The sequence below is a fragment of the Acidithrix sp. C25 genome (assembly GCF_904848545.2).
Map to the genome: position 1 here is coordinate 1 of NZ_CAJHCI020000008.1, position 57,671 is coordinate 57,671.

General features: G+C 47.3%; 54 protein-coding genes, 2 tRNA genes and 1 pseudogene (1 of these 57 running past the window's edge). 32 read left to right on the plus strand and 25 right to left on the minus strand.

Going from position 1 to position 57,671, the window contains the following annotated elements; genetic code table 11:
* The 7 genes and pseudogenes from ACIDITHRIX25_RS85320 to ACIDITHRIX25_RS85345 form a co-directional block, all read left to right on the plus strand.
* Positions 1-264 (plus strand): hypothetical protein (locus ACIDITHRIX25_RS85320; protein ID WP_213333497.1); only part of this gene is annotated, 264 nt, incomplete at its 5' end.
* 26 nt (positions 265-290) lie between these two features.
* Positions 291-467: pseudogene (locus ACIDITHRIX25_RS000000104350) on the plus strand (acyl-CoA reductase C-terminal domain-containing protein); the annotation flags it as partial.
* Between the two features lie 63 nt (positions 468-530).
* Entirely contained in the window at positions 531-1,157 is a 627-nt protein-coding gene (locus tag ACIDITHRIX25_RS85325) for an HAD family hydrolase (RefSeq protein WP_201733604.1), read from the plus strand.
* Positions 1,158-1,266: 109 nt separating this feature from the next.
* Positions 1,267-1,575 (plus strand): alcohol dehydrogenase catalytic domain-containing protein, encoded by a 309-nt coding sequence (locus ACIDITHRIX25_RS85330; RefSeq protein WP_201733605.1) that lies wholly within the window; start codon positions 1,267-1,269, stop codon positions 1,573-1,575.
* The gene (locus tag ACIDITHRIX25_RS85335) at positions 1,569-2,471 is read left to right on the plus strand and encodes a zinc-dependent alcohol dehydrogenase (protein WP_201733606.1); all 903 of its coding nucleotides are present in this window, start codon (positions 1,569-1,571) and stop codon (positions 2,469-2,471) included. Before ACIDITHRIX25_RS85330 ends, ACIDITHRIX25_RS85335 begins: the two co-directional genes overlap by 7 nt.
* Positions 2,472-4,061 carry an NPN-dependent hydroxyacid isomerase, LarAH14/15/16 family gene (gene larAH / locus ACIDITHRIX25_RS85340; protein ID WP_052605657.1) on the plus strand — a complete coding sequence of 530 codons (1,590 nt, stop codon included), beginning with the start codon at positions 2,472-2,474 and terminating at the stop codon, positions 4,059-4,061.
* 37 nt (positions 4,062-4,098) lie between these two features.
* A complete protein-coding gene (locus ACIDITHRIX25_RS85345) occupies positions 4,099-5,034 on the plus strand; it encodes a lysophospholipid acyltransferase family protein (protein WP_052605656.1) in 936 nt (311 codons plus the stop codon).
* A 374-nt stretch (positions 5,035-5,408) separates the two neighbouring features.
* Here the strand turns inward: ACIDITHRIX25_RS85345 and ACIDITHRIX25_RS85350 are convergent, their stop codons facing one another.
* Positions 5,409-6,200: a GntR family transcriptional regulator gene (locus ACIDITHRIX25_RS85350; RefSeq protein ID WP_349632153.1), complete on the minus strand. Its 792-nt coding sequence runs from the start codon at positions 6,198-6,200 to the stop codon at positions 5,409-5,411.
* A 486-nt stretch (positions 6,201-6,686) separates the two neighbouring features.
* On the minus strand, positions 6,687-6,965 hold the full coding sequence (locus ACIDITHRIX25_RS85355; protein WP_213333421.1) for a hypothetical protein: 279 nt from the start codon (positions 6,963-6,965) through the stop codon (positions 6,687-6,689).
* 6 nt (positions 6,966-6,971) lie between these two features.
* On the opposite strand from ACIDITHRIX25_RS85355, the gene ACIDITHRIX25_RS85360 reads away from it, so the two are divergent.
* Both ACIDITHRIX25_RS85360 and ACIDITHRIX25_RS85365 read left to right on the plus strand, forming a co-directional pair.
* The gene (locus ACIDITHRIX25_RS85360; RefSeq protein WP_201732923.1) at positions 6,972-7,352 is read left to right on the plus strand and encodes a hypothetical protein; all 381 of its coding nucleotides are present in this window, start codon (positions 6,972-6,974) and stop codon (positions 7,350-7,352) included.
* A 36-nt stretch (positions 7,353-7,388) separates the two neighbouring features.
* Positions 7,389-8,129, plus strand: coding sequence for a hypothetical protein (locus ACIDITHRIX25_RS85365; protein WP_201732924.1), 741 nt, complete (start codon positions 7,389-7,391; stop codon positions 8,127-8,129).
* A gap of 297 nt (positions 8,130-8,426) precedes the next feature.
* Here ACIDITHRIX25_RS85365 and ACIDITHRIX25_RS85370 read toward each other — a convergent pair whose 3' ends face one another.
* The 7 genes from ACIDITHRIX25_RS85370 to ACIDITHRIX25_RS85400 all read right to left on the minus strand — a co-directional run bounded on the left by ACIDITHRIX25_RS85370 (position 8,427) and on the right by ACIDITHRIX25_RS85400 (position 14,891).
* Complete coding sequence (locus ACIDITHRIX25_RS85370; RefSeq protein ID WP_052607221.1) at positions 8,427-8,612, minus strand: hypothetical protein; 186 nt, start codon at positions 8,610-8,612, stop codon at positions 8,427-8,429.
* Between the two features lie 94 nt (positions 8,613-8,706).
* Positions 8,707-8,832: a hypothetical protein gene (locus ACIDITHRIX25_RS85375; RefSeq protein ID WP_268749173.1), complete on the minus strand. Its 126-nt coding sequence runs from the start codon at positions 8,830-8,832 to the stop codon at positions 8,707-8,709.
* 44 nt (positions 8,833-8,876) lie between these two features.
* A complete protein-coding gene (locus ACIDITHRIX25_RS85380) occupies positions 8,877-9,086 on the minus strand; it encodes a hypothetical protein (RefSeq protein ID WP_201733607.1) in 210 nt (69 codons plus the stop codon).
* 134 nt (positions 9,087-9,220) lie between these two features.
* A complete protein-coding gene (locus ACIDITHRIX25_RS85385; protein WP_052603992.1) occupies positions 9,221-10,009 on the minus strand; it encodes a type 1 glutamine amidotransferase in 789 nt (262 codons plus the stop codon).
* A gap of 2 nt (positions 10,010-10,011) precedes the next feature.
* Positions 10,012-11,283, minus strand: a complete 1,272-nt coding sequence (locus ACIDITHRIX25_RS85390; protein WP_201733608.1) for a MurT ligase domain-containing protein — start codon at positions 11,281-11,283, stop codon at positions 10,012-10,014.
* Between the two features lie 447 nt (positions 11,284-11,730).
* A complete protein-coding gene (locus ACIDITHRIX25_RS85395) occupies positions 11,731-12,024 on the minus strand; it encodes a hypothetical protein (RefSeq protein WP_201733609.1) in 294 nt (97 codons plus the stop codon).
* Between the two features lie 536 nt (positions 12,025-12,560).
* The gene (locus ACIDITHRIX25_RS85400) at positions 12,561-14,891 is read right to left on the minus strand and encodes a hypothetical protein (protein WP_201733610.1); all 2,331 of its coding nucleotides are present in this window, start codon (positions 14,889-14,891) and stop codon (positions 12,561-12,563) included.
* A gap of 1,238 nt (positions 14,892-16,129) precedes the next feature.
* On the opposite strand from ACIDITHRIX25_RS85400, the gene ACIDITHRIX25_RS85405 reads away from it, so the two are divergent.
* From ACIDITHRIX25_RS85405 to ACIDITHRIX25_RS85425, 5 genes are all read left to right on the plus strand, one after another.
* Positions 16,130-17,059: a LysR family transcriptional regulator gene (locus ACIDITHRIX25_RS85405; RefSeq protein ID WP_201733611.1), complete on the plus strand. Its 930-nt coding sequence runs from the start codon at positions 16,130-16,132 to the stop codon at positions 17,057-17,059.
* 206 nt (positions 17,060-17,265) lie between these two features.
* The gene (locus ACIDITHRIX25_RS85410) at positions 17,266-18,180 is read left to right on the plus strand and encodes an SDR family oxidoreductase (RefSeq protein WP_052604000.1); all 915 of its coding nucleotides are present in this window, start codon (positions 17,266-17,268) and stop codon (positions 18,178-18,180) included.
* Positions 18,181-19,180: 1,000 nt separating this feature from the next.
* Positions 19,181-20,269 carry a glycosyltransferase family 4 protein gene (locus ACIDITHRIX25_RS85415; RefSeq protein WP_213333498.1) on the plus strand — a complete coding sequence of 363 codons (1,089 nt, stop codon included), beginning with the start codon at positions 19,181-19,183 and terminating at the stop codon, positions 20,267-20,269.
* A 110-nt stretch (positions 20,270-20,379) separates the two neighbouring features.
* The gene (locus ACIDITHRIX25_RS85420) at positions 20,380-21,006 is read left to right on the plus strand and encodes a DsbA family protein (RefSeq protein ID WP_201733613.1); all 627 of its coding nucleotides are present in this window, start codon (positions 20,380-20,382) and stop codon (positions 21,004-21,006) included.
* 148 nt (positions 21,007-21,154) lie between these two features.
* Complete coding sequence (locus tag ACIDITHRIX25_RS85425) at positions 21,155-21,808, plus strand: phosphate signaling complex PhoU family protein (protein WP_052604004.1); 654 nt, start codon at positions 21,155-21,157, stop codon at positions 21,806-21,808.
* An 85-nt stretch (positions 21,809-21,893) separates the two neighbouring features.
* On the opposite strand, the gene ACIDITHRIX25_RS85430 is transcribed toward ACIDITHRIX25_RS85425, so the two are convergent.
* From ACIDITHRIX25_RS85430 to ACIDITHRIX25_RS85440, 3 genes are all read right to left on the minus strand, one after another.
* Positions 21,894-22,331: a pyridoxamine 5'-phosphate oxidase family protein gene (locus ACIDITHRIX25_RS85430; RefSeq protein ID WP_052604005.1), complete on the minus strand. Its 438-nt coding sequence runs from the start codon at positions 22,329-22,331 to the stop codon at positions 21,894-21,896.
* Positions 22,332-22,897: 566 nt separating this feature from the next.
* On the minus strand, positions 22,898-24,505 hold the full coding sequence (locus ACIDITHRIX25_RS85435) for a cytochrome b N-terminal domain-containing protein (protein ID WP_201733614.1): 1,608 nt from the start codon (positions 24,503-24,505) through the stop codon (positions 22,898-22,900).
* Between the two features lie 808 nt (positions 24,506-25,313).
* The gene (locus ACIDITHRIX25_RS85440) at positions 25,314-25,736 is read right to left on the minus strand and encodes a universal stress protein (RefSeq protein ID WP_201733615.1); all 423 of its coding nucleotides are present in this window, start codon (positions 25,734-25,736) and stop codon (positions 25,314-25,316) included.
* A gap of 369 nt (positions 25,737-26,105) precedes the next feature.
* On the opposite strand from ACIDITHRIX25_RS85440, the gene ACIDITHRIX25_RS85445 reads away from it, so the two are divergent.
* The 4 genes from ACIDITHRIX25_RS85445 (at position 26,106) to ACIDITHRIX25_RS85460 (ending at position 31,108) form a co-directional block, all read left to right on the plus strand.
* Positions 26,106-26,762 (plus strand): response regulator, encoded by a 657-nt coding sequence (locus ACIDITHRIX25_RS85445; protein ID WP_052604009.1) that lies wholly within the window; start codon positions 26,106-26,108, stop codon positions 26,760-26,762.
* 383 nt (positions 26,763-27,145) lie between these two features.
* Positions 27,146-27,586: a universal stress protein gene (locus tag ACIDITHRIX25_RS85450; RefSeq protein ID WP_201733616.1), complete on the plus strand. Its 441-nt coding sequence runs from the start codon at positions 27,146-27,148 to the stop codon at positions 27,584-27,586.
* A 745-nt stretch (positions 27,587-28,331) separates the two neighbouring features.
* Positions 28,332-30,050 (plus strand): matrixin family metalloprotease, encoded by a 1,719-nt coding sequence (locus ACIDITHRIX25_RS85455; protein ID WP_201733617.1) that lies wholly within the window; start codon positions 28,332-28,334, stop codon positions 30,048-30,050.
* A 311-nt stretch (positions 30,051-30,361) separates the two neighbouring features.
* Complete coding sequence (locus ACIDITHRIX25_RS85460; protein ID WP_201733618.1) at positions 30,362-31,108, plus strand: SDR family oxidoreductase; 747 nt, start codon at positions 30,362-30,364, stop codon at positions 31,106-31,108.
* Between the two features lie 124 nt (positions 31,109-31,232).
* Here ACIDITHRIX25_RS85460 and msrA read toward each other — a convergent pair whose 3' ends face one another.
* On the minus strand, positions 31,233-31,871 hold the full coding sequence (gene msrA / locus ACIDITHRIX25_RS85465) for a peptide-methionine (S)-S-oxide reductase MsrA (protein ID WP_052604603.1): 639 nt from the start codon (positions 31,869-31,871) through the stop codon (positions 31,233-31,235).
* 325 nt (positions 31,872-32,196) lie between these two features.
* On the opposite strand from msrA, the gene ACIDITHRIX25_RS85470 reads away from it, so the two are divergent.
* Complete coding sequence (locus ACIDITHRIX25_RS85470; RefSeq protein WP_201733619.1) at positions 32,197-32,490, plus strand: Dabb family protein; 294 nt, start codon at positions 32,197-32,199, stop codon at positions 32,488-32,490.
* A 26-nt stretch (positions 32,491-32,516) separates the two neighbouring features.
* Here ACIDITHRIX25_RS85470 and ACIDITHRIX25_RS85475 read toward each other — a convergent pair whose 3' ends face one another.
* Both ACIDITHRIX25_RS85475 and ACIDITHRIX25_RS85480 read right to left on the minus strand, forming a co-directional pair.
* Entirely contained in the window at positions 32,517-33,518 is a 1,002-nt protein-coding gene (locus tag ACIDITHRIX25_RS85475; RefSeq protein ID WP_052604605.1) for a prephenate dehydrogenase, read from the minus strand.
* Between the two features lie 91 nt (positions 33,519-33,609).
* Positions 33,610-34,521: a prephenate dehydratase gene (locus ACIDITHRIX25_RS85480; protein WP_052604606.1), complete on the minus strand. Its 912-nt coding sequence runs from the start codon at positions 34,519-34,521 to the stop codon at positions 33,610-33,612.
* Between the two features lie 320 nt (positions 34,522-34,841).
* Between ACIDITHRIX25_RS85480 and ACIDITHRIX25_RS85485 the strand changes: the two genes are divergently transcribed.
* The 5 genes from ACIDITHRIX25_RS85485 to ACIDITHRIX25_RS85505 all read left to right on the plus strand — a co-directional run bounded on the left by ACIDITHRIX25_RS85485 (position 34,842) and on the right by ACIDITHRIX25_RS85505 (position 39,715).
* Positions 34,842-35,381 carry an RsmD family RNA methyltransferase gene (locus ACIDITHRIX25_RS85485; protein ID WP_052604607.1) on the plus strand — a complete coding sequence of 180 codons (540 nt, stop codon included), beginning with the start codon at positions 34,842-34,844 and terminating at the stop codon, positions 35,379-35,381.
* 82 nt (positions 35,382-35,463) lie between these two features.
* The gene (gene coaD, locus ACIDITHRIX25_RS85490; protein WP_082058826.1) at positions 35,464-35,943 is read left to right on the plus strand and encodes a pantetheine-phosphate adenylyltransferase; all 480 of its coding nucleotides are present in this window, start codon (positions 35,464-35,466) and stop codon (positions 35,941-35,943) included.
* Positions 35,944-36,401: 458 nt separating this feature from the next.
* Positions 36,402-37,328, plus strand: a complete 927-nt coding sequence (locus ACIDITHRIX25_RS85495) for an NADP-dependent oxidoreductase (RefSeq protein ID WP_201733620.1) — start codon at positions 36,402-36,404, stop codon at positions 37,326-37,328.
* Between the two features lie 1,347 nt (positions 37,329-38,675).
* Positions 38,676-39,029, plus strand: a complete 354-nt coding sequence (locus ACIDITHRIX25_RS85500; RefSeq protein WP_052607213.1) for a GntR family transcriptional regulator — start codon at positions 38,676-38,678, stop codon at positions 39,027-39,029.
* Positions 39,026-39,715 (plus strand): hypothetical protein, encoded by a 690-nt coding sequence (locus ACIDITHRIX25_RS85505; RefSeq protein WP_052607212.1) that lies wholly within the window; start codon positions 39,026-39,028, stop codon positions 39,713-39,715. Before ACIDITHRIX25_RS85500 ends, ACIDITHRIX25_RS85505 begins: the two co-directional genes overlap by 4 nt.
* Positions 39,716-39,910: 195 nt before the next feature.
* Here the strand turns inward: ACIDITHRIX25_RS85505 and ACIDITHRIX25_RS85510 are convergent.
* The 4 genes from ACIDITHRIX25_RS85510 to ACIDITHRIX25_RS85525 all read right to left on the minus strand — a co-directional run bounded on the left by ACIDITHRIX25_RS85510 (position 39,911) and on the right by ACIDITHRIX25_RS85525 (position 42,590).
* A tRNA-Val gene (locus tag ACIDITHRIX25_RS85510) sits at positions 39,911-39,983 on the minus strand.
* A gap of 27 nt (positions 39,984-40,010) precedes the next feature.
* Positions 40,011-42,107 carry a glycogen debranching protein gene (locus tag ACIDITHRIX25_RS85515; RefSeq protein ID WP_201733621.1) on the minus strand — a complete coding sequence of 699 codons (2,097 nt, stop codon included), beginning with the start codon at positions 42,105-42,107 and terminating at the stop codon, positions 40,011-40,013.
* 161 nt (positions 42,108-42,268) lie between these two features.
* A tRNA-Cys gene (locus ACIDITHRIX25_RS85520) sits at positions 42,269-42,340 on the minus strand.
* A 109-nt stretch (positions 42,341-42,449) separates the two neighbouring features.
* Positions 42,450-42,590, minus strand: coding sequence for a hypothetical protein (locus tag ACIDITHRIX25_RS85525; RefSeq protein WP_201733622.1), 141 nt, complete (start codon positions 42,588-42,590; stop codon positions 42,450-42,452).
* A 691-nt stretch (positions 42,591-43,281) separates the two neighbouring features.
* Here ACIDITHRIX25_RS85525 and ACIDITHRIX25_RS85530 point away from each other — a divergent pair.
* Positions 43,282-43,947 carry a hypothetical protein gene (locus ACIDITHRIX25_RS85530; RefSeq protein WP_201733623.1) on the plus strand — a complete coding sequence of 222 codons (666 nt, stop codon included), beginning with the start codon at positions 43,282-43,284 and terminating at the stop codon, positions 43,945-43,947.
* A 136-nt stretch (positions 43,948-44,083) separates the two neighbouring features.
* A complete protein-coding gene (locus ACIDITHRIX25_RS85535) occupies positions 44,084-45,319 on the plus strand; it encodes a geranylgeranyl reductase family protein (protein ID WP_201733624.1) in 1,236 nt (411 codons plus the stop codon).
* Between the two features lie 151 nt (positions 45,320-45,470).
* On the opposite strand, the gene ACIDITHRIX25_RS85540 is transcribed toward ACIDITHRIX25_RS85535, so the two are convergent.
* On the minus strand, positions 45,471-46,019 hold the full coding sequence (locus tag ACIDITHRIX25_RS85540; RefSeq protein WP_201733625.1) for a pyridoxamine 5'-phosphate oxidase family protein: 549 nt from the start codon (positions 46,017-46,019) through the stop codon (positions 45,471-45,473).
* A 162-nt stretch (positions 46,020-46,181) separates the two neighbouring features.
* Here ACIDITHRIX25_RS85540 and ACIDITHRIX25_RS85545 point away from each other — a divergent pair, with 162 nt between their 5' ends.
* On the plus strand, positions 46,182-46,754 hold the full coding sequence (locus ACIDITHRIX25_RS85545; RefSeq protein WP_201733626.1) for an NADPH-dependent FMN reductase: 573 nt from the start codon (positions 46,182-46,184) through the stop codon (positions 46,752-46,754).
* Between the two features lie 225 nt (positions 46,755-46,979).
* On the opposite strand, the gene def is transcribed toward ACIDITHRIX25_RS85545, so the two are convergent.
* Together def and ACIDITHRIX25_RS85555 are read right to left on the minus strand one after the other, a co-directional pair.
* Positions 46,980-47,480, minus strand: a complete 501-nt coding sequence (gene def / locus ACIDITHRIX25_RS85550) for a peptide deformylase (protein ID WP_201733627.1) — start codon at positions 47,478-47,480, stop codon at positions 46,980-46,982.
* Between the two features lie 40 nt (positions 47,481-47,520).
* Positions 47,521-48,096, minus strand: a complete 576-nt coding sequence (locus ACIDITHRIX25_RS85555; protein WP_052607206.1) for a glycine cleavage system transcriptional repressor — start codon at positions 48,094-48,096, stop codon at positions 47,521-47,523.
* Positions 48,097-48,134: 38 nt separating this feature from the next.
* Here ACIDITHRIX25_RS85555 and ACIDITHRIX25_RS85560 point away from each other — a divergent pair, with 38 nt between their 5' ends.
* Positions 48,135-49,046, plus strand: coding sequence for a sulfurtransferase (locus ACIDITHRIX25_RS85560; protein WP_201733628.1), 912 nt, complete (start codon positions 48,135-48,137; stop codon positions 49,044-49,046).
* Positions 49,047-49,270: 224 nt separating this feature from the next.
* Here the strand turns inward: ACIDITHRIX25_RS85560 and ACIDITHRIX25_RS85565 are convergent, their stop codons facing one another.
* Together ACIDITHRIX25_RS85565 and ACIDITHRIX25_RS85570 are read right to left on the minus strand one after the other, a co-directional pair.
* Positions 49,271-51,292 carry an acetoacetate--CoA ligase gene (locus tag ACIDITHRIX25_RS85565; RefSeq protein ID WP_201733629.1) on the minus strand — a complete coding sequence of 674 codons (2,022 nt, stop codon included), beginning with the start codon at positions 51,290-51,292 and terminating at the stop codon, positions 49,271-49,273.
* A gap of 161 nt (positions 51,293-51,453) precedes the next feature.
* Positions 51,454-51,705, minus strand: a complete 252-nt coding sequence (locus ACIDITHRIX25_RS85570; protein WP_052606552.1) for a hypothetical protein — start codon at positions 51,703-51,705, stop codon at positions 51,454-51,456.
* A 371-nt stretch (positions 51,706-52,076) separates the two neighbouring features.
* On the opposite strand from ACIDITHRIX25_RS85570, the gene ACIDITHRIX25_RS85575 reads away from it, so the two are divergent.
* The 3 genes from ACIDITHRIX25_RS85575 to ACIDITHRIX25_RS85585 all read left to right on the plus strand — a co-directional run bounded on the left by ACIDITHRIX25_RS85575 (position 52,077) and on the right by ACIDITHRIX25_RS85585 (position 55,495).
* Positions 52,077-52,796, plus strand: coding sequence for an SDR family NAD(P)-dependent oxidoreductase (locus ACIDITHRIX25_RS85575; protein ID WP_201733630.1), 720 nt, complete (start codon positions 52,077-52,079; stop codon positions 52,794-52,796).
* A 361-nt stretch (positions 52,797-53,157) separates the two neighbouring features.
* Positions 53,158-54,705, plus strand: coding sequence for a sulfatase-like hydrolase/transferase (locus ACIDITHRIX25_RS85580; RefSeq protein WP_201733631.1), 1,548 nt, complete (start codon positions 53,158-53,160; stop codon positions 54,703-54,705).
* 277 nt (positions 54,706-54,982) lie between these two features.
* Positions 54,983-55,495 carry a beta-class carbonic anhydrase gene (locus ACIDITHRIX25_RS85585; protein WP_249685838.1) on the plus strand — a complete coding sequence of 171 codons (513 nt, stop codon included), beginning with the start codon at positions 54,983-54,985 and terminating at the stop codon, positions 55,493-55,495.
* Between the two features lie 128 nt (positions 55,496-55,623).
* Here the strand turns inward: ACIDITHRIX25_RS85585 and ACIDITHRIX25_RS85590 are convergent, their stop codons facing one another.
* Positions 55,624-56,703, minus strand: a complete 1,080-nt coding sequence (locus tag ACIDITHRIX25_RS85590) for a YeiH family protein (protein WP_201733632.1) — start codon at positions 56,701-56,703, stop codon at positions 55,624-55,626.
* Positions 56,704-56,773: 70 nt separating this feature from the next.
* Here ACIDITHRIX25_RS85590 and ACIDITHRIX25_RS85595 point away from each other — a divergent pair, with 70 nt between their 5' ends.
* A protein-coding gene (locus tag ACIDITHRIX25_RS85595) for a LysR family transcriptional regulator (protein WP_201733633.1) crosses the window boundary here: on the plus strand, positions 56,774-57,671 show its 5' portion. The gene runs 17 nt beyond the window's last position; only the first 898 of its 915 coding nucleotides appear in the window; its start codon is at positions 56,774-56,776; the stop codon falls past the right edge of the window.

Genomic DNA, 57,671 nt, shown 5'->3' on the forward strand with positions numbered 1-57,671 from the left:
CCTTCGACAAATATTCCTGTCTATCAGGTTGCCTCGGGCTCTGCTAATCCTCTACGCTATAAGGTCCTTGTCGACCTAGTGCGAGAGTGGTTCCTAGAACACCCACTTTATGATTCACAGGGACAACCTATCCTGGTACCAGAGTGGAACTTCCCCGGCCGAGGTCGGGTCCAAAAACAACTCGCAAGGTTAGCTACCAATTTAGAATTCGCTGATTCGATAATTTCACATCTCCCCTCAGAGGGGAACGAGCCGAACTCGTAACAGACTTAGAGGAGAAGAAGGAGGCTATAAATAGAGCCCTTTCATACGTCAAGCTCTATGGCTCCTACGCGGAGACCGAAGCTATCTTTGACGTAAAGAACCTCCTTGCGCTTTGGAATAAGCAAAGCGCCTCAGATCAATTAGATTTTGCATTCGATCCGCGACTGATCAATTGGGACTCTTTTGTAACAGAGATTCATCTACCTTCAGTAGTCAAACACGCAAGAGTAAAGACGACCCCAGATCGCAAGTCCACTAGCGCTCGAGTGGATCGTACCACCTCATCCATATTGAACGATGAATTCAAAGTGGCAGCTTTTGACCTAGAGAACACAGTTATAGCATCCAATGTCGTCGATGCATATGCCTGGTTTGCAACAAAAGATCTCCCTCTTGGTAAGAAAGCACTTTTTTCGCTCGCGCTAATGGCTGAAGGACCGTCGCTGATAGCCTCTGATCGAAGTGATAGAGGTGACTTTCTGCGCAACTTCTATCGACGCTATTCAAAGGCAGAAGCGGCTCATCTCAGTGAAGACGCCAACGAACTCTTCAACTCCTACCTCCTAAAGAAAGCATTTCCTCGGGCTATCGAACGGATTCGCCATCACCGCAGATTGGGTCACAAGACGATACTGATAACTGGAGCACTCGACTTTGTCATAGCACCATTAGCGCCACTCTTTGACGACATCGTCGCATGTACCATGACGACCGATAGCCGTGGACGCCTTACCGGAAACTTAGATCAAACCCACCTACCGGGGAAGCGCGAGCCATTCTGCTCGGAGACTTTGCCGATAAATACGAGGTATCCCTCTCCAAATGCGTTGCATATGCGGACTCGTCATCCGATCTTCCAATGCTGGAGGCTGTTGGCTTCCCGGTGGCTGTAAATCCAGAACCGCGCCTACTAGCGATGGCAAAAAGACGGGGTTGGACGATAGAAAATTGGGAACGGCAACCAGGACATTCAAAACTACTCCTCCCGATTGGTAAAGCACGATGAAAGCTTTAGTATTCTCAAGATCTCCAACGAGGTACGCGGCGACGCGGACTCTTAGCGTGGTTAGTTCGCGTTTCAATGCGTCGGTCTCTCCCTTAGACTTCACAACTAACTTCGAACTACCAAATAGAAACCTTCCTTATCAACAATGCAAGGTACTTTTGAGCGGAATCTGTGGCTCTGACATATCCATGCTGGACTCATCTTCTTCTCGATACTTCGAAGATTTCACCAGCTTTCCTTTTGTCCCCGGCCATGAAATTGTTGCGCTTGCCCCAATGACGATGGGACTAAAAGGCGAGTGGTAATTGAACCGGGATTAAGTTGCATCGTACGAGAAATCTCGCCCCTCTGTGACTACTGCAGCGTTGGCGCTACCGACAAATGCATAAACACCATCTCCGGATCACTAAATAGTGGAATTCAAACTGGCTACTGCCATTCAACTGGCGGAGGATGGTCTGAGAACTTTATCGCCCACCCGAGCCAAATCCATGACTTGCCAGAGTCGATCTCAAATGAAGCAGCCCTCATGATCGAACCACTTGCATGTGCCATGCATGGAGTTCTGCGAGCTAAGCCCAAGGCCGATTCTGAGGTAGCAGTTATTGGCGCTGGAACCGTCGGTCAGATGACGCTCGCAGCCCTCTTCACCTTGGCGCCTGAGGCCAAGGTAAGTGCCTTAGCCCGCTACTCAAACCAAGCCGAACTAGCTAGTTCGTTCGGTGCCTCGATTTTACGTTCCAACGACGAACTACGTCGAACTGCAAGGCGAAAGTCAAAGGGTATCATGGTTGCCAATAGGGTAATGGGCGGCTTCGATACCACATTTGATTGTGTTGGCACAAATGAAACCTTAAGCCATGCACTCGAAATAACTAGACCTGGTGGCACTGTAATTCTCTCCGGTCTTCCTTCTCCGATGCGAATAGATTTAACTCCGCTTTGGCACAAACAAATCTCTATCGTGGGCACCTACGCATATGGTAGCGAAATCTACGAAGATAAGACGATACGAACATTTGAACTCGCTATTCAAAGAGCCAACTCGCTTGGCTTGGAGCGATTTGTATCGACAATTTATCCCCTCGAAGATTTCGAAGAAGCAATTAATCACGCTAGAAATTCAGGGCGCAGAGGAGCGACCAAGATCGCATTTGACCCTGCATCCAAAGTTTCACACACACCTCGAAAGGCATCCTAATTGAGTCCTAGACCTGGATTTATCCTAAATGTAGACAAGTCGTATCCGGGAACTCTCTTTTGGCACGGCGAAGGCTATCGAATTGAAAAACTTCCCGAAGGTTCATCTGTCATCTATGCACCTGAATCGCTACCATCTTTATCTGACCCTCTCGGGGCCATCGAAGATGCTCTGGACAACCCAGTTGGCGATAGCGATCCGTTGGATACCCTTCTGACCTCAGGGATGCGCTTGACAATCGCCTTTGACGACGTGTCGCTTCCTCTTCCTCAAATGGTCTCACCCGACATTCGCTCCCTAATAATTGAAGCAGTATTAGAGCGTGCGGCTAGAGCAGGCGTCGAGGACGTGGTGCTGATAGCTGCTTTAGCTCTCCATCGCCGAATGACCGAATCCGAACTTCGCCATGCGGTCGGAGATCGAGTTTATGACTCGTTTTACCCACGCGGTCTCCTTTTGCAGCACGACGCCGAAGATCCCAAGGGGCTTAGCTTTATAGGCCTCACGCCACAGGGCGAAGAGGTCGAAATCTCCAAGCGCGCCGCTGAAAGCGACCTGATAGTCTATGTAAATGTCAATTTAGTCTCCATGGATGGCGGCCACAAGAGCGTAGCTACTGGTCTATCTAGCTATCGGAGCCTAAGACATCACCATAACGTAAAGACAATGGTCCACTCTAAGTCATTTATGGATCGTCACAATTCGCAGTTGCACTCGTCCAACTGGAGGATGGGAGCAGTCATAAAAGAGGCAGGCATCAAGATCTTCCAGATCGAAACCACTCTAAATAACGACACCTTTCCAAAGCAATTCGAATTCCTCCAAAAGCGCGAATGGGAGTGGAACCTAAAAGACCGCGCGAAATTCATCACCACATCTAAAGCTCTAGAGGCCACTCCCCCATGGATGGCTCGTAATATCTTTCACTCCATAAGATCTCCCTATGGCCTTACTGGCGTGAACGCAGGTGAGGTAGACGCCGTCCATGAAAAGACGCTTGAGCGGGTCTACAAGCAACAACTGGTTCATGTCTCTGGACAATCCGACATATTGACTATGGGTTTGCCATTCATTGGTCCATACAATGTCAATTCGATCATGAACCCAATTCTGGTCTATTGTTTGGGACTTGGGTATTTCTTTAATATGTACAAAAACAAGCCTCTCGTGCGAAAGGGAGGTGTGTTGATAATGAGCCACCCCACGCGCAACGAATTTGACCCGGTCTTTCACCCTTCCTACATTGACTTTTACGAAAACGTCCTAAGTGAAACCACAGATCCAATTGAGATCGAGGCAAAGTACGAAAAGAGTTACGCTGAGGACCCCTGGTATATCCATCTCTATAGAACAGGTAACGCATACCATGGAGTTCATCCGTTCTATATGTGGTACTGGGGAGCCCACGCACTTGACCACCTCGGAGCAGTGATTATTCTTGGTGGCGACCCTAAGGTTGCAAAGCGACTGGGTTTCATGGCAGCAAGTACCCTTAATGACGCATTAGCAATGGCCTCGGCTTATGTTGGTACTTCTCCGTCGATTACACACTTGCACTCACCTCCTCTGTTGATGGCTCAAGTTGAATAATCTAGAATTCGAAAAGATCTAATACCAAGGACGAGCAATGGCAAAAATGCGTGGACTACTGGGCAAGATAACTATGCCCTTCCCACTTGGTCGGCCCACTTGGCCAGCCAATGTAGAAAGAACAATTCCCAAGTCAAAACTCGGTGCAAACTACGATACAGAATGGGCTAGAAGGTACTCAGTACGTCTTGTACGATCACTGATAACTGACTATGTCACTAAACCCGCGATAAATATAGTTGCTTCCCCAAAAGTGCTCGGTACCGATCGCCTAAAGGGTATCGACGTACCTGTTATCTTTGCCGCTAACCATGCCTCTCACTTAGATACTCCGCTTCTACTCTCGGTGCTTCCAGATGACTTTCGCCACAAGACGGCTGTTGGAGCCGGAGCAGACTACTTCTTTGACCGCAAATACAAGGCAGTCATCTGGTCATTCCTCTTAGGAGCAATTCCTATCGAGAGAACAAGGGTATCGAGAAGATCAACCGATTTAGCCTTAGAGATCCTGCGCGATGACTGGAACCTAATTCTCTTTCCTGAAGGCGGCAGAACCCCTGACGGTTTCGCAAGGGAGTTCAAAGGGGGCGTCGCGCAGCTAGCCCTAAAGACAGGCTCGACCATCGTACCCGTCTTCATAGGTGGCACCTATGAGGTCCTAGGTAAAAATAAAAAAGGCTTTAGCCCCGGTTCTACAGTTGTAAACTTTGGCAGGCCAATAAGTCCTAGCGGTTCAAATCCCCGTGATTTAACCAAAGAGTTACAAAGTGCGGTCAACCGTCTTGGAGATGAAGTCTACAGCGACTACTGGGACGCTGCGCTAAGAAGCGGAGCAAGTTCCACGCCGGACTTGGCCGACAATGGCGATAATTCCTGGATAGCAGAGTGGAATCGTCCCAGGTTTAGCGACACCTTTGAAGATTCAAAGAAAAGTCGTTGGCCAAGATTACCATTTATCGACAAGCCACTCTGATTTAAAAGCCTGCTAGAGAAAGACGAGCCGAGCCTTAAGGTCGACGTCGACATATTTATTATCCAATGTACTCCCAGGGAACGGCTTTCTCTCGGTTTAGGTAAGGCCAAATTACACGATGCCAGCTCGTTATTTATAAGGTCAGTTTTAAGGATAAAATCATCTACCCGTCGCTCTTTGGCTGTCTAGCGGTGGTTATCCCATCCACTTATAACCTAACTACCAATCGCTCCAAGGACTAACCCCTGGTTGATCCAAACTCTAGATACGAGGAGACTTATACTTGGACCTAACGCCTAATAAAACGAGGGACTGAGATAGCCTAAGGCAGTACTAATTGGTTAAAAATTGAAAAATCGGCGCCGAAAGAGCGGCTATGATTGCACTAGACGCAGACCCGAAGGAGCTATAGAATCTGGCTCACTAACCAACTCGGTAACAAATTCCGTTTTATGACCAGGAAAGACGGAGACTGAATAAAGTTTGGCCCCACCGTCTTCATCATAGGTAATCCTCTCACACCAAAGCGCCGGCGAGTCACGCGGTACTCCAAGCAACTTGGCATCGTCATGGTCGATTGCAATGGCCACAATTGTCTGCACCGCCCGACTCAGACGCTTAGCTAGATTACCCCGCTCCCCCAAAAGATCATACAAACTCGCCTCCTCCAGTTCAGGTATCGAAAACTGAGCACCAATTTGCGCCGGAACCCAAACTGTAACCCTAGCAAACGGATTACCATCGGCGAGGTTGATTCTCGTTATGACAAGCAACTCGCCCTCGCCGAGAATCTCCTTCAGCCGGCCCTCGGCGATCTCAACCCGTGCGGAGATAATCTTCCTGCCCGGTTTAACACCTCGTTCAGACATCTGGGCTTCAATGGTAGTGAAGCGCCCTAAGCTCTGACGTACCGGGTCTGAATTCGCGATCCAACCAAAACCCTGTCTTGAGTCAACAAGGCCCTCGCTTCTCAAGACATCGAGAGCTTTTCTTACAGTAATCCGACTAGCCCTATGAGTTCGTGAAAGGGCCGCCTCGCTCGGTAAGACCGAGCCACGACTCACCTGTCCGGACACAATTTGCGTACGGAGGCTGGATGCAATCTCTATATATCTGGGTGTTTTTTTGCTTTCTATATTCCCAAGATACCCAAAGTTGGATACAATTCCAAAACCGAGCCCTCAACAATCATTAAAAGCAAAAAAGTAAAAGCTAGGTTCTAATTTTAGCGTTACAACTTAGGCTAGGTACAAAAAGCGCCTAGGCGAGAGATTCTCTGGTTGGGTAGATTCTCTGGTTGGTATATATTCGCTCACCGACCTATAAGCAGCCAATCTCCTCTGTAGACATTAGTTAGCTGTTCAACTTCGAGATGCGCCAAAATCGTTTGGCTAATTTCCGAGAGCGCGATCAACTGTTGGCCACTCAACACATTCGCAAAGCAATGACAGACTGCTACGGCGTGGATAGGCTCCGCCATAGTGATTCGCTTCAGACCCTCTTCAGTGAGCACCTTAATCGATCCACGCCGATCGGTGCTACATATCCTTGCGAACAACGACGCCACGCACGCCATCCGGCTAAGCTGCTGAGAGGTACGACTGCGCTACCAGCCAAGACCGCTGGCGAGATCCATCGAACGCATCTGGTGGTCAGAAGACTTCGAGAACACAGCACTGGTCCTCATCGACCACCACGTCGGCACGATCAGCTGGGCGGGCGAACTCGTGGTCGAAGAGAAGGAGCAGTTTGTTGCTGGCAGCACAGCTCAAGATGTGAGTTACGGTCATCGCGCGCTTCGCTGAGGCGGCTGGTATACCTCTTGTCCTCACGAGCAGCCTCGAAACCGAAGCACAAGGACCGCTATTGCCCGAGTTCGAAAAGTTCCTTCCCGAAGAGTTCGTCGCGCGCATCAAGCGAGAGGGAGTCATCAATGCTTGGGAGGACCCGGCTTTCGCCGAGGCAGTGAGAGCCACTGGCAAGACGAACTTGCTGATAGGTGGTTTGACGACCGATGTCTGCTTGGTCCCCCAGCCCTATCGGCGAAAGAAGAGGGCTTCAACGTCGTAGCACTGATGGACACCTCGGCTGCTTGCACCAAAATCGGTGCCCAGAACAGCCGTGACCTCTTACTAGCCACGGAAATCGAGTTGATGACGGTGATACCCATGATCACCTCCATAATCTCAGGAACTACTAGAACCCTGCCTCTGGGGAGCTTTACGCCGCGTCCGGTGAAGAGGGTGTCTATCACGCCTTCGCCCAGGGCGACCTCCGCTAACATCGCCACCGGAACCCTCGTCGTATCTGCGGTGTGAGGGTTCCGGTGGCCCGAGATTCAAGAGGGTACAACTTTGCGTGATTGGCCCAGCGCATCACAAGAGCGAGGCTTCTTCTTGCCTGTAGCTGAAGCCCTGACAGTCGGCGTCGTGTTCGTCGCGGTATTGCTGATTGGTTATCACTCACCACGCCCGCGCGATGGCCGCGTCGACGTGGTTGGCAGTCCGGCATCCGTTCCGGCGCTAGTTCATCAATGTCAATCAAAGCAAACCGGGGGCTCTCGACCTTGTCCGGGCTCGCTCGAGCGAAATAGGCCTCGAGTCGCTACGCGAGGGACGGATATTCGGCGTCCTCACTCTAAGCAGCAATCCAACTCTCTACGTTGCCGGCGCCAACGGGCTGTCAGTGACATCTGGCCTCGAAACGAACTCTTACACTCGATGATCTCGCAGAGCGCTCCATTGCACACCGTCGACAAGTTGCCCCTACTGCCCAATGACACGTCGGGGCTACCCCTCTTCTATCCAGTCTTTGGCGTTGTAATTGCCAGCTACCTGTTCGGGATCGCGTCGGTGACTACGGGTCGGAGCCTCTCACCGACTGGTCGCTGGGCCCCGGCGTCCCTGCTTGCATCGCTACTCGCCGCATTATCAACGTTGATTGCTCGCTTCAGTACTCAAACCATCAACGGCCACGCCACTATCGTCTTCCTCTTTCTCCTGTCGCTTGTTGTAGGTGCGGAACAGCGATGTTCCTCGGTATCTTCAACACCTTTCGCGCAACCATGGCCACTGTGGTCCTGGTGCACTCGCTAGCGCGAGCGGGGGTCTGCTCCCGGCTCCGTGGCATCCTCGTTGGCTCGGAGCGTTGCGCGGCCTCTTGCTTATGAGTGTGGCACTTACTGGTATTCGCGACGCCGCCTACTTCAGTGGTGTTGGAGTGATCCACGCTCAATCTGTTCTGTCTGCGTGGTCAGTCGTACCGGTTGTATTCATTGCCATCACCCAAAGATTGATGGGATGGATATTCCAGTAATTCATTTCCACCTATTCTAGTAATACGTTTCCATCCATTCCGGAAACTCTTTACCAGTCTTTTGGAGTAGGTGAATATCAAACCTTTCGACCAGCTGACTTTCTTAGATAAGTCTCGGTTTCCGAACCATCAATCACGAATGCTCGCGAGATTCCGGATTTAGTGATCGCAAGTTGTGGAATAGTCAAAAGAGAGGCTAACGCCAGCGCTATTAGCATCGCGATGAGGATTAGGGCTTGTTGGCTCCCTGAAAGAGGGATCAATCTTCCCTATCCCCCCTAACGCCTAGGTTCTTCCTTAGCGACTCCAACAATTACTTAGCGACTCCAACAATGTATAGGTTTGAGCTTGCGCCTGCTACTTACGAGCAAGCTCGCGTTCTAAGAGGGTCACCTTTGCCCGTTCAATCGCTAAGTTCGCACGGTACTCCTTGGCGGCGATGCTAAAGCGGTCATTGGCATTGCGACAGGCCGCCCTTTCCAACCATCGCGATCCTACGCCAGAATCCCAAGTGCCCGAGGTAGGTGTCAAGTTCGAGTTTGGTCAGGGATTGGACTCTCACAACATCTCTCGTACTTTGCCTTGAACGAGAGCGTAATCGACGGGTTCGCACATGCGGAGAACTTGCCAATGGCACCGGTTCGCTTCAGTGACGTGTTCTGGGTGTAGCGCGCATTGAGTGGAATTCCTTCAACATTAGAAAGCTCGATAACTGCACCTTTGTCTATCCCCGTCATCAGCTAAACATAAGAACTTCCTCAGCACTCGTTCCTTTTATTTTCCTGGGTATACCGTTTCCATGACTCCTCTATCTTTGCCCTATCTTTGACTGAATTAGATTTTCCGACAAGGACTCTGAAGGCTAGAGTTATCAAACAGTCCTAGAGTTAGGTTGCGTTAACCGTCTCATAAGGGTGCGAACGGACCCCTTATTGCCTTGAACCTCTTTGATTCGCTCACGCCTCAAATTCTCAGCTTCGATACCTATATCGCGCCTTCGAAGCGACTCTAGTTCGAGTCCGTGAACCCTCTCCAAAAGTCGATCGGCTAGCGCAGGATTCCTAGCAAGAAGGGGCCCATGGGCATAACTTGCTATAACGTTATCCGACAAATAACCGTCCTGGGTGTCTTCGTATCTATTTCCAACCCCGCGGATCACACGCCCTAACGGATTACCATCCAATATCTCCGTCTGACCCCCATGGTTTTCATATCCACTTAACAACGCAATTCCAAGCTCCGACGACGCCTCACAGAGGAGCTCGCCGACACAACGCCGTTGGCGACCGCGCCGCGTAACGACCGGTATCAGGCCCAACCCTGGGACGTTATCCACGTCCGAGGTTGCAAAGGACTCCCCAATTATCTGAAATCCGGCACAAATGGCTAATATTTGACGACCCTGCTGATGAACCTCTTTCAAGACTCCATCTCTCCGCAGAGCATCGACTGCCGCCTGTTGGGGTCCATCCTCCCCTCCGCCTAGAACATAAACATCACCTGAATCATCTAAGCGTTCCTGAGAGTGGACCACCCTCAGCTCAGCATCAACTCCTCGAAGAGTTGCCCGCCTCACTAATATCTCAGCATTGCCCGAATCGCCATATGTGCCCAAAAGATCTGGATAGACCAACACCACTTTAAACTTGGACGTAGCCATCCTTAGACACCTCCGTTGATATTTGGGCGACTCGATACCCTAAGGGTCGATCTCGCATCCTGGAACGCGGTGTAGTTTCCAACGACGACAGCCTCAGAGCCAACGACGTGGCTCAGAGCCCGTTCGAAAGATTCAACAACCTCATGATCTACATTGGCATAGCTAAGACGAAGGCCAATATCCCATCGTCGATCGCCAAAACATATAACCCGACGGTTTGAAAAACGCCCGAAGTCTACATCGTAAAGCCATGAAGTATCTCTACCGTCTGCCACTCTGGCGTTGATACCAATTACGATGTCTCGCTCATCACTAGCTAACATATCTATCAACGCTTGCCAACCGGCTGGATTTTTAGCCATCAAAGTTGTCAGCGAAAGACCCTTATGTTCGATCGTGTCATAGCGTCCCGCTACGGTTCGAACCTTGGAAACGCTCAGGAGTGCATCCTCTGGGGATAGGCCCCACTCAATTCCCAAGATAGCTGCCAATGCCCCATTGCACGCATTGAAATGACCAGGAAGTCCGACATGGACTGTTCCGATCGCCGACTTATCCCTATAGAGCACCTCGCTTTCGAAGCTATATTTGGCAGTAGGCATTCGAAAGTCACAATCAATACAACGATAAAACTCATTTTTGCCAAACTCAAGCGCCGAATCACAGACAGGGCATACTGTCGAATCCAGTTTCCACTGATTACCAAGCGCAACACGAACTACTTTGTTGCAATTCATTGTCGCAAAATGTATGTGGGGATCACTTACATTAGCAATCACGGAAATTTCGGGATTTTGGTCGATCAATTTCTTCCAACGAAGCGCCAAGGATTTGACTTCACTAATGCGGTCCAACTGATCCCGTGAGAGATTCATGAGTACTAGCCACTGCGCGCCAGTACGTCGTGCGACTTCACCTAAATGCGCTTCGTCAACTTCAAGAACTCCGATCTTCGATTTATTCGAATTCTCCAAAGCCAAGGCTACGCCAGGAGTCATGTTATTTCCAGACGCATTAGTGAAGACCGGCGCAACTTTCGATAACACCGAAACACACATGGCTGTAGTAGTCGTTTTGCCGTTAGTTGCACTCACCAAAACAATCGACTTGTCCCTCGAGATGCGTTCGATACCACCTGGATCAAGCCGATTTAATATCAAACCAGCTACTGCTTCCCCTGAGCCCCGACCACTAGCCCTCGAAGCTCTACCAACAATTGTCGCTAACGGTCCGGCTAGGAATCGAGTAAAACCAGAAACTTTTCTCGAAATCAATTTTTAGGCAACCTTAATATCATCGAACATATGCCAACCCAACGCCTTAACGGTGCCTCATACGACTAGAGCATATTTACAAAATCACAACTTAACCTCAACAGAAGTAGTTAAACAGTCAGGTTGCACAATCGAAAACATCCGATCCACTCGATACTTGGCGGCGCAAAAGTTATACAGATCAATCTAATCTCGAGAAGTCATTGCCTCAAATATAATCACATAATTTACAAAAATATAAATGACTCCATCGTTAGAGATGCAGGCCTACCAACCCTCTAATAGGGCGTTCTGTCTCATTCGGCTCAGGAAGAGTGCGCCACCATCTTGAGCTTTGGCTCTGGCCAATAGCGGTCAACGTCTCTATGTGCCAATCAGTCGAATCTTATCTATTTAAAGACTCAACCTGATGGTTAAATGAGAGCATTTTTGATCAAGGCGCTAGGTTCAACACCAGTCATATCTTCCTTCATGCGGGTTCAAATTGCCATTTACAATGAAAAGAAGCTGACTATTTGCTATCGCAAAGACATAAAGACTCCATCGATCCAAAAAGATAACGACCTCAAAGTTAGATAGCTCGCCTTTAGATTTCACCCCTAAGCTCTCATCTACCTCCTTTACCGCTGGAATATTAGGGCGGTTGTCCCACAAGAGAAAGAACTTATACAAATACCGAACTGTCGAGGAGCGATCTTGTTCTTGTCTTTTGTCAATTCCCCGAAAATTCTCAAGATCCAAGGACCATTGTCCAGCTAAAATCCTAGGGGCTGTTAGCAGCGAACTTCCCAAGCCCTATCAACGTCTGTCAACGGCCATGAGAAACAAGATAGATGCGGTCCACAAAATAGACCTTTTATGGCAAATTGCTTATAATTTTAAAGGGCTACAAACACTCCAGGCGCTTGCTCGTTGCCCTTTGGAGAATTTTGTTACTTTTATAAAGCGTCACAAGCACAATGGCCAAATTGCTTAAGAGCTTTGGATTAACGATCCCATGCACTCCTTGAAAAAAGAGCTTGCTCAGTTCCGCTAATCGCGATTTCCTAGGGATTTATTCAATTGGTCGTCCCGCCCTAGATGCATCGCGATAGTGAGTGTCATTTTAGTTGAAGATGAAGAGATAAATTTGGTGGTGAACGATTAATCGTTCACCACCTTCGACCCACGGGCCATATTTCCCCTGTAACATGGGGCAGCTAATCCATTGAGCACCCCTGTGTGAAGGATAAAATCCTATCTAAAGATGGATCCTCAAATATAGGCTTTTGTCATTACTATGCAATTGCCGCAATTGGCGCATTTAAGTGAATTGAGGCAACTCCACCGTCATAGCTTGAGTTGAAGTTGAAGACTCCACCATCAGCCCCGACAAGGCTGTAGCCGTTCAACGGGGCGTAATACTTGATTCCCACTATTGGTGCATTCAGGTGAGTTCCACCAAGAGATCCTTGGAACTTAGCATCTCCAAAGCTAAAGACTCCACCATCGCTTGCGACTAACCAATAGCCTTGACCGGATCCACTGGATGCAATTCCAACAATAGGTGCATTCAGGTGAGTTCCACCAAGAGATCCTTGGAACTTAGCATCTCCAAAGCTAAAGACTCCACCATCGCTTGCGACTAACCAATAGCCTTTCCCATCGGGAGTCGATGCTATTCCAACAATAGGTGCATTCAGGTGAGTTCCACCAAGAGATCCTTGGAACTTAGCATCTCCAAAGCTAAAGACTCCACCATCGCTTGCGACTAACCAATAGCCTTTCCCATCGGGAGTCGATGCTATTCCAACAATAGGTGCATTCAGGTGAGTTCCACCAAGAGATCCTTGGAACTTAGCATCTCCAAAGCTAAAGACTCCACCATCGCTTGCGACTAACCAATAGCCTTGACCATCGGGTGTACGAGCTATTCCCACTACTGGCGCATTGAGTTTAACGCTAGCCATCGATCCTCTGAATGATCCATTGAAGGCAAAGACCCCTCCGTCCTTTGCCGCAAGAAGATATCCCGATTGGCTTTGCCCAAGTGGAACACCTGGGGTAAATCCAGAAGTATCAAAAGCTGGGGGTGCCGGATAAACGTTGCTTGGGAAAGTCCGCGGACTAGAGTCAGCAGTTGCATTGTAACTAGGGTCGCTATAGCACTTGGCGGCATATGCATTAAGTGCCGCCGGTGTTGCGCCGCTCCAAGAACCAGTGGCTACTCGCGACATTAGGCCATGAAGTCCACTGGCATATTCGGCGGCGCTAAAGGCACAGTGGCCCGGATCATTTACGTAAACTTGATTCAATAAGTTTGAATTACCGCTCGCCGCCACTGCATTAGCATAGGAAGTCTCATTCTCAGGTGGCACCAATCCATCATTGGTTGTATGCATCGTAAGTACCGGGATTTGTATATTCCCATTGAATGAGAAATAACTTTGCAGATAGTGCAACGATGATGGGTTTGCCGAAATCGGAGTTGTACCTTGAATTGAAGCCAAATCAGAGCTCAATGAAATTCCAGCAGCCGCATAAAGTGCCTGGACTTCAGCATAGTCTGGCGAATTAGCGAGCACTTGAGCGTAATTGACGCCGTTAGTCCAAGATGGATTACCGCCAGCTACAGACTCAAGGTCAGATCTCCCCGGACCAAAAGCAAAAGGAAAATCTACATAAAACATCCAGTCAGCTTGGCCTAAAAGAGCAGACTGTAGTCCCGATGGGGTGGATAAGTTAGGTGCAGTGGCACTCGATTGAAATGGAATTTCAGTAGAAGTAGGCGTGCCAGAAGGAGCTTGGGAAAACCAAGTCGGCACGCTACCAAGGGCAGCTACCAATGCTAAGCGCGCCGCGGTAGCTGCCGAGGAACTCGCCTTTGAAAGGGCTCCAGCCAAGATAGCATCGGCGCTTGCATAGTTGCTCGTTGCTGCTCCTGGTGAGATACCAGTCGTCAATAGAGACCCTGTTGGATCAAATAGCGTCTTAAAGGCAACCTCGGAATAGAGGGCTCGATTCCAAGCGGTCACGCCACCACCAACGACTCCACAAGCCGGCATAGCCCCAGTAAAGGTGGTCGGGTTTTGCTGCACTAGCGCAGCTGTAATCATTCCACCCAAGGAAACGCCAGTCGCATATGTAGCGCTAACCGCATTGGACGACAAAGTCTGGCCCAAAACCGCAGGGTCATTAGTAGCAATCAAGCTCTTAGCGTCATTGAGAGTCGTAATTTGATCCACAAGTGCAGCTTGAACTGCTCCCCATCCATTCTTCGCATAGCTCGAACCCGCCAGGGCATCTCCCTCTGCTAATAAAATTGAAGCAGTTCCCGCCGAGAAAGCGTCGACAGCGGTGAGCGGATTTCCAGAAAAGACATAACCATGACTATACAAAATCAAATTGCCATTGAAGTTAGAAGGTATCTGGATCAGCTCCTTTGACCCATCGGGGGCCACCGTGGTACAGGTACTAACCGTGGGCTTCGCTGAAATATTTGGAGTTGCCAAAGACGAAGTAGCGCAGGAAAAACTATTCGACGCTCCAACTGGAGTCGAATTTACCAGCGGAATAGATGCGCCAGCCAATAGCGCCAGGGCTGATAAAGACCCCTTCAAATGCTTCATATATTCTCTCTCATCTCTCTTATCAATAGTTTTCGAGATCACAGTTCTAGCACACAAAAAACCTCCAAATGAGGAAAATATCATAAAGATAAAGGCATCCACCACTGTTTACAAAATTACGTAACTTAGGATGTAATTGCTATTCGGGAATGATCTCACGGTAAAAATACGTATAGGCCGGTGATTACCCGCCATCTCAACAAGCCACATCGACACACCTATGCAACAACAAAGACGAAATACCTAGGTGACTCATCTAAATATCAATTAGCAACTTGGGCGAACCCACCAGGGAAACTACTGCATTTTAAGCACATAATAAACTCCTATTAGAGCACACAAGATTGCCTGGCCACGCCGGAGGTTTGCAAGCCTAAATCAGCATAACATCGCTCGATATCCAGGCAACATAGCGAATAAATGTCACAACAACTAAATCACCCAAATCACGGTTTTAAAGCTAGTTTGCGAAGATATTCCCTAGTAGTCACGACAGCGAGCACATAGGGGCTAGAAATCCACAGAGAAGGAAATCTCATCTTGGGATAGTAAAGATGTGGCTCTGGTCCTAACTTTGGCGGAAAATTTTCCCTCAATCGCGGATTCCAACTAGTTTTTAAATAATCTGAATCTACGAACACATCAACACTTTTCAACTGAAGAACCTTCAATTCCTATCTAAAGGTAATATTCATCTGACGAATAAGAGCCCGACCTATATTCCTCACTGAAATTCGCCACCGTCAAATCTCCCGTCAAAGCACAACTTCTTAAAAGTCCAAATTGAAAATTTCATATGATGACAGCTATATCAGAACAATACGTCCCAGCTAAAAAGAGTCCATGCTCAAGAAAGATCTCAAGAAAGATGCAGTATTCAAAGTCGATTCAATCAAGGAGGTCAACATAGGACTTTGGCAGTGATGTAAACTTATGAAACTAAAACACCGTTCGAAATGCCAGAACATCTCAAGCCCACCAAAGAACATCCGAGCAGCACAAAGAGGATAATCTTCCAGATCATCGAGAACTGTAATCTCACGATCCGCCAGATCAAAAAGAGGGCGACCACAGATAGACGTCCAGGCTGGCAGAGTAAAAAAGAAGGCCAGCGGGGGGAGCTGGCCTTCTTCTAATTTGCAAGCTGGAGGGGGGATCCGTTATCTTGCTAATAAACATAATAGTCAATGTGCAATTATCTCTCTATCAGTAATGTACGATAGCTAGAATCATATTTTATGATCGAATTACGGCAACTTCGCGCCCTCCTAGCAATAGAAGACTTCAAGTCCTTCTCACAAGCCGCCCATGCACTAGGAACAGTTCAATCTAATATCTCAGCCCACCTCTCGCGGCTAGAAGATTCTGTCGGTGCAATCTTAATCGACAGGAAGAGCGGGTCGTTGACGCAAGAAGGTCGTGCGGTAGCTTTACGTGCAAGGCGCCTCTTGACGGAGTTGGACGCCATCGATTCCGACATCTCCGGACTAAAAAATGACGTCAGGGGTCGGGTTAGGATAGGGATGGTAGGAACGGTTGCTCGATGGTTCGTACCTCCGCTGATCAACGAATTATCCCTTCGCCATCCCAACCTCAAAATAGAAGTTGCAGAAGGAACAACCTCTGCACTGGAAGCAAGAGTCTATTCAAATGCATTTGAGTTTGCAATCATGACTCGACCCACCAACACCGATGAACTGGCCTTCAGGGCCGCCTTTGAAGAACCTCTGGTGCTGATTACGACCAAAGAACATCGACTAGCAAATAGAGAGGCAATCACCTTGGCTGACCTTGATAACGAGCCACTTCTGCTGCCTCCCCGAGGCACCCAATTTCGTGACCAAATCGAATTGATCGCAACGCAAGTAGGTATCACGCTCCAACCTAAAGCAGAAATTGATGGGATACGGCTCTTAGCCTCCATGGCATTCGATGGGTTCGCACCAACCATTGCACCAACGTCTGCAATTCCAGACTTCATGGTCGAACGGTTAGGAATTGTCGAGATTACCGGACTGCCTCCCCGCAGAGTAGGGATAGCACGGCGAAAAAGGGTCGCGCATTCTGCGGCCGTCAAGACCGTTCTTGATATCGTAGATGAGTTCTTCAGTTCGTCCAAATTGGCCCATAGGTACAAATTTCCAAGAGGCATACGCCAGATACCTTGAAGATCCCTAAGCCAATCAGGCCTGAAAATCTCACCAGCACCTTCCGGTCGGACTTAGAAATGAGACGGGAAAAGCTGTTTGAGCGACATTTTCACTTGACCCTGATGTATTGTTTTGTGGCAAACTATATTGGATATTACCATCTAGTAACATAACGACCTCCAAAGCGGCTTTTGCCGCCTGGAATATCCCCAAGGAGTTAAAAAGTGGCAGGTATCTGCGAAGATCGAGTTGTAATAGTAACTGGAGCTGGCCGAGGCATCGGAAAAGCACACGCTCTGGAATTTGCCCGTCAAGGTGCGAAAGTTGTAGTCAACGATATTGGAGCCGAGGTCGACGGCAGTGGCTCGTCAATTGGACCAGCTGGCGAAGTGGTCGATGAAATCCGTGCTATGGGCGGAGAAGCGGTCGCAAACGGCGATGACGTCTCAGATTGGGAAGGCGCCCAACGCTTAATCAATAGCGCAGTCGAAGCCTTTGGCACCTTAGACGTTCTGGTAAACAATGCTGGAATTCTCAGGGACCGAATGCTCATCAATATGACAGATGCGGAATGGGACGCGGTCATCCGCGTACACCTTCGAGGAACCTTTGCACCAAGCCGATGGGCCGCGACCTATTGGCGAGAGCGCGCAAAGGAGGGCCACACCAATGATGCTCGTATAATCAACACCTCTTCTTCGAGCGGCATATATGGCAACGTCGGCCAATCTAACTACGGTGCCGCGAAAGCTGGGATAGCATCCTTTACGGTCATAACCTCCCAAGAGCTAGCCCGTTACGGAATCACTGTCAATGCCGTGGCTCCCGCGGCACTAACACGAATGACCGCCAACCTTGGCTTTGCGTCCAACGATGAGAAGCCAGAAGCCTTTGACATCTTTGCACCTGAGAACATATCACCACTGGTTGTTTATTTGGGCTCCTCCGCCTCCAAGGCGATCACAGGAAGAGTCTTCGATGTAGTGGGCGGCCATATAGACGTTGCTGAAGGATGGCATGGCGGACCTGCGATCGACAAGAACGATCGTTGGAGCGTCGAAGAACTCGCCGACCTTATACCGGACCTTGTCAACAAAGCGGCACGAAATGCTGACATGTCGGGCAGAATTCCTTCGTAACAGCGTCCAACTTTGCGCACTAGAAAACAATACAAGTCATAGCATAGATCTCGCCAACGACCAGCACCGGTCAACTCCAAAGCTGGTTGTTGGCGAGATCATCGCCTCATTACTAGCCATTACCCACTAATCATGCGCATTAACCCAGAGAAGCCTTAGATCGAAATCTAGCACCATGAGGATCACGGATTTAGGGTAATAACACCAAAGCTCATCCAAAAATAACTCAATACAATCAAGACGTGGCCTATTTAAAATATCCGCCTACTTGAAATATCTAAGGCTTCAATAGCCGCGACCTATCAATTGGTTCATTTCACTTCTAATTACCTTTATAAAGCCATCTGAAGACTTTTCGCAATAGATAGAGCACTTCTTCAAACAAAAACCATATTACCTAATTTACCATTATTACAATGTCATTGGTCTGGAATATATTGGTTCATTCCTCCCAATCTCCGAAGGATTCAACGCTGGAAAGTGACAATTTATCTGGCAATTCACTCAAGATAAATATGTGAAATAGCAAAATATAAAATTACTATAAATACGCAGACCTCTCTGAATTCGAAATGCTCAATTGCTCTGCTATGGTTACTATTGAAAAATAAGATAGAACTCAAGCATGAAAACAGGAGATTCTATAATCAAAATATTGACGATTAACAACCACAGCATAGCTCATACATTAACTCAAATTATAAAGCTGTGTCTAAAAATTAAACAACTTATAGCGGTCCCAGTGATATATGTGCGAAGCACACGATGCGCTCTGTTGCTTGGGCAAATAATGATTGTTGATCACTACTGCAAATAATCATAACAATTTATTGGATCGCCTTTTGCTATCAATATGCTCGTTAGTTGAGAATATATCCAAATCAATCATGCCCAGGCAACCTATATGTCTTCCCGCAGATCACTAGGCGAGAAGTTCATAAATTTATAAATACGAAGTAATATTATCCAAAAGATCATCCATTGTAATATGTAAAACAAGTTGAAATCAGAGAAGCAATTGACATTAAGGATCCTCATAAACTCAACACCCTGGTACGAAGTTGCACCCCGCACCTACGGTGGAATTGAGTCCTTTTGCGCAAATTTAGCAAAGGGCCTTGACGCTTTGGGGGCTGAAGTTGGAATCGTCTCGCCTGGAAATCTCAACATCGACGGCGATCACAATATCATCCATTTTCAGAGCCTTAGACAAAGTGCAAATCAAAACTACTCACAACCCGAACCACTCATAGCGCACCACAACGCATTTCTAGACGCGCTCAGATCGACCAAATGGGACTGCGTCAGCGACCACACGCTTATCGGCTCCCAAATGGCGTCACTTACCTCCACGCCTGCGGTTTTGACAGCACATCGAATCATGGATGAGCAATACCGGGCACTTTATGGTGCGATCTCTAGGCATACACCGATCGTTGCGATCTCCAACCGACAGGCCGAGCTGGCGGTAGACGTCAATATCACAACAGTAATTCACCATGGAATAGACACCGATGTCTATCGTCCAACGTCGCATCCCAGTGACGACTACTTGGTATTCTTGGGATCAATGACACAATTCAAAGGTGCTCATATCGCCATAGAAGCCTCTCGTCAATCCGGATATCCTCTTATAATTGCAGCAAAATGTCAGGAACCAGTTGAACTCAACTACTTCGAGGAGTTCATCTCTCCCAAGTTGGGAAACGACGTTACGTGGATTGGCGAGGTGGGCGGCCCAGACAAGATAAACCTCTTGGCAAACGCTAGCGGTCTAATATTCCCCGTAGGTTGGGAAGAATCATTTGGCCTTGTGATCATTGAGGCTCTCAGCTGTGGAACGCCTGTCATAGCGTTCAATCGAGGCGCTGTTCCCGAAATCATCACCAACGAAAGAACCGGATATGTGACCCAAGATCTCAAGTCAATGGTGAAGGCCATAGAACACATCGATCAAATCTCTCGTTCCACATGTCGAAAGGAGGCTCTAGAACGATTTGACTATAGAGCCATGGCATCTAGCTATTTAGCCACCTTCACCAAATCCATCGCGCGTTACCATTCTACCAATATGCTCCAAAACTTATAGTTGGAAGGTAAAATCCCCTTTACCGTCCTCCCAAAGCTGGGAACAAAACAAAAGCCAATTTGTTGATCAACCAAGTCAACAATAGAGTCACAAAAAGGAAACGAGTTATCTTGGACAAAATAGAGTTCTTCTTCGACCCGATCTGCCCTTGGGCGTGGGTAACTTCCAGATGGATTGATGATCTAGCCAACCAACAAGTCGTCGAACCTACCTGGAGGTTTATCTCACTTGCGGTTGTCAACTCATCAAGAGATTACGAAGCGGAATTTCCACAAGGATACACAAATATCCACGGCTTGGGCCACAATCTGCTTCGTGTAGCAGCCGCAGTTAGACAAGACTCCGGAAACGACGGAGTTGCCCGTTGGTACCGAGAAATTGGAACCGAACTCCACACAAATAAGAACCGTGAACGCTACATAGCCGGCGAGTCCATAGCGCCGATCCTAAAGCGAGCAGGCATCGATCAGGAACTCGAGGGCGCCTTTAGTGATTCAACTTACGATGCACTAATCACCGCAGAGACCAACACAGCGCTAGAGCGCACAGGACGAGATGTTGGCACCCCGATCATCACCTTCGGAGAAAATGGACCCTCACTCTTTGGCCCTGTCATGAGCACGATCCCAAAGGGACAAGATGCCATTGAAGTCTATGGCGCTTACAAGGTTTTAGCCAGTCGGGAAGACTTCTACGAGATGAAAAGAGCCGTTCGAAAAGCACCGGTCTTCGAGTAATTGAGCAAAGCAGTTTATCTATAGGCGTTAGCCGTAGTCACAAATACAATTCAAAGAAGTGCCTACGGCTCGCACTCTTTCGTCCTAAGATATAAGGGCACAAGGAGTCGCACCTAATGCAAAAGTTAAGGATCCGGGGGAGTCACTTTTGAATAATTCTGATCGGGGTCCCTATCTGAACAAATTATTGGAGACAAATGAGTTTCAATCGATCGAGACACTCGTAATCCAACTCTTTGGCTTAGTGGGTGGCCACCTATCCGGCGCCACCGAAGCACTCCTTTCAGGCGATCACCATATTGCTCGAGACTTAATACGCCGCGACTCCATGGTGGATGAACTCTACAAGAACATTCAGAGATTCTCCTACGAAGTTCTCCTTACCACGGTTCCTGAGGAAAGCGCTATGCGCTATCTCATCTCAATTTTGAGAATAATCCCCGAACTAGAACGTTCTGGAGATCTAGCAGAGCATATCGCCAGACGCGCCCTCCAAAATGTAACAGCCGAACTGACTCCACGAATGAGAGGGATAATCGCCCAAATGGGAGAGATAGGTCTCAAAATGTGGATGCTAACAGCCGATGATTTTGCTGATCACGAATGCACCCACCAGTCTACCGTCGAATCCTTAGACGATGAACTCGACGACCTTCAAGTCGCATTGGTAGCAGAGTTAGCCTCGGGTGGGCTTCCTATTCCAGTGACAATCGAACTCGCATTGATTGCCAGGTTTTACGAAAGATTTGGAGATCACGCAGTAAACCTCGGAAGAACGCTCAGGGAACTTTGGATGAAATAGATCCCTAACTTTCTGCTTTCCTGAGCGGCTATATCTCAGCAAATTGGCAGTCCAAATCTAGTCTGGTATAAACCCATCTTTCAATTTATCGACCAAAGGCTCGAATATTCTTCGGTCCAGAGATACGCCTACCAGATATGATGTCGGGGCGTATTCCAAGAAGACTTGCGGAATCCGCATCGATCCAAACTTCCATAACATTATCTATCTTAGAAATCAAAGTGGGCTCTTCATCCAAGCGAAAGGCAACTCCTATCGCCAGCACCGACCAGCCATATTCGTCTTCACTCGAATATTCATCTACTTCAAAAGCCACGACCGACTTGTTGGTCGCAGCGGAAAGCTTCGCACCGCTGGCCGAGAGAACGATAATAACACCGTCTACAAATCTATAATTAACTGGCAAAATAGCAGGTAAGGCATTTACCGATAAGCCAATACGTCCGAAGTCTCGACTCTCTAGCAAATCAAGGCATTCCTGGCCAGTAAGCATCTCAAGGCCGTTTCTATCAAATGTTGTCACTTATCAATCCTTACCTAAAAGAGTCGCTATTCAAAGGGTCCAAGGTCACTAAGTCGAACGAAAAGTCCTGCCATGTCTAGTTACCAAGTCTACGCTAACTGTGAATTAAAGAGTATTTGGGGCATTCGACAGATCTCATTAGCAAAATATTTAAATTGATTTTACCGACTCAAATAGAAGCTCGACGCTGCCTAGCTTGAGGCGGGACAAGTTACGAATTTACAGATACATCAAAGGACAACAATTACCAATCTATTTCCAAGTCCGCTCGGGTCAATCCCTCTAGTTGTCACAAATATACAGCCACCATTAAACGAGCATTCTGTCACTTTATCAGATTATAAAGACGCCCAATTGCCGACAACCTAACATTTGAAAACTTATAGATCTAATCTAAACCAGCAGTCGATCCAAAACTCTGAACTTGGATAATTTAAGTACACAGAAGCCAATATTTACCCCACTCGTAAAGGAAGCCTATCGACAATTGTCGATAGGCTTCCTTGTTGATTTGAAATATTTATTGCTACAATAAGAAGAATCTTTGAGGTTTCTTTGACTTATATCTAGTCGATCTTCTCTGACTCAACTTCGCGATAATAATCTCGCCAAATAAGCCTATAGAGCTTTACTTTCTCTGGAATTGCCCGAAGACCCGGAATGAATGGTAGCAACATCATGCCCAAACTTAGAACAATGATTATTGACCATACCAGAACGTCCGCATTACCTGAAGTCGAGAATGGAGATATCTGATACCAGAAGGTATACAGCCACAGCCACGCTTGGCCAGGGTAGTTTCCGGTCTCGTTCATCATTCCCCACTGAGTACCTAGCAGATGTTGCTTTTGTGCAATTCCTGCCATGTATCCACCATCTGCCAAAAAGAGCAGAGGCTTGGTATAGTCGGTTCCGTAGAATCCAGTTCCAGCAACCAATGAAGCATCAAGGCCGCCTGAGCTTGCGAGACGTAGTAGTGAGTTCATCATGTACGGAACAGGACCATATTGCCCACTCGGTACACTTACCACACCGCCAGCTGCCGTTCCTTTACTAAGAGCCTTAGTATAGGCGTCGACCCATTTGCCATCCTGAGATGCTCCAGCGCTATTGTAAGTTGATAGATCACTCGCCAATGTCGGGTCGTTTGTGACCGTGGCAAGTGGCTTTAGAACAAAGTCTTGAGCTGGATTAACTGGAATCGTTACGCCAAAGATCGAAGGGAAGGAGATTGGTCCTAGCTTCTGACCTGATCCTGGAACGTTATTGTAAGGGTAACCATATCCAGCAGAGATCGAAGTGCCTGCTAATTCACTGGTAGCCGTTGAAACAAAGTCCACGGGAGCACTTCTTGCCCAAGTTTGAAGGGTAATTGGAGCCTCATCAGGAGAGGAGAAGACCACTGCGAACAGAATCGTCAAGACGAGCACTACCGTCATAGCGATGGTACCCTCTTTTAGAATGTCGTATCGGCGATACTTACCGGTCCAAGGCTTATCATCAGCTGGGTAGTCCTTAGCGCCCTTTGGTGGGAATGGATGAACCACTCCTCGCAACCTAACCATAACCACGTGAATCGCGACGATGATCAAGACAATCAATGGAAGAAGGACGATATGCCACATTAGCATCTGTCCAAAGTTCAAAACATTGAAGAACGAGCCTATGCCTGCAGCATTAAGGCCGTCTTTACCTTGAGTAGAGATCCACTGAGAATCGAAGTTCTGCTGGGAAACGTAACCGGTAAAGGCAGTACCTACGGATGCCAAGAATGTGATCATTCCAGTTATCCATGTGAGGGATCTCTTCCCGCGCCACGAGGCCATAAAGAACTTGCCCCACAGGTGGATAATCATAAAGAAGAAGAAGAGTTCCACGCTCCACATATGGAGAGAGTTCACATAGTGGCCGATTGAAGAACCATGCCACCAAGATGGCCCTTTTACGGCCAAGATAGCACCCGAGAGTGCGACTACAGCCAAAGCCGAAACGGTCAATATTCCAAAAACGTAGATCCACGAAGAGACATAAGAAGGTTGTCGATCGGGGAGCAATTTCTCTGGTGGTAGCTTTCCGTAGAACTTTCTTCTGACCTTATTTGTCCACATATCGCTATCTTCGGGCAACCCCGCAACGATAGACTCACGATCCATACCATCCATTTCAGTCTTCATGATTGATGTTTCTTTCCAGGAAATGGCACGAAAATTGCCAATAGAAATACCGCTATCATCAGCAAAATGACTATAAAATTAGCCACCGAGATCGAAATGACCCCAACACTGATGAAATGCCCCGGAGTATTCAAATTCACGAGACTGGCGATAATTGGAACTAGAGCAGCAAACGCCAGTTTCATCTTTCACCACCTTACTTTGCACATTCAAACGAAGAATATCTCCGCACTTACAGTCTCACCGATAGTCACCGATTTGCTAAGTGACCTTTTACCCTTTTGCGACCCTATAATGTCCCAACATTTACTCGCATCCATGCACTTGTGCGAAAGTTCAATCGCTAAAAGTAATGTGAACCCCTTAGGGTGATATTAGCCCCGCTAGGGGCCAAACCGTAACGGATCAGGCGATATCTCAATAAGTTACCTGCAACAGCTTTCGTATGAATAGCGCTCTGACCGATATTCATTTCTAAAATCGGCGCACCCATAATCTTTAAAGACTCCTTGGCCTGGCAGCTTCGCTAATTCAAACCTAAACCACCAGCGGCTTTCGAATAGGAAAAATAATCTAAAAAATCTGAACCTAACCAAGGCAAAATTCCACGAACACACCAAGTTACCCTTATGTCTCGGACCAACTCGGTACCGCGGTGATAGATATGTGAACCAAGTAGCTTCGAACAGTTCACGAACTGCCCATCGTAAGGCAGTTGCCTTCCTAGAAAAGCAAGTATCACTCCATAGCGTCGGCCAAATGGTCGAGATTGCTTAAATCACATTCTCCAAGGAGAAAGCTACCCTTGTTACAAGGGCGGATGAACTATTACAACGGGGCAACGAGCGGCCTCCGAGACGTGATGTGATGTGGAGTCGATCAATCCGCCAATTACGCTGTGGCCACGAGATCCCACAACGATCAAGTCCGCGCCGACTTCACTTTCAAGCATAAGTAGCACCGAAACTGGGTTACCATCCCGCAAAACGAGTTCGTAGTCTAACCCCGAATCAGAAAGAGGCTTAGCCCATTCACTGCCAAAACGTTCTCTGATCGAATCCATGTGACCCTTGGTCGGGGTGATAGAGCCATTCGAATCTTGGTTCAATAATCCACAAGCATGGACGCCAACTACCTTCGCTGAAAGGATCGAAGCAAGTTCTATCGCCCATAACAATGCTGCTTTGGATGCATCATCTTGGTCGATTGCGACCATAATCGTTGAAATCATCACATTCCCTTAGGGTAATTTAATGGGTAAAACTGCAATGAACGGGCTGCCAAATGAAGACCCAAACAGATCTCCCTAGAGGAAACCAGCGCGAAAATCCTGTTTCAATCGATATAGAACTCACCTGGTATCGCGCCTCATTCGTTCCTTTATCCTATTTGAGAGGACGTCTTGTCCAGAGAGGCTATTGGCACATCCAAACCCACCTTAAAGCCCTACAATTTCGCGTAAGAAGTCACCCCAAACGATAAATAACAGGTACAGGCATACAAGTCCCTTGAAACTTTTATTTTCAATTCGAATAGGGTCAAATGACTCCATTAATATCCAAATGCCGTTCATTTGCTATCTTAGATTAGTTTAAGTCATGTGGCAATACGTGTATTCTTGGTAGATGATCATGAGGTAGTTCGACGTGGCCTCGCGAGCTTAATCGACGTGGAAAGCGACATAGAAGTCGTTGGAGAAGCGGGGGGCGTTGCTGATGCGTTGGCGCGAATCCCAGCAGTGCAACCTCAAGTCGTAATTTTAGATGTGCGACTTCCAGATGGTGATGGAATCGAGCTCTGTAGAGAGATAAAGACCAAATCGCCAGAGATAGGATGCTTAATGCTCACATCTTTTTCTGACGATGAAGCACTTTTCTCGGCAATCTTAGCGGGAGCAGCCGGCTATTTATTGAAGCAAATTCGAAGTTCCGATCTTATTGATGGTATTCGTCGAGTTCACAATGGCGAGTCCCTTCTCGACCCCGCCGTCACAGCACGAGTCCTACAACGACTTAGAAGCCCCGAACCAGAAGACGATCTTCTATCAAAACTATCACCTCAAGAACGCAAGATCCTTAACTTTATAGCAGAGGGAATGACAAATCGCGAGATTGCCAACGAGATGTTCTTGGCCGAAAAGACCGTAAAGAACTACGTCTCAAACATGCTTTCCAAACTTGGGATGGGGCACCGAAGTGAAGCAGCAGCATATGCGGCTCGTCTCTCTGAGCGAAAGCGACTAAAGGACCACGATTAGCTTTGCCTGATGACGATCGTTGGCGATCGATGCAACCCAAAAATCGTCGACTTGAAGATTAAAAGGCTCATTTTACGCAAGAGTACCCTAGTTGAATTACCGTCGTTACTACAGCACAGTCAATAGCTCCTCCCGCTCTGATTTTCAATTAACAGATGAGTTCAATCTATCTAAAATGAAGTTTAGGCGGTGGCGCAATCCTCCATAAATCAGCTTTCATAGTCGATACACAGGCTCTATGAAAAAATCCTAGGAACAATCCCTAGTAAAAAAGGCTTAGGGACTAATGTCCTTAAAACAAATAGCAATATGGCAATTCATTTTTTCTTATAAGTGTGCGATAATGTTGGCATGCGAACGAACCTATTGTGGAGATGATAGAAATGTCGATCAGAAAAGAATTTTCGAGGGTAGTTGTTGGTGTAGACGGTTCACCGTCCTCGAAGGCGGCTTTAGAATTTGCGGCAGAAGAAGCCAAACTACGTCATGCAGTGCTGGAAATAGTTCACATCTGGGGATTGCCTACAATGGCATATGGCGGATATGTAAGCCAATTAGATGATTTTGAAAAAGATGGTGTAAAGTTCCTAGACGAGATTACAACGAAGGCCAAGGAGAGCTATCCCGACATTACGATCGAGTCAACAATCCGCCAAGGACCTCCAGCAGTGGCACTCATTGAACGTGGAAACAACGCTGACCTCGTCGTAGTTGGATCACGAGGCCATGGAGGATTCACTGGACTCATGCTAGGATCCGTCTCCCAGCAACTCGCTCATCATGCAAATTTTCCGTTGGTGATAGTGCGCAACGCCAAAAACTAACGATAGACACAGTTTCCCAACCCAAAAACCCAAGCATCGGGCCTTCGTCAAATAGACGGAGGCCCGATGCTTAATTATGAACCCTAAAACCACATGTCGATAGCCATAGTTTCACCACAAGACACTCAAAGCCCCTAATAGAGACGACACCAATACAAGTAATCACTAAACTCTCAGACCCACATTGGCAGATGCAACAAAACGATCCCAGTGGGATCCGACGAAATTTTTACATAAAGTCCCAACTCCAAAGTGGTAGCGACTACCTCCAAGACAAGTACAGGATCTAACTCAAGCGAAGTTGGCACCAACTAATTACTACTTTTAATCGCCATAGACTAAATCACTAGAAGTGGTAATTCTAAGACTATGGCCAATCGCCAAACAACGCAGCGAAGCGCTCCGCTTGTTATCTTGGGAAATACAAGCTATCAAGAGGCAGGGAAATTCCCTGGTAATTTCAAGATCAAAGGGGTCAAGACGGATAAAGAGCGACAGAGAACAAGAGATTTCCGCAAATGACGACCTGGATTTTATAACTCCAATCACTATCGCGCCTATTTTATACTACTCATAGCACTATTTATCACTCATCGACTGCAATAGATCAGCAGATATCGCTATATCATGCAATTAATCCTTGTGATCTGCTTTCTTATCACTTTAGGTGATATTTTGCTCAAGGTCAACCACAAAACGTCCGTTGCTTAGAGCAGAATACAACCCACAGTCGGAAAGGACTCCAATGACGTGGAAGGACAAAAGTAGCCATTTAGCACCAGGACACCCAAGCCGCACAAAGGCGACTGTAATGGTGGCGTCCACCCTGATAGCGACTTTTGGAATTGGACTCGAAAATACATCCAGCTATCACCACTCTCAAAACACAGCAGCCTCAGTCAAGGGGAAAAACTCCCTTTTAGGCAACACAGCCGACGGAGTAACCCCAGTTGTTTCACCTGGACAGTTGAACCCTGCAATCTCGAATCTGAATAAGCCAATAGTTGGAATGGCAGCTACTCCAGATGGAAAAGGCTATTGGTTGGTCGCAAGCGACGGTGGAATCTTCACCTATGGAGATGCAGCCTTTTATGGTTCAGCCGGAGCAATACCACTCAATAAGCCAATAGTTGGAATGGCATCTACTCCAGATGGAAAAGGCTATTGGTTGGTCGCAAGCGACGGTGGAATCTTCACCTATGGAGATGCAGCCTTTTATGGTTCAGCCGGAGCAATACCACTCAATAAGCCAATAGTTGGAATGGCATCTACTCCAGATGGAAAAGGCTATTGGTTGGTCGCAAGCGACGGTGGAATCTTCACCTATGGAGATGCAGCCTTTTATGGTTCAGCCGGAGCAATACCACTCAATAAGCCAATAGTTGGAATGGCATCTACTCCAGATGGAAAAGGCTATTGGTTGGTCGCAAGCGACGGTGGAATCTTCACCTATGGAGATGCAGCCTTTTATGGTTCAGCCGGAGCAATACCACTCAATAAGCCAATAGTTGGAATGGCATCTACTCCAGATGGAAAAGGCTATTGGTTGGTCGCAAGCGACGGTGGAATCTTCACCTATGGAGACGCAGCCTTTTGGGGTTCAGAGGGTGGTCAAGGCATCTCAGATGTCGTTTCAATTGCACCATCTGGATCGAATGGATACCTTCTCTCAGGACAAGACGGGGAAGGCTATACATTTAATAAAAATACACCATTACCAACACCACTTCCGGTGGCGCCATCTAATTCACAGAGCGCTATCAACCCCTCGGGACAAAGCCTTGTAAGCTCGACAGGACTGACATGGAATAGCCAAGGAGTTTCCAGCGACAGCGGAGTTCATTTCTCGTCAGCATCACCTCCAATTGGCCAGAGCGCACCAGCAGCTGGGACTTTCGGCTTCCTAGAGACTCAACCGGGTTCATCTCTTCCCGTCCGGTACAATCCGTGCGTTCCCATCCACTATGTCGTCAACACCTCGGAAGCACCCTCATGGGGGCTATCACTTATCAAAAGCGCCTTCGCCGAACTCCATGACGCTACAGGTATCACCTTCGTCTTCGACGGAACGACAGCAACCTTTCCATCCTCTACCTATCCAGGTTGGCAAAATGGCACCCCTTCACCGATACTCGTAGCGTGGGAACATAACGGTCAAACCAATTACCTACCGGCCGGCCACAACTATGTAGGTATGGGAGGATCATCCTTTACCTATAGTTCGAGCGCTGGGCAATATGAATACATAACTGGCCAAGCAGCAATATCTTCTAGTTACAATCTATCCCAGGGACAAACGATAAATCTAGCTCTCCACGAGTTGGGCCACGTTATAGGCCTTGGACATACCTCCCAGAACAGTCAAATAATGTATCCATACAACCAATCCAACCCGACTACCTACCAATCAGGCGACCTCGCCGGACTCGCACGGTTAGGACTGGCCGCCGGCTGCCTTGATTGATTAGATCATGGAAATGATAGATCGCACAACTCCAAATCACCCCTAGCTAGCCAAACAGCCACCGTCACAAATAGCCAGAAGGCAAAAAGTTCGATGGTGGCTAAAGTCATCCAGTCAAATAAACCAACCGAAGGATCACTAGGGAAAAATCAAATCGTCTCACAAAAGTCCCTCGGAATCCCTCGAGCATTGAGAGTCGACCCTATCCATGGTCCCCCAGACCACGGGCATAGAATCAAACTTTGATATTCTCAAAAGTTTTTAACCCTTTTTGATGCTAGGGCTCGCAGGTCACTGTTATTTTCTATAACATGGAACTCGGTATCAGTGGGAAACATGCACTTGTAACAGGTGGATCAAGCGGCCTAGGCCTTGGAATTGCAAATGCACTAGCAGCCGAAGGTGTAATAGTGACAATAGCATCACGGAATGAGGCAAAGTTAGAAAAAGCAATCTCCGAAATAGGCCATGGCGCCAAAGGCTTCGTCTGTAATCTATCTCAACCCGAAAACGCAGCCACCCTAGTTGATCAAGTCGCTTCGGATCTCGGACCAATTGACATTCTTATCGCCAACGCTGGTGGCCCACGACCAGCCATGCCATCGCAATTGGCGCTCTCGGACTTTCGATTAGCGATAAACCAAAATCTACTCTCCTCCATTGGCCTCTGCCAAGGCGTAATACCCAATATGGTGGAACGGGGATTCGGTCGAATTATCGCGGTAACATCGCTTTACGTGAAGGCTCCATCTAGTCCTCTCACCCTTTCGAATACGGCCAGAACTGGACTGACTGCATATCTGAAATCTCTATCAAACGAAGTTGCGCCCAATAACATAACCGTCAATTCACTTTTGCCTGGCCTTCATCAAACACAAAGATTGATCGAACTCAGCGGAGCCAACTTACAAGAACGTGCAAAGACAGTCCCATCTCTTCAGCTGGGAGACAGTGAAAGTTTTGGTAAAGTTGCGGCCTTCCTCTGTTCAAAGTGGGCTTGGTACATCACGGGACAAGCAATAACCGTTGACGGAGGACTGACGCCTGGTCTCTTTTGAGAAAGCCAGACCTAAACCATGGCCGACCATAATCCACTGCGAGACCCTCGCCTGTTGTGTGGGCTAAAGCTTTTACCTTTGTCATCTTGACCCACGTAAGTCAACTCAACCTACCAAAGCTTCATTATCGCCACGAGATTGTGCAGCTAACTCCATTAAAGCCATGGTTGCAATATCCATTCGGATTGGCATATAGGTATTGTTGATGGTAGGCCTCGCCATAGTAGTATTGCCCCAAACGGCCAACCTCGGTCCTAATCAAGCCCCGAGAGCGCTCTTGTAGTTCCTTACCATAAGCTTCTTTTGCCCTATTGGCAATGGAATATTGGGCATCGGTTGAAGCTAATACCATCGAGCGATATTGAGAGCCCACGTCATTGCCTTGCCGCATCGACTGAGTTGGATCGTGATTCTCAAAGAATGACGAGAGAACCTCATCGTAGCTAATGATCTTTGGATCGTAGACTATCCGGGCAACTTCACCGTGACCGGTACGTCCGCTACAAACCTCTTCGTAGGTCGGATTCGGAGTAAAACCCCCGCTGTAACCGACGCTAGTCGAGACAACTCCATTCAATTGCCAAAAGATCCTCTCAGCGCCCCAAAAGCAGCCCATTCCAAGAACTGCAATCTCAAGGTTAGGATCGAATGGTCCAAACAGTTCCGTCCCAAAAACTCTGTGGCGTGCGCCTAAAAAGATCGGTTCATCTCGACCTTTTAACGCCTCATTCGGACCTGTCATCTTAGAAACTTTCCCAAACATTTAACTTGTTTTATCCTTCCAAAATCGGATCGAGGAACTTCAATTGTTTTGAGAGACAAAAAACCGACTATCTAAACCAACACAACAGGTCAAAAACGAAAAATATTCACACAGCTACCATATTCTCCGGAGATAGACGGCCAGCCTAGGCCATCGGGAACACTTTAAAAGGATCAAAAGCAATGCTGGCCAAATCACCCGCGACTCGCCATAGAGTTTGATTAAGACGCTCACGTCAATCGATTCGCATCTAGAGTGGAGTTTTGTATGGACTGATCGATAATGATCGCCCTGGAAGTACCGCGATAGATAAGGAAACGGACAAATGTTACGGCACATGGTTATCTTTAAGTTCAAAGAGGGTACCGATCCCAAGGCGATCGATCTTCTAGCAGATGAGCTTTCAAAGTTCTACACCGGCTACGTTGGATTCACAAAAGCCATTCGAGGCAAAGACCTCAAACTGCGTCAGGGGAATGGCGATCTAGGCATCTGCGTCGACTTTGAAAGTGAACAGGAATTCCGAGCTTATGCTGATGACAAAGATCACCTAGAGCTGATAAAAAACTATGTAGCGCCGATCATAGAATCTCGGGCTGCAGTACAAATCGAGATCTAACACAGCAATACTATCTTCGAGAGAGATCAAGAGCTAGTAGTCACGCCTGAGACTATAAGCTCTTGATCTATCGCCTCAATGGAGTCCAGAATATATCGCTCCCGCGAAAATCGATCTACGGCAAGATGGTAGCTCGATTCATCGACCAGCGCAATAGTCTCTGCAAACCTCTCCTCAATCAGATCGACTTTAGCGGGTGAATAGAGCTTCAATATCTCAATAATCTCCTCCGCATCATCGCCGTCCAACGCTTTCAATATTGCATCCACTTTGCTCGAAAGATTTACCAGTGAATGGCGCAATATCTCTCTATTGGAATACAGAAAGCTACCAACCATAACTGGAGAGCTACGCGCTACGCGTGTTACACCAGCAAAGGAGTTTCCAGACAGAGTTTGCAGTAGAACCTGATCGTTGACCTCATTGGCGAAACTCGATGTCAGATAGGCAAATACATGAGGAAGCTGAATCGTAAAGTTGGTGACGCGATCGTGAATTGCAGGATTTACGAAGATCACACGTGAACCTAGATCGTGAACTATCAATTGTGCTACGGCCAATGACGACCTAGGATCGCTCGCGCTACCAGAAGATACAACCATGGTCCGCCCACGAAACAGGTCGAGTTCTGCCCCTTCAAAAGATGGTCGCTCATTTCCCGCAAGGGGATGGATGCCTACGTAACTAACGTAACGCGAATCAAAGTTTAAAGAAAGTACTTTAGTTTCGATATCTAATTTGGTTGAGGCCATGTCTACCAAGACAATTGGCGACTTTAGGGCTAAATCAGATATCATCTCAAGAAGTCGAATGACTTCAAATGATGGTACCGCGAGAAATACGATTTCGGAACTCTCCAAAATCTCTATCAAATTAGCCTTTATCTCGATTCCGTTAGCCTCCCCAAAGGCGCAAGCCGTCTCGCTTAGGTCAAACCCATAAACCTCATAGGATCCCTTGAGTCCAAGCATCAACGAAGAGCCGATTTGGCCCAAACCTATAATTCCCACCCTCTTGAAACCTGGCAATCGAAAGATCCTTAGACTAGCAATTTCTCAAATCCCCTGCCAGTAAGTCCAATTTACTCGAGAAGACTTAGCCGGAGACAATATTTCTAAATTAGCGACGACTCAGCGTACTGTGGGAAATAAGTGCCTCTAACGTCCCAACACTACCTCTTGGAAGGTTGGGCGAAGGAACTGAAACATCGATTCCTCGCCACCGCGGATAGGAACCTAAAAGTTTAATGGTTGCATCAAGCTCAAATAGTTCACCAACCATCGACGATATCTGTTCATCATATATATGACCCTCTAGGACAATATGCATTGCATAATTGCCAATCTTTGCCGAAAGGGGCCGAGAGAGTATGTGATTCATATTGACGCCATGGCGTGAAAATATAGCTGCCACCTCAGATAGAAATCCGACCCGATCTGAAGTCGGAGTAACCACTAACGACGTGCGATCATCCCCCGATGGCGGTGCCACTTCCCTACCCAAAAGCACATAACGGGTTCGAATATCAGGTACATCCATCACCGCATTTGCAACCAGCGAGAGACCATAACTCTCCCCCACCACCATTGGCGCTAGAGCAATCACGGTAGGATCACGATTGTCTGCGACATATCGCGCTGCCTCAGCCGTTGAAAGAGCATGGCGGGTCACAAGCGAGTGTTGTTTAATATATTTAGTACACAGATCCAAAATTAGCGGATGTGAAACGACTGTGGTTGGCTGGACTGCTGGATCTAGACAGTATGCATCAATACTCTCGGCAAGCACAACCTCTTCGCGAATCATTACATTCTCGACTTCGAAGATCAACTTGTCAAGATTGATGGTCATCTCGCCATCGGTAGAATTTTCAAGCGGAATAATTCCCAAGGCACCGGGTGTGTAATTTACGGTCTCAACCACATCAGAGATTGAGGACATAGGAAGCGGTTCGGGCCCCTCAACCGATCTCAACAACGAAATTGCCCTAAAGTCCGAGGTACCTCTAGGTCCCAGGTAACAGATGATCATTCCTTAATTGCTCCTTCAATTTCTATGGGTCATCTTAAACGGCTTCCGACAATCAGCAGGCAAAAGTCACGACAAGAATCTCCTCTCGCAATCTCAATTGAATCGAACGAGCAGAATTGAGACCAAAGTTATAGGAAAACGAGCAAACCAAGAAACAGTATCGGCAGTTGCAAGGAAAAATTATCCTAATCTTGATAGGGACGGAAGGACCCAGTTCCCAAGATAATCAAGCGTCTTTGGGCGATAATCATCTTACGAGATTCATCGCTATCCTTCATAATCTGGGGTGCAAGAACAACTAACCAAAGGCGAAATCTAGGGTGCGAATTCAATCTGGAAGCTCAAAAGGAAAAGCCATCTCCACAAAAGTCAGTGAGAAGACACGACCAACAACTGCGCGAGTGCGCAAGGCCATCTTCGATACCCTCTTTGGAAAATTTGAAATCGCCAACGCGAGTGTTTTAGATCTGTTTGCAGGGACGGGCTCCTTGGGCTTTGAGGCCGCCTCTCGCGGTGCCGCCGAGGTAGACCTAGTGGATATCGACCGAATGGCAGCCAACGCCCTTTTGCGTACAGCCACCTCCCTAGAGGAAAAATCGAGCTGTAAATTTAGAGTTTGGAACCAAAATGCCTTCATTTACCTGAGAAATGCTAACCGAGTAGATCACCCTGTGGACTTGGCCTTTTGTGATCCCCCTTACCTATTTAGCGAGTGGGACGATCTATTTTCACTTCGCCCTGGGCGGTTCCTTGTAGTTGAATCAAATCGTCAAATTGCACAACACCCCAACTATAACGAGGTTACGCTAAAGGTGTATGGTGATACCTATGTCTCGTTTCGCACGTTAGCGCAAAGCTAGATACGATTGATCGAGATAAGAGTTATCTCTTTAGCAATATTGGCATGAACAAAGATTTATCAGTTGGGTGGGATAGCAAAAGTTGAGAGTTGCACTATTTCCTGGATCATTTGATCCCTTTCACAACGGCCATATGGAAGTCGTCGAGCGAGGATCTCGTCTCTTTGACAAAGTGGTAGTTGCGGCTATGAGAAACCCTCAAAAGGCATCTGCTCTATTTAACCTTTCAGAGCGACAGGAACTCATAGAGGCATCAGTCTCTCACCTTGACAATGTAGAGATCGTCGCGCTCTCTACATTGGTTGTAAATCTTGCCGAAGAAATTGGAGCTAACGTTATCATTCGAGGACTCAGGGCAGTCTCTGACTTTGAAAATGAACTTCAAATGGCTCAGATGAACCGACAACTCTCCGGGATAGATACAATCTTTATTCCAACGTCATCTGAATATTCATTTTTAGCGTCGCGACTGCTCCGAGAGGTGGCATCCTATGGGGGTAATGTATCAAAGATGGTACCAGAGCCTATAGCTAACGCGATACTTGCTAAATTTAGAGAGTGAGTTCAATAGGAGACCGGCAATTGAACCATAGAAAATCTTCACTTGCAGCCTTGTAGTATGCATCGCTGCAACAAACCTCATCGATTGAAACTTCAATCTCATCAAAGGCAAGAATTGATCTCATGGACCCTTACTAGATAGCGGTTGTCCACTTCATAACTTTATGAAAAGAACACAATATTTCAACCAATATCTCAGAAAAGCCACGATAACCAAAACACTCTCGATCCAAGTTGACATAACAATGGTCAAATTGGATCGAACCCTATAGTTGAAACCAAATCGGATAGGTTTAAAACTCCTCAAGGCCAAGGGCCCTCGTCACGACTCAGTCAGGCATCAAAGCGTACCAAATAGCTGCTATTAGCCATCCTAGAGAAGGTCGATAGTGCCTATGTGGGAATAGGGGACAGTCTCATACGTTTTTAACAAATCGATAGTTTAGAAAGAAGAAGCAGATGAAAGCGATATATTACGAAAACTACGGCGATGCTGATGTCCTTCAATATGGAGAAGTACCTGAACCCAAGGTAGGTCCAGACTCAGTTTTAGTCGATATCTCAGCAACGTCGGTCAATCCAGTCGATTGGAAGATTACTGCTGGATACCTAGACCAGGTCTTGTATACAACCTTTCCTATCATCCCAGGTTGGGATGCCTCTGGCGTAGTAGCGGCAAAAGGACCCGCCGCCTCTGAAATAAAAGAGGGTGACGAGGTCTATGGCTACATCCGCATGGATTTCATACATGCTGGCACCTTCGCAGAGCGAATTGCTGCCCCAATCAGAACACTCGCACTCAAGCCTAAGAATCTAACCTTTGCCGAAGCAGCATGTGTTCCTCTAGCTGGCTTAACTGCCTATCAAGGTCTGGTCAACGCTCTAGGTATCCAAAAGGGCGATACCGTCTTTATAAGTGCGGGTGCTGGAGGAGTCGGTACATTTGCAATCCAGATTGCAAAATCACTCGGGGCGAACGTGATAGCCAGTGCATCTCCACTTAACCATGACTTCATTGCATCGTTGGGCGCAGAGCCCGTAACCTACGGAGCAGACCTGATAGCTGGGATCTCAAAGCAAGCTTCAGGCGGTTTGGACGCGTACTTAGACCTCAATGGCGGTCCAGAAGGCCACCGTCCGATCGAATTACTAAAGCAAAGTAACAGGGTCGCATCTATCGCCGACGCTAGTGTCGCTCAAATCGGAGGCAAATATGTCTTCGTTCGCCCGAGCATCCAAGACTTAAATCATCTAACCAAGTTGATCGAATCCGAACAAATTCGACCGATAGTCACCGAGAGCTACGCCTTAAAAGATAGCGCTGACGCCTTCAAGTCAAATATGAGTGGTCACACGCGCGGCAAAATCTCAATCGTAGTCAAATAGCACGCTCCAAATCTCCAACTAACCATTGGAATTTAGGCAATTGGCTCAGCCATCCAAAAGACAATTAGCGCGTTCAGATAGATCTCAATTACAAGATCCAAAGATTGCTCTCAAAATAGCTATCCAATAATAATTCAGCTCACCTCAAATACTCCTCCTTCATCGCGCTCTCGAAAGATACCTTCTTTGAAGGAGGAGTACCGGCCAACAGGAACATCTCAACCGATGGTCCATTATCACCAAAGGCTATGGCGAAAAAGAAGAGTTCTAAAAACGTTAAAAGATGCAGACCTAAACTTGAGTGCAACCCGAAATTGAGTGCAACCCGAAATTGAGAGTCAAAAACTAAAGTCTCCCTAATCCAATGTTGAGACGAGGTTATCTCTTTTTTAATTGGTCTAGCATTGCGGAAGTTAAAGCAGCCAAACCTTGAACAAGCTGCGCCTCTAACCCCGAGGGAATCTTGGCGTCGCTTGGGATTCGGCCATCTCTAGCCCCCATAAACGGCAGTTGACGATGATCTCGCTCATCTGAACCAAAAATGCGCGTTAGCCAAGAAGCCAACACCGGATCGGATCGGATCGAATCGAATCGAATCGAGCCTAACCAACCTGATTTGGAGGCGCACTCATGGACAAGATATTTCCAATCATTGTCTGTACAAACACCCTTAAATATCAAAGCGCGAGCGCGTAGCGACATCGAAACTACATTTGCCTGTTGCCCTTTGAAGAAAGACCCTTGCAGCAAAATGCAGCTATTCAAAGCAAGAGTGCCAGATAACTTCAACACTGCTCCGTTAGTGCTTTGATGGGCTCCCAAATGCTAAGGCTTCAAATAACTAATCCCAGAACGAAACACAAGTGCCCTAAAGAGCGCCAGAACCAGATCCGTATGAGCCTCACCCCTGGTAGGTAGTTCGAAAGAGATTACAAGCCCCACAGCCCATAAAACCACATAGCGAAAGTCACCTTTGGCGAGGCTGGTTGATGAATGCGAAGATGTCAGGTCGCTCTCATGGGTGATTGTAAGGATAAAGGCGCCCTTGAGATCAGACCGCCTACTTCGTTGGATCGCCTCATAAAAAATCCTAAAAAATCAACACGCCATTAATAATTAGATCTCATGGACCAAAACCACAAAGACCACCTCTACATGAATCGAAGATCATGGCGCAGATTATTAAGACATTGAGATCGAACCAGAAAATATCGATGGAAAGAGCTTTAATGTTGGAAACCAACGCTCCAAATCCGGAGGATGAAATCACGGTATCGTAAAAATTCCATACGAGCTCCCTAGCGAAAAAGATTGACAATAACCTAAAGTTCTATTACAATTAGAACTATGCTCATTCGTATCGACACCAATAGCTCAGTTCCTCTCTTCGAACAGATTACTAGCGCCCTTCGAAGGGCCATTGCCGATGGCTCCTTACCAGGGGGAAGCCCACTCCCACCGGCTAGAGAACTTGCAGAAGGCCTCGAAGTCAACATGCATACAGTCCTACGTGCATATCAGATTCTTTGCGCTGAAGATCTAGTAAACATGCGACGTGGACGCGGTGCGTACGTCTCTGATAACCATCCCGATTCTCGGGCACTCATAATTGAACAAGTCCAAGGACTCGTTCTACAGGCCAAAAGACTCGGCTTCAATTCGGATGAGGTAGTTGAGTTGATCAAGGGCGCTATGGCATGAAGCCAGAACAACGAAAGCCTTACATCATTTCCCTAATATTTCTTGCGGCCACAGGTTCTATCATTGTCGCGAAATCACCAAATTATCGCCTCGAGATAGGGTCAGTTATCGTGGTCACCACCTTTACATCGATAATTGTGGGGCAAATTCGTGCTCGAAAATATTTGTCGGCCCCAAAAAAGATCTCGAAGTCGGATGAATCTCAAGAGACCATAGATTTACGACCAGGCGAAAGGGCCATCTATCACAAACGGGTTACAAACCCCCTGCTTTTCGTGTTTAGCCTCGCTCTGCTCGGCATATATTTCTACTCTGGTATCACCCCAATCGAGCTAATCGGGGGTTTGGGATGGCTTTATGTAATCGGTGGCGTTTCGACCATTACGGTTCACATCGATTCCAAGGGTCTCAGGGTCATCGCTTGGCCCCTAAAAAGGCCCCAACGGTATGTTCCAATGGAAGATATAGCAAAGGCCGAGTCAATCAGGATTGGAAGATTTCACATCTACGGCATGTGTTGGCTACCTCGACGACGAGCTTGGGCATTTTTTATCCGTGGAAGAGAGGCACTTGAGGTGCACAAACAAAATGGAGAATCGCTAATTGTCACGATCACGGACTCCAAAGTCGCAGCGGGCCTCCTGAATGACCTTGGATCACAAAGGGACCCACTCTTGGATAATTAAGCATGAGACCAAAATGACAAAAAGGCAAAAACAATTTTGCTAGCTAAATTGCCACACAGCTTTGCATGCTGACTCTACCATGTCGCAACCATGTCGCAGCGCAGAGGTGATTCTCGATCAAGACTCAAGACCATACAACACTCGAACTCGTACATAGCTAGATGCCAAAGATTATTGAGGTTACAAAATCAATTGTGGGCCGTACAAGACTCGAACTTGTGACCCCTTGCGTGTCATGCAAGTGCGCTACCAGCTGCGCCAACGGCCCATATTTTGTTCTATTAAAGATAGTTGGTTATCGGGTCTCTTCGCGCAGAATTAATGCGATTAGTGAATTCGGTATTAGATTGATTACCTCGCAATAGGTCATATCGCCCAGGACCGTAGCCGCATGTCCCGTTGATGAATCCAACAAGATCGCTGCATCTGAGGTTGGGAATCTATCGGCCACACTTATCTTAATCTCGTTCTGCGAGAGATTGAAGTAGATGACGACCTTGTTGGAACTACCGCTCTCGCGCCACAGGCAGACCTCTAGGATGCGAGGATCGATCTCTGGATCACCATCGAATCCACTGGCATCGCTCTCAAGTATGGTGGCCTCTATGGAGTCACAGCAAGATATGTAGTTCTTTCTAATCTTTGATAGGGCGCACACCCACTCGCAAAATGGACTCTGGGCCATCGACCAATTGAATCCAAAGTCCACTCGATCTTGACAATATGCGTTATTATTGCCCTGCTGACTCCTCGAGAGTTCGTCCCCACCAAGCAGCATCGGAACACCTGGAGCTAGCAACAGAGCCGCTATCGCACTTCTCCGCGCAAGATCACGCATCTCTACAATCTCTACCGGCGCATTCAAACCTTCAAAGCCAAAGTTATTTGAAAGATTGTTGTCGGATCCATCTCTGTTTTCTTCACCGTTGCTATTGTTATGTTTGTAATCAAACGAAACAAGATCCATCAAGGTGAAGCCATCATGACAGGTGATAAAGTTTATCCTTCGTGAAAGCGAAAGAGGATCATTACGTCCTTCGACTATCTCCGCAACCTCATTTGGGTCACCCTGACGATTGACAAGAGCTCGCCGCATCCCATCTCGAAAGCGATCATTCCACTCAACAAAAGGTCGAGGAAAAAAGCCACGGCGGTAGCCGTTGTTCCCCAAATCCCAAGGCTCCGCAATAAGTTTGATCTTCGACAGAATCGGGTCGTTTGTCACCGCGGAGAGAACACCCCCCATAGGGGAAAAGGAATAACCATTCTTAGTGTCATTATCGCGTCCTATAGTGGTAGCTAGATCAAACCTAAAACCATCAACCCCATAGGCCTCTACGAAGTGGCGCATCGAATCAATAATCATTCGGTTACAAACCTCAGAGGCAACATTGAGCGTATTTCCGGTTCCTGTTATGTCAATGTGATAGTTGCCCTGTCCTTCCATCAAGTAGTAGTCATGCGCGCTCAAACCTCGATAAGAGAGGGTGGGGCCAGAGATATCACCTTCTCCGGTGTGGTTGTAGACAACGTCGAGGAGAACCTCTATATCAGCCTGATGGAGCAGATCAACCATCTCAGCAAATTCACTTTTAGCTGTTGCAAAATCGTTACAACTTGCATATCGAGGCTCGGGAACAAAGAAAGAGATTGGTGAATATCCCCAGAAATTTGTCAATCCATTATGAAAAAGTGCCTCAGAGTCAGCAAAGTGAAAGACTGGCAGCAACTCCAGCGTTGTGACACCTAATCTATGAAAATGCTCTATTACACTTGGATGCGATAGACCCAAGTAGGTTCCTCTAAGTGAAGAGGGAACTACCATATTTGAAATGGTCGCACTCTTTACGTGAACCTCGTAGACGGTCGTATCTCGCCATGAATATGAAGAAGCGATATCTTTGGGTCGATCCCTTTGGGCAAAATCTCCATCATCAATCTGCGCAAGAGCAACTCCAGTTATTGAATCGACCGATGACTTCGTAAGATAGTCATACGGAGCGTGGACTCTTGTGACATCGCCAAAGGAGATGTGGCCAGAAAATGACTTTGCATATGGATCAAAGAGGATCTTGTTTGAATTATAAAACAGACCATCATTTGGTTGGTATGCCCCCGATGCCCTAAGGCCATAGAGCATCTTGTCCGCTCCCGCAAATACGCCGATCCACCATCCATCGCCAATGGGTCGCAATGCACTAGTTGAAATCAAATGACGACGATCGTCAAATAACTCCAAAGATAACGACTCTGCTCTACCTGCAAAAACCTTAATGGTGTAAGTTCCATCTTGATTTTTGGTCAAACCGGGCAATAGATCTATCGATTCGAAGTCAACGGATTTGATTGGAAATCTCCTTGTAGCGTGGCCCCATAGCTGAATAATCGACACGTAAAGACTCTAGGGTAAATCTTCTTTTCGACAATGCTAGCCATATTGCGAGCACTATGGAGTTCATGACGAGATTCGCCTAAGGGCAATTCTTCTAACGAAGATTGAGTAGGCCATCGCCAGCAAGAGGAGATGTAGCCGAAAACGATCAAGAGAAAGAGAGGCGGCGAGCGGAATCGAACCGCTGTGCAAGGCTTTGCAGGCCCTTGCCTAAACCACTCGGCCACGCCGCCAGAGCTGTAATTACTGTCTAGAAAAACCTAATAGCCCTCCGGTCTTATTCCGGCTAGTTAGTGCTCTATCAGATGCGATTAGAAGATATCACCCTCTTGAAACCTTGATCTAAGCTCCAAAATTCCAGATCTTAGCCTCACAAGAGACCATCACCCCGACACTGTGGCTCGGCGCTGTTGGCTCGGCGCTGTTGGCTCGGCGCTGTTGGCTCGGCGCTGTTGGCTCAAGAAGTCGATCCAAAAGAGTCATGGCAACCTTTCAACGGCAAAAACCACCATCTCAGCCATCTCACAAGAACACACATAAAATTATCTGACTCAACCTTATGTGCCTCAACCTTGCACCCTTTTACATCGTAGAAAAATAAGAAAAATCGAACAAATCTGAGCTTGGCAAGGCAAAAAACCAAACTGCGAGTTAGTCTATACCACGCATGACAAGGGGTCACTCTCCTTGGATCGCCTTATTATCAGTGGAGCTAATTATCCGCCATGGAGCCAACTATCCCCCGTGGAACTCCTTGCAAGGCGCCAAGGTAACCTATCTTCTACGCCGAGGCAAAGACTGCCCTTAGGAATGGATGGTCTTTTTCTCTGGCCATCACGGCTCAAACACCTCGATTGGAGAAATCTATGCCAGGACGCGAAATATCAATTCACGCCTTGATCCAATCAACTTTAATCGCTCCAACTATGCTGTTTCCTATGCCTAAAACGACACACGAAGTGGCTTGGTCACCTGTAGCTAAAGTTCGCAATTACGGGGCAAAAGTTTAAAGCACAAGAGCGACCCGACCCTTAGGTTACCCAAGCATACACCGTGACCAGGTAATTTGTTTAGGGTAATTCAACTTCATCACCATGGGAACAACGGAGCGAAGTTACATATCTAGCGGAGTTACATATCTAAATGAAAGTCGGACAACTTAGAGAGAAGACAATTGCAAAGCCAATCTAGCAATCAAAAAAACGATCCCGACAAGGAGGTCACAGATCACCTCGAGTCATCTGAAGCGACCTCGGATTCTACAGAGACAAACGCCATTGAGAATTCCTCATTTGTTGGGGCAGTAAAAAAGAGTCGCCTCTCAAAATTGCAAAAGAGAATTATTCTCGGGGTGCTCCTTGTGATCTTCACCGGTGGTACCTTAGCTGGGATTCCTATTGGAGCAAAACCAAATAGTAATGTGCGAATCACGCTTGCCTATCAATCTATCGCCAAGGCATTTATGCCTCTTGACAAAGAGGGTGTCGTGCCCAAGAATATCTTCTCAGCTAGCGTAGTCCCGCTAGGTGCTTCACTCCTTGGCTTGGCCAACCTAGACATGGGCAATGGCCCCTTCGACCGAGAGATTACCTTTTCGATTCCATTCACCATCTCGCAAGCAACTACTTTCGAACAAACCGTCATAGCACACATGGGTTGGCGACTTCTCAGCCGCCAAATCACTCCAACTGGTTCAACTTTCTATCTCCAAAAGTCAGGCACTGACGGAAAGCTTTGGGAAGAAAAGGTAAACATCAAAAAGTCCAATATCATAAGCCTTGGTGCAACCGTCGCAAAAGTTACCATCTCACTTAGGCTCTTAATTGTCTCTTTCCAGTAGGACAAAGACTATTCATGGATGGGAACGTCAACTTAACTACCTTCGAATGAACAGTTGGTCCAAAAGATAGTCACTTGATCCTATGTCCACTTTCCAATTTCAAAGATCATAATCAAAAAATACCCCAGGAGTAAATTTGAATCGATATGACGTCGCGGTGATCGGTGCGGGCCCGGGGGGATCCATAGCCGCAAGCCTTCTAGCATCGAGTGGCGCAAGGGTGGCATTAATCGACAAGTCCACCTTCCCCAGAGACAAAGCTTGCGGAGATTTGGTTGGACCGCGTGCCCTAGCCCTCTTAGCCGACCTAGGCATTGACCTACCTAGAAACCGAAGGGTCGTCTCAGATATGTTATTGGTTGGACCATCGGGACGACCACTGCGACTACCGGCGGAATCTGGAATTACCTATCCGGGAAGCGGTTGGCTAATCAAACGCCGCATCTTTGATGAGACACTTTATGAAAATGCAATCTCTGGTGGTTCATTGCCAATCAGCGCTAGAGTAAACAAAATCACAAGAGCCGATGGTGGCCGATATCAAATTTACATCGGGAATTCGGCTATCAGCGCAGACTTTGTTATAGGTGCAGATGGTGCAAATTCTTTAGTCGCCAAGGAGATGAACCTCTCAGATGAGGCAAGTGCCCTCTATGGCTTTGCCATTCGAGGATATCTAGAGGCTTCAGTCGACACTCCTGTTATCTCGCTCTTTGACGAAAAGTCGATAGGGGGAGAGTCAAATGTACTCTTCCCGGGCTATGGCTGGATCTTCTCCGACTGCGAAGGAATGGCAAATTGCGGAGTTGGCATGGGAGTTCTGGGCGATAAAAAAAACGCATCGATGGCCACTCGAGCGCTACTACCCTATCTCGAGCTCCTTAAACGACAAGGTTGGATAAAGTCATCTAAATTTGACCCCGCTACCAAGCTAGGTGGCTGGCTCAAGATGGGATACCATGGAATCATCCCAGCCAGAGAAAATGTCCTACTTATAGGCGACGCCGCAGGGCTGGTGAACCCCCTTCAGGGAGAGGGAATCTATGCAGCGATGGATTCAGGTATGCGAGCAGCTAGCGCAATCTCTTCAAATCCTGGAAATGCCGCACAAATCTACCGACAGGAGCTAGAGAAAAACCATGCAGTCTATTTGAAATCAGCCGCAGCAATACAGAGGTTGGCGCTAGCTCATCCCAAACTAGCCAAAAATGGAGCAAACCTTCTGACGAGCAAATGGATGCCTTCTACAGTCGGTTCAGCTTGGGGGATCTATTGGAACGACCTTATTGAAGGAGCTGGCCATATCAAGGGAATCAAACTAGCCAAATCAGTCGCCTTTGGAGTGAAACTCTTAGCAGGGATGACCCAGTAATCAATATCAACGACTCGACAATCAGCTCAATCAATTGAGAACTCCCCAAAAAACCCATGGATAGGGCCAAAAATCAACGACAATCAAAAAGGTGTCGCGCTTTTCTAGCGGTACTTTGGAAGGGTATCAATATTTGATCAAAATTCACTAATCATGAAAGCGGGTAAGCATTCAAGCCATCAATCGATAGTTGATTATGTTTGGCCTGGTATTCGAGAAGCTTCGAATCACCTTTACGATTCAACCACCCATCTAGATCCGATCTCTCTTGTAACTCAACTGCCACAGGTACGCCAAAACCGCAAGAGTTATCGAGCCGTTGGATCTCTACCACAATGACTCCGCGAACGCCTTTGTGTGGAGGGAAATGAGCGATCAGCTCTTCAAAATCGGGGGTCTGTGGTCGCACAACTCGACCACGGCCGTGAATTCGCAAAATATTAGGGTCACCCCCAAACGAACACCACATTAGCGTAATCCGCCCATTTTCACTTAGGTGGGCTGCTGTTTCTGCTCCAGATCCGGTCAGATCTAGATACGCGACGTGATGATCATCCAAGATCCTAAAGGTATTCGATATCCCTTTAGGGGAAAGATTGATATGTCCGTTGGGATCCAGCGGAGCGCTCGCCACGAAAAAGACGCTCGATCCCTCAATCATCGATCTTTCAAAGTCGCCAATCACGGTTGCATAAGCCATAATTACCATGTTAGCGATTAAACCCAATCTTTAATTTCGTATCGAACCTGAGAAAATCTCCAGACGGCCAAAGTAAAAACTACCAACTGGAAATAGAATCAATTTAAAACTAGTTGACTATGCAAGTAAAACCTTTACAGAAACTAAGCAGAACGGAAAGAGATGTCAAAGCCAAAAATTGTCGCCCTATCGGGATCTGCAGCCCAAAAAAGTTACAACAGCGCACTTTTGAGAGCGATAGGATCGCTCCTACCAGAAACGGTCGAATTCGAGCTCTTCGAAGATATCAAAGCATTGCCCTTTTACACCCCCGACCTCGACAACCAGAACGCTCCAGAAGTTGCATCGAGATTTCGCCAAACGATCAAAGAGGCAGACGCTATCATAATCGCAAGTCCAGAGTACAACTACTCATTCACTGGCCTAATCAAAAATGCATTGGATTGGGCATCGCGACCTTATGGCAAGCACGTCTTGATTGCAAAGCCGGTGGTTCTTGCTAGTGCTTCCACTGGCATTTTAGGTGGAGTAAGAGGTCAGCTTCACCTTCGAGAAGTTCTCCATGCAACGGGCTCGCTCGTTCTGTCACGTCCAGAGATCTTTGTCACATCGGCCGCACAAAAGTTCAACTCCAACTTAGAACTCACCGATGAATCGACTTGGACCATGCTCGAGCAGGCCGTTGAGGCACTAATAGTACATGCAGATCTTAAGGTTGAAGATAGTGCGGCTTAGTACTAATAAGGTACGGGGCGCCTTTGTGGCTTCCAAGCTCCATTAGGAAAATGCATATAGTGAATTCACTTGATTGAATGCGCTCATGTAGCATGCACTTGGTCAAAACTTGTTCTTCGAGACAATGATCGCTCTCGAAGAACAAATGCCTCTATGTTTATCATTTCATCTCCAAGAAGTAGATAGTTAGTTCGAGCCAATCTAGCAAAAAGCTGGATGGAGATCCTAGAGATAACGCTTTCTTGGATATAAATTATCAGGAGACATGATTCGGTCTAAAAAAACCATACCATTCAAGTGATCCACTTCATGCTGTATCGCCTGAGCTTCAAAGCCATCGGTTTCAATCTCAAAGATCTCCCCATTACAATTTTGAGCCCGAAGCGTAACGTTAGAAAAACGTTCAATTGCCCCGGTAAAATCAGCGACACTCATGCAACCTTCGCGCACTTTGATCGGCTTCGACTTTGCAGTTATCACCGGATTGATTGCCACGATCAGGCCGTTATAACTACGAGTTTTCTTGTGTCCCGCCACGTCGGCCACAAAGATCGCCAGGGGAACTCCTATTTGAACTGCAGCTAGACCTACACAACCCGGAGATACAGCCATCGTATCGCACATATCGCCGACCAACTTCGCAAGCTCTTCGTCAAAAAAATTAACTTCCAAAGCTTGACGAGAAAGTACTGGATGCGGAACGCTTACGACCTCTCTAATAGCCATGAAATCCCGACTTTGACAATTAAAAAACCCAAAACCTTCCTTAGATGGTGTCTGGCTCGATAAGTTCCGCACTCAAGTGCACAGTGAGCCTCAAAGCGACTTCGATCAAATCAGCCCGAATTCTCTCAAAACTTACAGAGGAATCGAGATCAACAAGAATAATCATCACGTAATTGGAAGATGGAAATGGAGTCGTCGAATGAGTCTTCAGTTCAACGATGTTAGCTTTATAGTTGAACAAGACTTCAGAAATTCCTGCAACGATTCCCGGACGATCACCGCCAATGACTCTAATGGCGACCCGGGATACGTCCTTGAGGTCAATCCAATCCTTAATCTCGATCTGATTTACAAAAAGTGCTAAGCCTAAATCAGCTAGATTCTCATTGAGCTCTTTATTCAACTGATCCGAATTGGAAAGACCTTCAACTTCAAATGAAAGCATTATCGCAAATTGGCCCTCCAAATCCGTCATCGTAGAGTCGGTAAGGTTTGCGCCCAACCGAGCCAACTCCTTTGTCAACCGATATACAATTCCTGGCCTATCAGAGCCGAACGCAGTTAGAATAAAGCGATTCACGCTAATAAAGGATAGTTGTATAAGGGAAATACCCAACGAGCTATCCCTAACTATCACATTGCGGGGGGGGTTATATGCAAAATAATCTAGAAACACTGATAGATTCCAACGCACTAGTTGAGCTAATCCATACAAACACAGTAAATGTAATCGATGCTCGATGGTATCTAGATGGTCGAAATGGGTACGATGCATATCTCAAAGGCCATATACCAGGGTCAATCTTTATCGATATTGATGCGGTAGCAAGCGACCACCGGGTAAGCAATCATGGACGACATCCGCTTCCTGACTCAAACGCCTTTCAGCTAGCCTTAAAAACCTGCGGAATCGATCTTTCCAAACCAACTGTCATCTATGACGACTGCGGAGGTGTTATCGCAGCGCGAATATGGTGGATGAACCGTCGCCTTGGTCTAAAAGCCGCAGTTCTAAACGGTGGAATTGCGGCATGGGATGGCCCGCTCGAAACAGGGTCAACCAGAATCTCACAATTTAATGGATACGATACGCCTCTCGCTGAAAATAACCTTGGCGGATGGGGTCCTGGGGTCTGCGATACACAATACGTCAAAACTTCCATCGAAAAAAGCTCAGCGATAGTTCTAGATGCACGGGACGAGAGTCGATACCGAGGTGACAGCGATCCAGTCGATCCTCGCCCCGGGCACATCCCTGGTGCAATTTCACTTCCAACGAGATCGCTGCTTGATCATAACTCATATTTTCCTGAGGTCGAACAACTCCGAAAGACCCTAATGGACCGAGTCGGATTCGAACCAAAATCAGGAAAAGAGATAATCGGAAGTTGCGGATCTGGAATTACAGCTTGCCATCTTGCATTGGCATTCAAATATGCATTCTCGATCGAGATCGAAATCTATGAAGGTTCCTTCTCGGCCTGGTCTAGGGAGACGTCGCTTCCAGTTGCCACCGGGACTGCACCAGGGAGCCTAAACACTCCAAATAGATTTCCCCTTGGCTAATTTTTGGGTTGACCCTCAAATAAGCAAGGCAGAGGCAGATTGAGGATTGCACCGTCAATCAAACTCCATTGACAATACATAGCAATATTTTGTTCCTTTTCCATAGCCAAAGCAGTCTCTCCTTGGCCTTCTCCTCTCATAAAATTCAGCATGAAATTCAGGAAGCGCAATCCAAGGACCAGATCCGGGAAATCGAGGCTTGGGTTTAAATATTCACTGATCAGCTAGAGACGATCCTTGAGGTCTTGGTATTCAAGGATCAGATCCGGATTCGCCATGGAACCTCGCGACGCGACTTTATCTATCTCCTCACCTAGGAGCAAACGCCTAATCGGCACCTCCATCTTCTTACCATTTAACGTTCGTGGAATTGCTGAAACCTCTACGATAAGATCAGGCACATGCCTCGGGGACAATTCTTCACGAATACGAGTGCGAATTTCAGATCTCAACCCATCCGTAAAGACGCCACCAGCCTCAATGACGACCAGCAATACCAATTTCCCGTCATTCCCCAATCTCGAGGTATCAATTATCATGGAGTCCACAATCATAGGAATCATCTCAATCACACGATAAAAATCAGCGGTACCCATACGAACACCACCTCGATTCAAGGTAGAGTCGCTCCTGCCATAGATTACAAACGAACCATCACTGCGCTCTTTCACCCAATCACCGTGGCGCCACATATTTGGATAGGTAGAAAAATATGCGTCATGAAGCTTTTCACCCGAAGGATCATTCAAGAAATAGATCGGCATGGAAGGCATTGGGTCTACAATTACCAATTCGCCTACCTCGTCCACTACGCCCTGCCCCTCACTATTTGCCGCGATAACAAATGCACCCAGGCCAGCCACATTCAACACGCCGGCTTTGGTATCATGAAACGGAGTGGAAAGTAAAAAGGCGGTACACAAATCAGTCCCACCGCTTACGGATGCTACGGCAACTCCATCTGCAACGTTCTCATAGATCCAAGAGAATCCCTCGGGAGAAAGCGGTGCACCTGTTGAACCTATCGTACGAAGGCCTCGCAAGTCATATCTTTGTTTTGGAGTGATATTGGCCTTCTGACACGAGGTTATAAAAGGTGCGCTAACCCCAAGAAAGGTCACCTTCTTAGAAGCCGCAATATCAAAAAGACGATATAAGTCCTTGTATCCTGGCGATCCATCAAACAAAAGGATTCCAGATCCAACTAAAAGGCCAGAAATCAAAAAGTTCCACATCATCCAGCCAGTGGTTGTGAACCAAAAAAAGAGATCACCATCTCGAATGTCACAATGCAACGACAACGCCTTAGTGTGCTCTAAGAAGATTCCACCGTGGCTATGCACTATCGCCTTTGGCATTCCAGTCGTACCCGACGAATAGAGAGCCCACAAGGGGTGATTAAAGTCGAGATCTTCAAATTGCGGTCGATCTAAACCCTCTATTGGCTCCATGAACTCAGCAGTAGCAAACACCCCAAACCTATCCTCAACAAACGACTCTGTATGATCCACAATCAGAAGCTCAAGATTGGCGCCCAAAGCGCCGCAAATATCTCGCACCTCTGAGCTTCGGTCAAAGACCTTTCCCCCATAGGAGTAGCTGCTTACGGCAACAAGTACCTTTGGCTTTAGCTGAATGAAACGATCCGCAACAGCCGAAGATCCAAAGTCTGGCGAGCACGAAGACCAAATTGCCCCGATAGATGCAGCGGCCAAAAAGGCCACCAACGCCTCGAGCGAATTGGGAAGATACCCCACAACTCCATCTCCTGCGCGTACTCCGCGATCTCTTAGTCTCTTGGAAAATGCGGCTACGAGTGCGTTCAACTCCCTAAAAGTTACCTTTGCCTCGTTCAGCTCCGACACAACCACAATCGCAATCGCATCATCACACCGCGCAAGTGAATAACTGGCATAATTACACCGCTGGCCCTTGAAGAACCCGCTGGCTGGTTGATCTCTGGAGTCTAAAACCAAGGTAGGATCAAACCCTATATTGGATATGCCAGATCTTCCAAGATCGCTTTGGCCGAATGCCGGATCTATGAACGCCCACCATAAGGTCCAAAAACGTTCCAAGTTCTCAACGGAAAACTTCCACAGCTGATCGTAATTTTCAAATTGGCTTCCAATATTGCGGTTAAGCCAGTCCATAAAAACAGCCAAGTTGGACGATTTTGCTATGGCTTGATCAAACCTAGCAAGAACTTCACCTTCAGAAACCATCGCTTTAGCCTTATCAGTCAACTTCGACCACTCCAATTATCCACAAAACTGCCAATCACTGGAATTAGTCAACACCCATTGTTGCCAAATGTCAATGCGAATGACATGCTTTGCTATTGACAAAAAAAGACCAAGACCACATTTCACAATGTGACGTGCGCTATGTTAGGCTGCAAATGCCACTATTCGTCTTCTTTAATGTGTGGTTCTAGCAAGGTAAGATCCCCTTGGGCTTTTTTTAGCGCCCGAAGGACTTTGGATAGAATTCTCTCGATTGCTAGGGCCTCACTGGTGAATTTTGGATCAACTCCAATCAGGCGGGCATAACCTAGCTCTTCGACTTCTTCAATCAATCTCTCGACTCGGCTTTGAAGTCCATTAACATCTTCACGCGAGATCATCCCGGGAACCTCCAGAAAAAAAGAGTAGTTCAATACCTTCGACCCATCAAATAAATCTTGCTAAGTCGCAGCTGTCTTCATGTAAGACAATAACCGCCAGCCCAATAGTCGATGACGACTTTCTCCACGTGTTCACAGAAGGGCCCCAAGATCAAATAGACAAGGTCCAAATTTTAAAAACAGATCCTTCCTGCAAGACGAGGTCACACAATAAACCCTGACCACCTAAGTTCCAGCCCCATTACAGGTCCAAATCATCGGGTGGTGGTTTGCCCTTGACCCATAGATCCTGCCAGATTCTACAAACGAACAAATAACCTAATATTTGTTATTCAAAGCAAACAGCTTTGGTCGCTAAATTGATAAGTTTTAATTTCAAATTAGACAAGGAAGAAGGGCATGCTTTGAAAACTGCATTGGTTACAGGTGGAACATCTGGAATAGGATTGGCCACCGTAGAGGCGCTTGTGGCAAAGGGATATACGGTCTATGTAACCTCGGTCAGAAGCGCCCAGGCTGGACTCGAAATGGAAGAGTCCTCAAACGGGGCGATTCGCTATGTTCAAACTGACGTAACAGATAAAGAGCACCGAAATAACCTCTATGAAGTTATAAAAAACGAAGTCAGTGGCCTTGATGTACTTGTAAATAATGCTGGGTACACCAAGGTGATTCCACATAGAGACCTCGAAGGAGCAAGTGACGACGTATGGGCGAAAATACTCGACACCAACCTCATGGGCACGTGGTGGATGTGCAAAGAGTTCTATCCCCTCTTAGGAGCAAATGGAGGATGTATCATCAATGTCACTTCGATCGCAGGGATAAGGCCTACGGGTTCATCGATACCATATGCCGTCTCTAAGGCGGCAATTAACCATCTCACAACACTGCTAGCTGCATCGTTTGAAAATGGGGTAAGAGTAAATGCAGTCGCGCCCGGATTGATCGATACTCCATGGACCAAGGACTGGGAGCAAATTCGTGAGCATGTAGGCAAAACCGCACCGCTAAAACGCTCAGGACAGCCCAAAGATGTCGCAACGGTTATCTGCTCTATCATCGACGCCACCTATATGACCGGTCAAGTAATCACTGTAGATGGCGGGCTTACACTAAAGTAACCTCCGATAGAGATCTTTCGAGTCGGCCAAAGTGTTCCTATCGAAATCTAAAAAGACTGGAAGGCTCCAACTCTTTAGGTCATAAGTCACCAAATTTGTTAATAAATCCAGCCATAGAGGCAGGTGGGCTTCCAAATGCGAAGCTCGCAAGTGCCACACGGATAAATCAAACGGATAAAGACGCTGGGAGAAGCTTGTACATTTGCAATTCAGGCAGAGGCAACACCAAATATGACGAAATGAGACCATGGCATCGAGCTCCTTGGAAAAAGCACCTGTGTAGTTTCAAACTCTAGCTTCGATTCGAGACTCTCAAAAAACCATTCTTTTAATCAATCTGACCCTTCAAGGAGGACGGCACTTGGAACCCACCCGAAATGTACTTTTTATAACCCTAGATCAATGGCGTGGTGACGGAATCTCCCTCCTTGGTCACCCGGTTCTTCAGACCAAAACCCTAGACCAATTGGCTAGGCGAGGAACGATATTCAAAAACCATTGGGCAAACGCGGCCCCTTGTGGACCGTCACGCGCCTGTCTGTATACAGGGACTTATCTTCATAGAAATCGATCAGTCCTAAATGGAACTCCCCTATCACAAAGATTCACCAACATCGCGCTCCTTGCCCGGGATGCAGGATATGATCCCGTTCTCTTTGGTTATACCGACACAAGCATCGATCCGTCAACTGTCCCAAAAAATGACCCGGCACTCTATTCATACGAAGGCATTCTTCCCGGCTTTCGTCCAATTGTTCACGATCCATTTGAAGCTAAGAGTCCAATGTGGGCAAAGTGGCTCGCCAAAAAAGGCATAGACGTCCCCTCGAACCCTCACGATCTTTACCTACCCGACACGACATTTCCCGGCGCCACAACCCACGGATCAACATGGGCCCCAACCCGCTTTTCGTCCGAAAACTCTGAGACCTCCTTCATGGTGGAACAGATCACGCACTACCTAGACCAAAATGGCGACAAACCCTTCTTTATCCACGCCTCATTCATAAGACCGCATCCACCGCGTCGAAATCCACCTGGCTATCACGACCTATACGACGCGAACGATGTAGATGACCCAAAAGGAGCACAGACCAAGGAACAAGAGGCAGCTATTCATCCTCTAGCTGCTATCGCGACGCAATTGCCCAGGGTAGGCGCGCCTAATGATGAAGGTGAAAAACGCCAGATGCGCGCAACTTACTACGGGGCTCAGCACGAAGTTGATGACAAACTGGAGATCCTATTCAGCTATCTACGCGACAGTGGCCTCTTCGAATCAACCCTTATCGTCCTCACTAGCGACCATGGAGAGATGGGAGGAGATCATTGGCTCTTTGAAAAACTTGGCTACTGGGATGAAAGTTACCATATTCCACTCATAATCTTCGACCCGTATACAACGACTTCCAACAATACCGTGGAGCACTTTACAGAATCCGTAGATATTGTTCCCACGATCTGCGAATGGCTCGGGATAGAAAAGCCCCTACAGTGTGATGGCTTTTCCCTAACGCAATTTATAAATGGCCAAGGGGCTCCATCGCATTGGCGAAGTGAGGCCCATTTTGAGTGGGATTTTAGGTCTCCTTCTACCAAGTGGGCAGAGTCGATCCTTCAGATACCAATGGCACATTGTGGCTTGAATGTCATTCGATCCGCTACGACCAAGTACGTAGCATTCGGCACCGACCAGGATAAACTTCCTCCGCTTATCTTCGATTTGCAAGAGGATCCAAACCAAATCTACGATTTAGTTGCAAACCACTCGAGCGACGCAGCATCAATAGGGTGGGAGTACTCAAACAAGGCACTGCAATGGAGGATGAGAAACGACGAGCGACTAAACAGCGGCCAGTTTCTCTCTCCATCTGAAGGACTAATCGAAGAACGCGATGCGTGGTGGTGAGAATGAGAGAATCAAGGATAAGACCAGGAATACGTTGACCATTTGGAGACCCATGCAAACCCCAGCAAAATAGGCTTGCGAATCGCTTCGCAAAGGACACACCTAGAGGTAGATAACTGACCTTCCAAAGAAACCAATTGAGGCAAGTGCACGTGAATCTATTGATATCGAAATACCCAATAACAAATAAATCGAGGCAACATCTGAAGATATCAACCCAACTCGGCCAAGATTGCAAATCTTTATGAAAGCGCCTGAACGACCTCATGGGGGAAAGATGGATCCAACCGAGATCATAAAAATTGTCACAGCGGCAGAAAAATACACCGAATCACAGAGCGTCAAACCACATGTAGATGTACATCCTGCCATGAAGCTGACTATCGTATCGTGCATGGACTCTCGTCTTGATCTCTTTGGGATATTGGGGCTCGATATCGGAGACGCCCATATCGTTAGAAACGCGGGTGGCATTGTTACCGACGATGTAATTCGCTCCCTCGCCGTATCACAAAGGTCGCTCGGAACAAATATGATAGTTCTAATTCACCACACAGATTGCGGTCTAGAAAAGATTTCAGACGACGACTTTAAATTTCAGATTGAACGAGAGATCGGCATTCGCCCATCTTGGGCAGTCGAAGCATTCAGAGATCCCTACGACGACGTACGTCAGTCGATCGCTCGTTTGGCAGCGTCTCCATTTGTAACTCACAAACAAAACATCTTCGGTTTTGTCTATGAAGTCGACAAGCATCAACTCGTTCGAGTAGATCCATACCCAAGTTGACACCTTTAGATTATGATTTGGAGACCAAAGGCTACCATTTTTACAGGTAGCTCTCCTTGGTCTCCAAATCTATGAAGTCGCACTGGATACTCCTTGGGACTTCTATCGCTCTCCGGCAAAGAATAGCCCTACTTGATATGCAAAAATGTCTGCAAGGATAAGCTCGTAGCAGCCACCAATACCCAAAGAATGGCACCCATTGCTAAAGGCTTGAAACCTGCACGCCTAATCTGATCAAAACGGATGGAAAGCCCAATGGCAGCCAACGCTGCGGTAATCATCACAGTCGCGACGGTAGAGACATGAACTCGTACAAAGGTTGGCACGATTCCAATAGAACTTACCACTACTGCCAATAGGAAAAAGAGTATAAAGGGAGGGAATCCCTTACGTATTTGACGAGAAAAGACTGCGAGTGATGACGAAGCAGGATCCTCATGTCGACGCTGTCGAATGAGTGCAGTTCCAACCGTCAAAGGCACGATAGCCAGTGTTCGAGTCAACTTCACAATGACTGCGTATCCAACTGAAGCTCCGGAGAAAACCGTGGCTGCCGCTACGACAGACGACATATCATTTACCGCAGTGCCGGCAAAAAGACCAAAAGAGCGTGAACTCATGCCAATCAAGTGGCCCAATAGAGGAAATGTCAGGACAGCAGCCACGTTAAAGGTGAAGATAGTCGCTATCGAATAGGCAATTTCAGATTCAGTCGCCGCGATGGTTGCGCTCATGGCTGCAATGGCAGAGGCTCCACAAATTCCAGTCCCGACTGAGACCAAAAGTGAGATATCGGGTTCTATCTTAAGTAACCGTCCAACTAAAAAACCCCCACCGATAGCAGCCAATAGCGTTCCCGCCAAGACAGGAAGCGAAGATGCCCCAACTCTCAACACCTGTGAGAGTGAGAGGCCGAGCCCTAGAAGGACTACCGAAGCTTGTAGGATTCCGCGGGAGGTAAAGCGGACCCCCGGTGCAAAAGAAGACGGTAACTTGATAAAGATCGTCGATATCGCACCAATAAGTATTGCAAAGACGGGCGAGCCGACTATTGGGAACAAATGTCCCAGGTAGGTAGCAATCGCAGTTATCACAGCTGCTACCCCAACTCCTGGGATCAAGGTCATTAGATGCGAAGGAGAAAATCGATTTTGAACAACATCTCCATCGGCTTGTTCAGTATCTGGTGGCGTTATATTTGGGTCCATATAAAAGACGATATGGCTCGCGTACCCGAGGCTATGACCCGCCTACATTATGGTATTATAAGTAGTTCTTATGCCATTATCTGAACCAATTCCAGACGCTCTATCACTTGACCTTCTAAAGAGCGTTGCAGGCCTTGGCTCGATCACCGAAGCCGCGATAGCCCATAGGATCAGCCAACCGGCTGCGAGCATGAGACTTAAAGAACTCGAGAGAACTCTAGGGCTGACCCTCATCGATCGCTCGAGCGGAAGAGCTCAGTTGACCGCTAATGGTTTGGCAGTAGTGGAATGGGCGGAAGTGGTACTAGTTGCAATAGCCAACCTTCAGATTGGATCGACAGCGCTTCGCAAAGGCAAAACCTCGCACCTAGCAGTCGGTGCTAGCATGACCGTAGCCGAATACCTAGTGCCCAAATGGCTCGTGGCCCTCCACGACCACGATCCGGCTCTAACAGTAGCCATAACAATGGGCAATTCTTCCGAAGTCATACGTCTGCTCGCCAACGGTAGCGTAAATCTAGCTTTCGTCGAGGGTATTGATTATCCAAAAGATCTTCAGTGCCAAATCGTTTACCACGATCGTCTAGTAGTTGTCGTTGCGCCAAACCACCCCTGGGCAAAACAAAACCGGATAGTTTCGATCGATCAACTCGCAAAGACACCTCTCGTCCTTCGTGAAACTGGTTCAGGAACCCGTGAAGTACTCGAGGAATCCCTCAAACCCCATGGATCCCTAGTTACTCCAGTCGCTGAACTCTCCTCCACCACGGCTATCAAATCAGCCATTGAAGGCAGACTCGGCCCAGCTGTAATTAGTTGGTTAGCAGTCCACGATGATATCGAACGTGGAAAAATGGTCGAAGTTCAAATCGAAGGCCTCTCGCTATCTCGAGAAATTAGGGCCATTTGGAGAAACGAATCCGACCTAGACGAACCAACTCTGAAGTTCCTAAAGATCGCCAAAGAAT

Bases quoted from the DNA above. Each gene is read 5' to 3' on its own strand.
- ACIDITHRIX25_RS85560 (WP_201733628.1), top strand. From the start codon at position 48,135: ATGCAAAATAATCTAGAAACACTGATAGATTCCAACGCACTAGTTGAG.
- ACIDITHRIX25_RS85460 (WP_201733618.1), top strand. From the start codon at position 30,362: ATGGAACTCGGTATCAGTGGGAAACATGCACTTGTAACAGGTGGATCA.
- ACIDITHRIX25_RS85525 (WP_201733622.1), bottom strand. From the start codon at position 42,590: ATGACTCTTTTGGATCGACTTCTTGAGCCAACAGCGCCGAGCCAACAG.
- ACIDITHRIX25_RS85590 (WP_201733632.1), bottom strand. From the start codon at position 56,703: ATGGACCCAAATATAACGCCACCAGATACTGAACAAGCCGATGGAGAT.
- ACIDITHRIX25_RS85435 (WP_201733614.1), bottom strand. From the start codon at position 24,505: ATGAAGACTGAAATGGATGGTATGGATCGTGAGTCTATCGTTGCGGGG.
- ACIDITHRIX25_RS85400 (WP_201733610.1), bottom strand. From the start codon at position 14,891: ATGAAGCATTTGAAGGGGTCTTTATCAGCCCTGGCGCTATTGGCTGGC.
- ACIDITHRIX25_RS85500 (WP_052607213.1), top strand. From the start codon at position 38,676: ATGCTCATTCGTATCGACACCAATAGCTCAGTTCCTCTCTTCGAACAG.
- ACIDITHRIX25_RS85380 (WP_201733607.1), bottom strand. From the start codon at position 9,086: ATGACGGGGATAGACAAAGGTGCAGTTATCGAGCTTTCTAATGTTGAA.
- ACIDITHRIX25_RS85385 (WP_052603992.1), bottom strand. From the start codon at position 10,009: ATGGCTACGTCCAAGTTTAAAGTGGTGTTGGTCTATCCAGATCTTTTG.
- ACIDITHRIX25_RS85355 (WP_213333421.1), bottom strand. From the start codon at position 6,965: ATGACTCCCTCTCGCTTGATGCGCGCGACGAACTCTTCGGGAAGGAAC.
- def (WP_201733627.1), bottom strand. From the start codon at position 47,480: ATGGCTATTAGAGAGGTCGTAAGCGTTCCGCATCCAGTACTTTCTCGT.
- ACIDITHRIX25_RS85540 (WP_201733625.1), bottom strand. From the start codon at position 46,019: ATGGCTTATGCAACCGTGATTGGCGACTTTGAAAGATCGATGATTGAG.
- msrA (WP_052604603.1), bottom strand. From the start codon at position 31,871: ATGTTTGGGAAAGTTTCTAAGATGACAGGTCCGAATGAGGCGTTAAAA.
- ACIDITHRIX25_RS85440 (WP_201733615.1), bottom strand. From the start codon at position 25,736: ATGATTTCAACGATTATGGTCGCAATCGACCAAGATGATGCATCCAAA.
- ACIDITHRIX25_RS85405 (WP_201733611.1), top strand. From the start codon at position 16,130: ATGATCGAATTACGGCAACTTCGCGCCCTCCTAGCAATAGAAGACTTC.
- ACIDITHRIX25_RS85585 (WP_249685838.1), top strand. From the start codon at position 54,983: ATGGATCCAACCGAGATCATAAAAATTGTCACAGCGGCAGAAAAATAC.
- ACIDITHRIX25_RS85330 (WP_201733605.1), top strand. From the start codon at position 1,267: ATGAAAGCTTTAGTATTCTCAAGATCTCCAACGAGGTACGCGGCGACG.
- ACIDITHRIX25_RS85545 (WP_201733626.1), top strand. From the start codon at position 46,182: ATGTCAAAGCCAAAAATTGTCGCCCTATCGGGATCTGCAGCCCAAAAA.
- ACIDITHRIX25_RS85495 (WP_201733620.1), top strand. From the start codon at position 36,402: ATGAAAGCGATATATTACGAAAACTACGGCGATGCTGATGTCCTTCAA.
- ACIDITHRIX25_RS85480 (WP_052604606.1), bottom strand. From the start codon at position 34,521: ATGATCATCTGTTACCTGGGACCTAGAGGTACCTCGGACTTTAGGGCA.
- ACIDITHRIX25_RS85505 (WP_052607212.1), top strand. From the start codon at position 39,026: ATGAAGCCAGAACAACGAAAGCCTTACATCATTTCCCTAATATTTCTT.
- ACIDITHRIX25_RS85345 (WP_052605656.1), top strand. From the start codon at position 4,099: ATGGCAAAAATGCGTGGACTACTGGGCAAGATAACTATGCCCTTCCCA.
- ACIDITHRIX25_RS85470 (WP_201733619.1), top strand. From the start codon at position 32,197: ATGTTACGGCACATGGTTATCTTTAAGTTCAAAGAGGGTACCGATCCC.
- ACIDITHRIX25_RS85450 (WP_201733616.1), top strand. From the start codon at position 27,146: ATGTCGATCAGAAAAGAATTTTCGAGGGTAGTTGTTGGTGTAGACGGT.
- ACIDITHRIX25_RS85455 (WP_201733617.1), top strand. From the start codon at position 28,332: ATGACGTGGAAGGACAAAAGTAGCCATTTAGCACCAGGACACCCAAGC.